Origin of the sequence: Streptomyces sp. BK340 (assembly GCF_007827595.1) — a bacterium.
Lineage (GTDB): Bacteria > Actinomycetota > Actinomycetes > Streptomycetales > Streptomycetaceae > Streptomyces.
In genome coordinates this window covers 226,629-282,965 of record NZ_VISR01000006.1, presented here as the reverse complement: position 1 = coordinate 282,965, position 56,337 = coordinate 226,629, and the positions used below count along the sequence as shown (strand labels likewise).

The window sequence follows — 56,337 nt, the reverse complement described above, 5'->3', positions numbered from 1 at the left end:
CGAGCCACTCCTGCTTGATCCCGAGGATCTCGCGAGCCTCGTCCATCTCCTTCTTGCGTACCTCGTGGATGTGCTCCTCGATGTACTTGTCGCCCTGCAGCTTGGGATTGAGGATGGACCCGCGCTCTCCGCCCGTGCAGGTCACCACCAGCACGTCCACCCCCTCGGACACGTACTTCGCCATGGTCGCCGCGCCCTTGCTCGACTCGTCGTCGGGGTGCGCGTGCACGGCCATCAGTCGCAGCTGGTCAGTCAAGACTCGATCCTCGTATGTCGGCGCCCCCGCGTCTTGGGGTGCGTTCGGCGGCTTCTATAGTGACCGAATCGGGGGGCGAATAATTCCGCGGAGAGGACGATCATGAGCACGGCGAGCGCGCGGCTGCCCGAGGGCCGCTACGGCCGTTCCTCGGACGAGCGTGCCGACCGCAAGCTCAAGATCATCGGTGCGGCTCTGGGCGCGGCCCTGCTCGCACTCGTCGGCTACTTCGCCTACCACTACGTCGCGCAGAACGAGATCAGCGCCCAGGTGATCACCTTCCAGGCCTCGGACGACGCGGTCGAGGTGCATCTGGAGGTGCACAAGGACTCCGGCGCCGACGGCTACTGCACCCTGCGATCCCAGTCGGCGGACGGTGCCGAGGTGGGCCGGGCGGACTTCCGCTTCACGGGTCCGGCCACGCGCATCGACAAGGTCGTCACGCTCCGTACGACGGCCAAGGGGACGACGGCCGAGCTGCTCGGCTGCCACGCCGGCTGATCCTTCACTCGCAATGCATACACCCTGAGCTGCATTGATGAGATTCTGGTGGCATATGTCCTCCCCCTTCCGCCGTTGAATTGTTAGGCTCGTGGTTTCGCCCATCCAAGAAGGAACATTCTTCTGGGTAGGGCGATGCTTTGTATTCCCAGTACCGACGAGGAGCACCCTGTGACCCAGACCAGCGAGAACGTCACCTGGCTGACCCAGGAGGCGTACAACAAGCTCAAGGACGAGCTTGAGTACCTTACTGGTCCTGCGCGCACGGAGATCGCCGCCAAGATCGCGGCCGCGCGCGAGGAGGGCGACCTGCGCGAGAACGGCGGGTATCACGCTGCCAAGGAGGAGCAGGGCAAGCAGGAGCTTCGTGTGCGCCAGCTGACCCAGCTTCTGGAGAACGCCCAGGTGGGCGAGGCTCCGGCCTCCGCGGACGGCGCCGTCGCGCCCGGCATGGTCGTCACGATCGCCTTCGACGGTGACGAGGACGACACGATGACGTTCCTGCTCGCCTCCCGCGAGTACGCGAGCGCCGACATCGAGACGTACTCGCCGCAGTCCCCGCTGGGTGCCGGCGTGATCGGCCACAAGGTCGGCGAGGACGCGGAGTACGAACTGCCGAACGGCAAGAAGGCCTCGGTGCGGATCCTCAAGGCCGATCCGTACTCGGCCTGATCCCACCCACCGCTTCGGCCCGCGCCCCCGGCGTCCGCGTGATCCGCGTGACACCGGGGGCGCAGCCATGCCGTCAGGCGGTCGCCGAGCGGTACTTGCGGACGGCCAGGGTGCGGAAGACGACGACGATCAGCACCGAGTAGAGCAGCGAGGCCCAGACCGGGTGTTGCATGGGCCAGGCCGTCGAGTCGGACTGGCCGGGGCTGCCGAACAGCACCCGGGCCGCCTGGACGGTGGCGCTGAACGGGTTCCACTCCGCTATGTGGCGCAGCCACGGGGTCATGTTGCTGGTGTCGACGAACGCGTTCGAGATGAAGGTCACCGGGAAGAGCCAGATCAGTCCGCCGGAGGTGGCCGCCTCCGGGGTGCGGACGGTCAGGCCGATCAGGGCGCCGATCCAGGTGAACGCATACCCGAGCAGAAGCAGCAGGCCGAAGGCCGCGAGGACCCGGCCGGCGTCGGTGCCGTGATAGGTCCCGACCTGCCAGCCGACCAGGAGCGCCACGACGGCCAGGACCAGCAGGGTGAGAGCCGTCTGGACCAGGTCGGCGAGGGTGCGGCCGGTGAGCACCGCGCCGCGTGCCATGGGCAGGGAGCGGAATCGGTCGATGAGCCCCTTGTGCATGTCGTCGGCGATGCCGGCGCCGGAACTGGCGGTGGCGAAGGTGACGGTCTGCGCGAAGATGCCGGCCATCAGGAAGTTCTTGTAGTCGATCGCGCTGGTGCTGCCGTCGATCTTCATGGAGCCGCCGAACACGTAGGTGAACAGCACCACGAACATGATGGGCTGGATCAGCCCGAAGATCAGCATTTCGGGGATCCGGGACATCCGGATCAGGTTGCGCTTGGCGACGATCAGCGAGTCCCGCAGGGACCGGCCGATGGGGTTGCCGGGAGCCGCGGCACGCACGGCGTCGGTGACGGCACTCACTTCACGGCCTCCTTGCCGTTCGTCTCGTCCTGGTCGGTGCGCTCGGCCACGTGTCCGGTCAGGGACAGGAAGACGTCGTCGAGGGTGGGGCGGCGCAGTCCTATGTCGTCCATCTCGATCCCGCGGGTGTCCAGCTCCCGGATGACCTCGGCAAGCAGCTTGGCGCCGCCGCTGACGGGGACGGTGAGCCTGCGGGTGTGCTCCTCGACCGTGGTCTCCCCCTTGCCGAAGCCCCGCAGGATCTCCAGAGCGGTCCGGATGTGCTCGCGCTCGTGCACCACGACCTCGACGCGCTCGCCGCCGGTGCGGGCCTTGAGCTGGTCGGAGGTGCCCTTGGCGATGACCCGGCCGTGGTCGACGACCGCGATGTCGTGGGCGAGGTGGTCGGCCTCTTCCAGATACTGAGTCGTCAGCAGCAGCGTCGTACCGCCGGAGACGAGCCGTTTGATGACCTCCCACAGCTGCTGGCGGTTGCGCGGGTCGAGGCCGGTGGTCGGCTCGTCCATGAACATCACGGGCGGTGAGACCACGAGGGCGGCCGCGAGATCGAGTCGGCGGCGCATGCCTCCGGAGTAGGTCTTGGCGGGGCGGTCGGCGGCGTCGGCGAGGTTGAACTGCTCGAGCAGCTCGGATGCGCGCGCTCTGGCCGCCCGGGCCCTCATCTGGTAGAGCTGCCCCACCATCTGGAGGTTCTCCCGGCCGGTCAGATACTCGTCGACCGCCGCGAACTGACCGGACAGGCCTATGGAGCGGCGCACGGTGTCGGGGTGCTTGAGGACGTCCACCCCCGCGACGACCGCCCGGCCGCTGTCGGGGCGCAGCAGTGTGGTCAGGCATCGCACCGTCGTCGTCTTGCCGGCGCCGTTCGGCCCGAGCAGGCCGAGGACCGTGCCCTCGGGGACATCGAGGTCGACGCCGTCCAGTGCCCTTACGTCACCGAAGGTCTTCACCAGACCTTCGGCATAGATGGCGCCTGGCATGTGAGTCTCCACGTCGTCGGGGATCGTTCGGGAAGGGGTGGGGGGTTACGGAAAGGCTGGGTTTGTCCGCTCGGCGCCACCCAGTCTTTTTCCACCAGGGGCTTTCCGTGCGCGAACCGGCGGACAGGCGGCCGGCGGACCGGCAGCCACGCGACACACCATAACGCGATGTATCGCGTCTCTCAATGGTTTTTCCCCGAACGAGTGACCGCCTGCTCCGGGCCCCGGCCGGCCTCAGCCGATGACCGTGTAGCCCGCCTCGCCCAGGGCCTGGCCGACCTCGGCGCAGTGCGCCGGTCCCTTCGTCTCGAGGTGCAGCTCCACCTCCGCCTCCGTGAGCCCGAGCCGGGGATCGGTGCGTACGTGACTCACGTCGAGGACGTTGGCGTCGACCGCTGACAACACCCCGAGGAGCGTGGCGAGGGCGCCCGGACGGTCGGTCAGCCGCAGCCGGACGGCGAGGTAGCGGCCCTGCGCCGCCATGCCGTGGCGCAGCACCCGCTGCAGCAGCACCGGGTCGACGTTGCCGCCGGACAGCACCGCGACGACCGGGCCGGGGAAGGCGCCGGGCTCGCCGAGCAGAGCCGCGACCGGGCTCGCCCCGGCCGGTTCCACGACCAGCTTGGCCCGCTCCAGACACAGCAGCAGCGCGGCCGACAGCTGGTCCTCGCTGACCGTGCGCACCTCGTCCACCAGTTCCTCGATGATCCCGAACGGCACGAGGCCGGGCCGCCCGACCCTGATGCCGTCGGCCATCGTCGCCGGATGCTCCACCGACACCGGCCGGCCGGCCGCGAGCGAGGGCGGGTAGGCCGCCGCGCCCTCCGCCTGCACCCCGACGATCCGCACGTCCGGCCGCAGCGCCTTCACCGCGACCGCGATGCCGGCCGCGAGCCCGCCGCCGCCGATGCCGACGACGATCGTGCGCACCTCCGGGCACTGCTCCAGGATCTCCAGGCCGACCGTGCCCTGACCTGCGATGACGTCCGGGTGGTCGAAGGGGTGGATGAACACAGCGCCTGTCTGCTCCGCGTACTCCTGGGCGGCGGCCAGCGTCTCGTCGACCACCTGACCGTGCAGGCGCACCTCGGCGCCGTAGTCCCGGGTCGCGCTGATCTTCGGCAGCGGGGCACCCTCCGGCATGAACACGGTGGCGTGCACCCCGAGCAGCGCGGAGGCGAGCGCCACGCCCTGTGCGTGGTTCCCGGCGCTCGCGGCCACCACCCCGGCGGCACGTTCCTCCGGCAGCAGACCGGCGATCCGGATGTAGGCGCCGCGCAGCTTGAACGAGCCGGTCCGCTGCAGGTTCTCGCACTTGAAGTGCACCGGCGCGCCGACCAGCTGGGACAGGTGGCGGCTGCCCTCCATCGCCGTCACACGTGCCACACCGGAGAGCATCTTCTGGGCTCCGCGCACGTCGTCGAGGGTGACGGAGCGCAAGGAGTCAGCCGTGCCGTAGCTCATGACTCAAGTCTCGCAGTTCACGCTCGCACACGGCGGGTGTGACCAAGCTCCGAGACCGGTTTGGTCCGCGCCGGTACGGCCCGCCCCCGGGCCGCGTACCCTGTCCCCCAACCCAGCAGCCCTTCATGAAGCGAGCCTCCGGCCATGCCCACAACACCTGAAATGTCGATGGACATGACGACCGTCGGTGACACCGGTCTCCTCGACACCCTCCAGCACGAGGTGGCGGTGTTCGCCCGCCGTGCCGAACAGACCCGGCTCGGCGGCGTCGGACAGGTGCGCAACTCCATGGACCGCGCCGCGTACCTGCTGCTCAACCGCCTCGACAAGGAAGGCCCGATGGGCGTCAAGGCGCTCGCCGCGAGCATGGGGATCGACTCCTCCACGGTCACCCGGCAGGTGGCCCCGCTGGTCGACACCGGGCTCGTCAAGCGCACCTCGCACCCGGAGGACGGGCGGGCGGTGGTGCTCCAGCTGTCGCCGCGCGGGTCCTCGCGGCTGGAGGAAGTGCGTTCGTCGCGGCGTCAGTTGATGGCCGAGCTGACACACGACTGGGCGCCGGAGGAGCGCGAGCAGTTCTGCACGCTCCTCACACGCTTCAACACCGCGCTCTCCTCGCGGATGGCGGTCCAGGTGCCGTCCGCGGAGCAGTCGCCGGCGTCCTGAGGCCGGCCGCACTGGTGCCGTCCCGAGTCTTGACCTTGGGCCGTCACTGGCCTCATATGAGACCGGGTCCTGCGTCGTGCGCGGTTCACCTGTCCCGTACCGGACAGGACCTCCTCAGGGGGGAGGCGCGGTGCGTGATCGGCAGGCATCCCGTGCTGCCCGTCGGGCCCGGGAGTTCGAGGCGTTCGTCGCGGGCGCGGCAGGCCGCCTGCTGCACACCGCCACGCTGCTCACCGCGGAGGCGCCGGACGCCAACCCGCGCGCGCGGCGCCTGCTGACGCTGGCGCTCGCCCACACCTACGCCGGCTGGGACCGGCTGCACGGCGACGACCCCTACGACTGCGCCCGCCAGTACCTGGCCGCCCGGTTCCAGCGCGGGGCCTGGCACCACTACGGCGCCGTCGGCCGCGCCCGGCCGCATCCGCGCAGCCCGCTCGTCGAGCTGAACCCGCAGGAACGGCTGGTCCTGGTGCTGCGGATGTACGAGGGCGTCGCCGAGGAACAGGCGGCGGCCCTGCTCGGTCTGCCGGTCGAGCGGGTGCACTCGATCTGCGACCGGGCCACGGCCACCGTGCTGCATCCGGCGCCCGTGTCGGCCGCCCCGCGCGCGGCGAGGGCGACACCGTCCTGGGCCTCACGGCCCGCCGGGAGGCCCAGGTGAACCGCCCCCAGCGGGAGGCCGCCGTGCGGCGGATCCTGGAGCAGACGCCGGCACCCCTGCCGCCGGACCTGTACGGCGAGGCCGTGCGCCGCGGCGACCGCATGCTGAGCCGCCGGCGGCTCGCCCGCCGCCTGTGGTGGCTGCTGCTGTGCGCCGCGGCGGTGGCGTTCACCGTCTGGGCGGTGCACGTCCATCCCTGGGTGGAGCCGCCCTCGCAGACGACTCCACCGGTCACCGGCTGGTGACGCGGGACTAGCCGAGCGCCTGCTGCAGGTCCTCCAGCAGGTCGTCGACGTTCTCGATACCCACGGACAGGCGCACCAGGTCGGCGGGGACCTCCAGGGCGGAGCCGGCCGCGGAGGCGTGCGTCATCCGGCCGGGGTGCTCGATGAGCGACTCGACGCCGCCGAGCGACTCGCCGAGGGTGAACACCTTGGCGCGGTTGCAGACCTCGACCGCGGCCTCCTCGCCGCCGTCGACCTGGAAGGACACCATGCCGCCGAACGCCTTCATCTGCTTGGCCGCGACCTCGTGGCCGGCGTGCTCGGGCAGGCCCGGGTACAGGACGCGGGTCACGCGCGGGTGCCGGGTCAGCATGTCGGCGATCCGCGTGGCGTTCTCGCTGTGCCGGTCCATGCGCACCGCGAGGGTCTTGGTGCCGCGCAGCACCAGCCAGGAGTCGAAGGGACCGGCGACGGCGCCCATCGCGTTCTGGTGGTAGGCCAGCTCCTCGCCCAGCGCCTGGTCGGAGACGATCAGCGCACCGCCGACCACGTCCGAGTGGCCGCCCATGTACTTGGTCAGGGAGTGCACGACGACGTCCGCCCCGAGCGACAGCGGCTGCTGGAGGTAGGGCGTGGCGAAGGTGTTGTCGACGACGAGCCTGGCCCCGGCGTCGTGGGCGATCTGGGCGACCGTGGCGATGTCGGTGATGCCGAGCAGCGGGTTGGAGGGGGTCTCCACCCACACGGCCTTGGTCTTCGGGGTGATGGCGGCCCGCACGGAGGCCGGGTCGCTGGTGTCGGCGACGGACCACTCCACGCCCCACCGGCTGACGACCTTGGCGAAGAGGCGGAAGGTGCCGCCGTAGGCGTCGTTCGGGATCACGACGTGGTCGCCGGGGCTGAGCAGCGTGCGCAGCAGGGTGTCCTCGGCCGCCAGGCCGGACGCGAAGGCGAGGCCGCGGCGGCCGCCCTCCAGCGCGGCGAGGTTCTCCTCCAGGGCGGTCCTGGTCGGATTGGCGCTACGGCTGTACTCGTAGCCGCCGCGCAGGCCGCCGACGCCGTCCTGCTTGTAGGTCGAGACCTGGTAGATCGGCGGGACGACCGCGCCGGTGAGGGGATCCGCGGTGTTGCCCGCGTGGATCGCGAGAGTCTCGAAGTGCTGACTGATGTGCCTGTCGCTCATGTCCACCGAGCGTAGTGCGCCCGACCGGATGCTGGCGTCCGCACACGGGCACCGAGGTTGTCCACACACGAGCATCGAGGTTGTCCACAGGCCCGGCGGGCGGGGTTGGCCAATTGTCGGCGGCGTCTGGTTCGCTGGAGGCATGTCGATTCTCTGGCTGCTCATGGCGCTGGTCCTGCTGAGCTTCGTGCTGCTCCCGATCATCCGGCGCAGGCGCGGGGCCATGGGGCTGGTGTCCCCCGGCCACCCGGACGCCGCCGACCCGGCGGACTACGGCTTCGTGCGCGAGGAGGAGCTGGACGTGCGGATGCCCGGTTCCGACCAGGACCTGCTGAACGTCCTGGAGCTGGTGCAGCGCACGCAGGACTACCGCGCGGCGGCCCAGCTGCTGGCCGGCACCGAGGCCGAGGGCGAGGCGCGCTGGCAGCGGGTGCAGGCCTTCGCCGGTGCGGCGGCGCTGGAGCTCGCACAGCGGCCGGGCGGGGTGCACGAGACGCCGGGCGGGCAGTGGCTCAGGGTGTGGCGGGCCGAGCAGCCCAAGGACGCGGGCGGCGCGGCGGTGCACGCCGAGTTCCTGGTGCAGCAGGCGTGGCGGACGTCGACGCCGGGCACGGACGACTTCCGCATCATCATGGAGGAGGCCAGGCAGGCCTGCGCGCAGGCGGCCCTGCTCGCCCCCGGCGACCCCGTGCCGTACATCGTCGAGCTGTCCGTCGCCCGCGGCCTCGCGTATCCGCAGCCCGAGTTCGAGAAGCTGTGGCTGAACATCGCGGACCGCACGCCGAACCACATGGGCGCGCACCTGGCCGCGCTGCACTACTGGTGCGAGAAGTGGCACGGCTCGCGCGAATTGGCCTACGCGTTCGCCGAGGCCGCGGCGGCCCGCGCGCCCGAGGGCTCGCTGCTCGCCGCACTGCCGCTGTTCGCGGTCTTCGAGCACATCCCGGAGGTGAACCTGGTCGTGAGCTTCTACCAGAGCGAGGTCGTCACCAAGGCGATGCACGGCGCGCTGCACGCGGTGCACACGGCCCGCCCCGACGACCCGATGCTCGCGCACGTCCGCCATCTGCTCCTCTTCTTCCTGGTCCGCGCCGAGCGCTGGGCGGAGGCCATGGACCAGCTCGTACACGTCGACGGCCATGTGGGCGCGCTGCCCTGGACGCTGTCCGACGACCCGGCCGCAGCCTTCGCCGTCCACCGCGCGCTGGCGGTGGCGGGCTACGAGGCCAACGGAGGCAGCCCGGCGACCCTGCCCGGCTGACCTGCCGGACCTCCTTGGATCAAGTGGATTGCCCTGCTGACCTGCGGTAGGGCATACTCCGCATGCTCCGAGTTTGCTCTTGCTTTGCCTTGAGCCGGCTCCGGGCGTGCTCCGAGTCCCCCCACACTCACCGGCAGCACCGTGGCCCGGTGTTTGCCATGTCCATGTCACTGAGTCCTGTGGGGGGACGTGCCCGATGGGCGCAACTCTGCGCGCGCTGCGCGCCCTGGTCCTGCTGTCCGGCTTCTATCTGCTGAGCCTGCTGCTGCTCGCGGTGCTGGTCGGTGCCGACGTCGCCGCGTTCGGCTGGGGACTGCGCGGCCCGGCCGCGTTCAAACTCCTCCTCGTCACCGCGGTGCTCGCCGTCCCCGTCGTACGCGGCATGTTCATGCTGCGCACACCCCGGGGCGAGGAGCCGGCCGGTATCCCGGTCACCGAGGCCGACGAGCCCCGGCTGTGGGCGCTGGTCCGTGACCTCGCGGCGGCGACCGGCACCCGCGCACCCGACCGGATCCTGCTCACCGCCGACGTCAACGCGGCCGTCAGCGAGGAGTCCCGCTTCCTCGGCCTGCTCCCCGGCCCGCGCCGCCTCTTCCTCGGCGTGCCGCTGCTGACCGGTCTCACCGAGGCGCAGCTGCGCGGCGTACTCGCCCACGAGTACGGCCACTTCACCGGCGGCGACACCCGGCTGTCCGCGCTCGTGGTACGCGGCCGGGTGCAGATCGCCCGGGTCATCGGACAGTTCCATGCCAAGGCCGACGGCAAGGTGGCCGCCGAGCGCGCGCGTCAGGAGCAGGCCTCCGCCAAGCGGGTCGCGAAGGGCAGGAAGGCGAAGCGGATCGACACCGCCGGAGCCGGGGCGACGTACCGGACGATGGCGAAGATCTACACCGCCTACGGCAAGCTCTACCTGCGCGCCTCCCTGTCCACGGCCCGCGCCCAGGAGTACGCGGCCGACCTGGCCGCCGCCCGGATCGCCGGGCGCGACGCGACCGCGTCGGCGCTGCGCGAGATCCCGGTCCTGGCCGAATCCCACGAGTTCTACCTCGACTCCTACGCCACCCTGGGCCTGCCGGCACGGCTGCTGCCGCCGCACGGCGAGTTCTTCGGCGGCTTCGGCCGGCTGCTGACCGCCCGGGAAGAGGAGCTGGCCGAGCTGCGGGCCGAGCTGGCGGCCGCGCCTGTCTCGCCGTACGACTCCCATCCGCCGATCGCCGAACGGGTGCGCCGGATCGAGGAGTTGCCCTCCGACGGGCGCACCGAGGAGGCCACGGACGCGGCCCTCGCCCTGCTCACCGACCCGCAGCGCACCCTGGCCGCGTTGGAGGACACCGCCCTGACGGACGAGGTGCTCGCCTTCCGGCGCACCGCCGAGTGGCCGGAACTGCTGAACGCCTCCATGGCCGAGAACTTGTCCTCCGCGCGCACCCCGCTGCACGAGGCGCTCACCGACTACACCGGGCAGCCCGCGACGCTGTCCGCGCTGCTGGACGTCATCGACGACGGCCGGCTGTGGCGGCTGGCGGAACGGCTGCCGCTGTCCGAGGAAGCGGCAGCCGCGAAGGGCCGGGCCTTCCGCGAGTTCGTCCGGCCCCGGCTGCAGTGGATGCTGCGGACGATGGTGCTGGCCGAGTTCAGCGCGCGTTCACTGCTGCAGTGGGAGTTCTCCTGGTCCCGCGAGGCCGTCGTCCGGCTGCCCGGCTGGGTCTCGGAGAACACCCCGGACGACGACCCCAAGGCCGCGCTGGAAGCGGCCGTGGAGGCGGCGCTCGCCGACCACCCCGACACCGCACCACTGCGGGCGCTGCTGCCGCCGACGGCGGCACAGCCCGCGTGAGCGACGCCGCCCGTTCGACGCTCCCCACGCCTCCCCCTCGCCTCCCCCTCGACGAAACGGACCGCGCCCTCCCATGACCGTGCTGCTCTGGATCCTGGCCGTACTGGCCGTCCCCACGCTGATCTTCGTGGTGTGGATCGCCGGGGTGTTCCTCAAGGAGTACTTCAACCCGAGCCCCGACGACGGCACCGAGGCCGCGCAGGCCGCCGAGAAGCTCGGTCTGCTGCCCGCCGAACGGCAGAACACGGACCACCCCGCCCCGCTGCCCGCCGACTGGGCCGCCGCCCTCGACGCGGTGCGCCGCGGTGACCGGGAGCCCGCCGCCGAGGCGCTGCGCACCGTCGGCCGGGACTGGGAGCGCCGCACGACCCTCGTCGGCCACCTGGCCACGCTCGCCGCCAAGGACGACGAGTGGCTGCTGGCCTGGGAGGCCGCGCACCCCGAGGACCCGGACGCGGCCGTCGTCCGGGCACAGAGCACGGTGTACCTCGCCTGGGAGCTGCGGGGTGCGAAGACGGCCGAGTACACGACGCGGGAACAGGCCCAGGGCTTCCACCGCACGCTGGCGGGCGCACGCGAGGAGATCGCGCGGGCGGCCGCCCTCAATCCCGACGACCCCACGCCGTACGTCGCGGAGATCTGGGTGGCGCTCGGTCTCGGGTACTCCAACGCCGAGATGGACAAGCTCTGGGCGGAGATCACGACCCGCGCCCCGCACCACTTCGGGGCCCATTTCTCGGCTCTCCAGTACTGGTGCGCGAAGTGGCGGGGTTCGCAGCAGCTGGCGTTCGGCTTCGCCGAGCGTGCGGCCGCCGAGGCGCCCCTGGGCAGCCTGCTGACCGCGCTGCCGCTCATCGCGCACTTCGAGCACGACGAGTCGACCGACACCGCGGCCGACAACACGCCCGAGATGGTCGCCAGGGTCGACGCGGCCCTCACGGACGCGGCGGCCGCCGACCCCGCCCACCCGGGCCTGGCACAGCTGCGTCACCTGCTGGCGTTCTACCTCCACCTCCAGGACCGGCACGAGGCGGCACTGGAGCAGTTCAAGCTGGTCGACGGGCATGTGAAAGCGCTGCCGTGGAGCTACCGGGGCGAGGGAGCCGCGGCGTACTACTGCCAGGTCCGCAACGACACGGTGCGGGCGGTGACCGCGGAGGCCTGACCGGAATGCGGCGCAGGGCCGGGCCGTTGCACCACGTGCCGGGCCGGCCCCGCCTTCCAGACCGACAGGGAGACCTCATGCTCTTCGGCCGCTCACCCCAGCTGCCCACCCCCGAGCAGGCGCTCAAGGGCCGTGACCGGCCCGCCTACACGGTCCCCGAGCACCACAGTGTCCTCGGCACCCCGCTCCTCGGCCCCTACCCCGAGGGTCTGGAGTTCGCCGACTTCGGCCTGGGCTGCTTCTGGGGCGCGGAACGCAGGTTCTGGCAGCTCCCCGCGGGCGTGTGGACCACCCTGGTCGGCTACCAGGGCGGCCGCACCGAGCACCCCACGTACGAGGAGGTCTGCTCGGGCCTGACCGGCCACACGGAAGTCGTCCGTGTGGTCTTCGACCCCGGGGTGATCTCCTACGACCGCCTTCTGAAGACCTTCTGGGAGTCCCACGACCCGACCCAGGGCTTCCGCCAGGGCAACGACGTGGGCACCCAGTACCGCTCGGCGATCTACACCCACACCCCGGCCCAGGCGGCCACGGCCGAGGCCTCCCGCACCTCCTACCAGAGCCGCCTGACCTACTGCGGCCACGGCACGATCACCACGGAGATCCTCCCCGCGCAGGGCCGCACCTTCTACCCGGCCGAGGCCTACCACCAGCAGTACCTTTCGAGCAGCAAAAACCCGGGTGGGTACTGCGGCCTGGGCGGGACGGGCGTGTCCTGCCCGATCGGTGTGGCGTCGGCTGAGGGATGAGCAGCGACCTCGACAGGGACCTCCTGTCCGCACTATGGCAGCGCCAGTATTCGAAAGGGTCTCCCATCGCCCACGAACTGCGCACTGCCTACGGCGACCGTTGGGTGCGTTTCCACAGCCTGCCGGGCTCGAAGCGCTACCCGGAGACCGAGGACGAGAGCCATCGGGGAGCGACCGGCCACTCCCCGATCGAGAGCTGGCACCAGCAGTACCTGGACAAGACCCGGCAGGCTACTGCGGCTCGGGCGGGACGGGGGTCAAGCTAAGTACCCCGTTCGGGACGAACTTGGGGGCGTCTTGCCCGACTGGTGTCGCGCCCGCCCCGGACGTCACGGGCGAGTGAACCGCCCCGAGCGCCGGACGGGGCCGGGTTGCCCACCGTAGGCGGGACGAGCGGCAGGTAGGAGCAGTATCGCTTCTCCCTCACTCGTTCGAGCGGTGCAAAAGTGATCCTGGCCGATACGCTGACGCTCGGGATCAGAATCGCGCCCATGGGAGCAGCCATGACCACCTCCACCGCTGGGCAACCGCTCATCCCCCAGCCCCCGGCCACGGTTGCGGCGCTGCGGCAGGCCATCAGTCAGATCGCGCCTGCCTCACTACCGGCCTTCACCCGGGAGCTGGATCAGGCGGCCGACCAGTCCCGGCAGGGCTCCGATCTGGCGCCGCTCCAGCGGTTCGTGACCCAATGGGCCGTCTACGTTCACATTCAGCGCCAGCCCGAAATGGCGGCAGACCTCCGCCGCTGGGAAGACGCCGCCGAATCAGGCGACGCCGCCCAGGCGCTGCAGGCCGCCTCGCAGATCGGGCGGATCCTGGACGCGGCCCACGCGGCCATCGGCCTCCCCACCCGGTGAGCGTGGACTGGCGCTGGAAGTACGACCCTGACCACGACCACGTGACGGGTGGCGTCCCCGTTCACGTAGTGGCGGAAGTGGAGCGTCTGGCCACCCAGCTCGTCGACCTTGCCGGCATGGGCATCGATGTCAGCGACCTCGGCAACGGTCCCCGGCCAGGTGGTCTGCGCCGTATGGATGCCGCGGGCGGATGGTTCTACTTTCTGGTGGCGCCGCGTGAGCCGTTGATCATCATTGTGCGCATCGTGCCGCCGTTCGACGCACTGTAGCCGTCGGTCTCGCAGAGATCTGGCGGAAGTTGAGGATCGCGTTCGCGTCGCACGAGAAGCGCAGTACATCGCGAGGCGGATCCTCGCGGACAACACGGAGCTCAGCGGCCACAAGGTACTCCTACTCCGCCTCGACGAGCTGGTAGGCGAGGCAACGGCAGTGGCCGAGCGCACGACGACGGAGCTTGTAGAGGAGCCGGTGTGCCGCCACTGCGGGTCCTCGATCATGCGTGTGGGCGATTCCACCTGGTGGCACGATGCAGCCCCACCCATGTCACGGGGATGCCGAGCAGCAAGCTTCGACCGCGACGGCGACTGGGACGGCAGCCTCGACCGCGCGTGGAAAGCGACACCGCCGAAGAACAGACGCTGACACCCAGGGTCATCAGCTTGCCCAACGGGTCACATGGCAGCACAGGCTCGCCGGTACGGGCGTGTCCTGCCCGGTCGGCGTGGCCGGGGCCGAGGGCTGACCCCCCGGGTGTCATCACCCGAAGAGCCGAGCGACAAGGGCGTCACCCGCACGGCGGCCCCGGCGTGCAGCCGATCGCCTCGACCGGCAGCCTAGGATCCGTCACTGGGCAGCGAGGAAATCATCCGCTTCGTCCAGGTAGAGGCGGCTCGCGCCATGACCGAAGGAGACGGGATGTCGCCCCGTGTCGGCAGAACCCGCTGGCGGCGTTTTGCGACAGTCCTGGTACCCAGCGTCGCAGCCTGCGCCGCCCTGGGCATCGCCATGGGACAGGGGGTACTGGCCGCCTCGTTCCTCATCTCCGGCAAGAGGTTCCAGGTCAGCGCGGACACGCTGACCGCCCGCGGGTTCAGCGCGTACGGCATGGTGGACGTGACCAGGAAGGGCGAGCACGTGCCGGTGCTGGTCACCGGAGCCCGGTACTCGACGATCAGCGAGCTGTGCCAGTCCGTGCTGGTCGAGGTCCCGGTGCTGGGCGAGCAGACGCTGAGGCTCACCGGCGGAGACGATCGACCGGTCGAGGCATCGAACCTGTTCCTCGACACGACGTTCCAGTCGGCCGGGCAGGCGGATTTCAGGGGCCTGGAGCAGGGCATCGCGCAGGGAGAGATCACCAAGGGGCCGGTCAATCCGGGCGACAGGAACTCGCGGTTCTTCGACCCCGACGGCTTCGGGCAGCAGGCCACGTCGGTCACCCTGACCGACGTACGCCTGACCGCGGTCGCGCTCACCGCCGGTACGTTCAACATCCCCGGCCTGCGCGTTCAGCTCGAGAACGGCCGTCACGAATGCTTCTGATTCCCCGGCGGGCGGTACCTGCCGAACGCCCCCGACCGCGCGTCGTCGCAGCACGGGCCCGGCACAGATTCAGGACCTGGCGTGGTGAACGTCCCTTCTGGGCGGGGTTCTTCACCCTGGTGGCGGGACTGCCCATCCTGTACTGGCCGTACGCGAATCTGGAGCTGGGCGGAATTCCGCTGGCCCTGGCGACCACGTCCGGTGCCGGAGCCCTGATCATCGGAGTCCTGCTCATCTCCCTGGGGCTCACCCTCTGGTACCACCCGCACCTTCGCGTGTTCTCCGGGATCGCCGCTCTCCTGCTCACTCTCATCTCCTTCCCCGTCGCGAATCTCGGCGGCCTCTTCCTCGGACTGATCAGTGGTCTGGTCGGCGGCTCGCTGGCCTGCTCCTGGGCCCCCGTCGCCACCGAACCCCAGTCGGCGCCGGCGGACTGCGCGTCCACGGCGGTTCCGGCAGGAGAGAGCCCGCGGGGCAGCTGACCGCCGGGTTCGTCGCCGAACGCCCTGGCTGGGATAATGAGACTCCCCCGCCTGCTGAGGGTGGTGACCATGCCCGCCTGGCATTTGCGCGACTATCACGACGACGATCTCGACCAGGCCATTCAGATCTGGGACCAGAGCCGCCGGGGCGGCGAGGACCGGGTGTTTCCCGTGTCCGAGGTCATGGCCGCGGCCAAGGGCGGTCAGACGGCGGTCGTCGCAGTGGTCGGGGACGAACTCGTGGGCATGGCCGTGGCCCAGGCGCACGGCAAGCGAGGGTGGATCCTCCTGGTGGCGCTCGCCTCCCGTTGGCGCGAGCGCGGGATCGGCAGCGCACTCCTCGCCGAGCTGGAGCGGCGCCTGCGAGCGCTGGGCACGCGCCACATCAGCGCGCTGCTGCCCGCCGGTGCCGCCGGGACGAAGGCCCTGGAGAACTCCGGCTACGGGTTCCGCGACGACCTGACCTACTTCGAGAAGCTCGAACCTCCCGGAACCGCCAACGCCGACGTTCTCGCGGCGCTGGGCGGTCGCATGCTCCCGGAGGGGCTCTGGGACGACATGGCCGGCATGGAGCGCGAGAAGCAAGTGGTCGAACGCCGTGTCGTGCTCCCGCTGACGGAGCCCGCGCTGGCCGACCGTTACGGTGTCGCCCCGCCCAAGGCGATCATCCTGTTCGGCCCCCCTGGCACCGGGAAGACCAGCTTCGCCAAAGCGGTCGCCTCGCGGCTCGGCTGGCCTTTCGTGGAGCTCTTTCCGTCCCGGCTCGCAGCCGACACGAGCGAGGGGCTGGCCGCGGCGCTCCGGGAGGCCTTCGCGGATCTGGCGGAACTGGACTCGGTGCTGCTCTTCATCGACGAGGTCGAGGAGATCGCCGGCGTGCGGTCCGGAAAAGCCGTCGACCCGGGGCACGGGGTGACCAACGAGCTGCTCAAACTGATCCCCGGTTTCCGCGAGCACGACGCGCGGCTGCTGGCCTGCGCCACCAACTCCGTGCGGTCGCTCGATCCGGCCTTCCTGAGGCCGGGCCGGTTCGACTACGTCATCCCCATCGGGCCGCCGGACCCGACCGCCCGCGCGGCGATCTGGACCCGCTATCTCAGGGCCGCCGGTGATGCGGTGGACCTCACCCGACTGGTCGAGGCCAGCGAACTGTTCACCCCTGCCGACATCGAGTTCGCCGCCCGCAAGGGCGCGCAGGCGGCGTTCGAGCGTGAGGTCGTGGAGCGCAGGGGCCGGCCGGCCGGGACCGACGACTACATGACCGCCATCGCCGACACCCGGCCGACGCTCACCGCGCAGGCGATCAAGGAGTTCACCGAGGACATCGAGAAGTACAGCCGCCTCTGAGAGCCCGGCCCCGGTCGTCGCCGTCGGGCCGGGCCGGACGAGCCGGCCGGAAGGAAGATGCCGGCCTGCGCGAGTGGCTCGCCGAGGAGCCCGGCCACGGCGGGGATCCGGCTGCCTCGGCCTGGGCGGCACGGGCGTGACCTGCCCGAACGGTGTGGCCGAGGCCGAGGTCCGGTGCCGCCGGGCGGGATGCGGAACCTGATCCCCGGCCCGGCACGACGGTGTCCTTGCGCCCGGGTCCGCCGATGGCGTCGGTCGCGGACGGACTCCGTGGGGAGGAACATCGGAGTCACGGAGGCAGGTGGTGGCTATGGGGACGCCGTCGATGCATTTCAGCGAGAGTCCGGAGGATCCGTTCGCCATCGGGCACGGTGCCTCGGCCGTGCTCGACGACCGAGGCACCGTGGTCGCGTGGAGCACACGTGCGCAGGAGTTGCTCGGCTATCCGGCCAAGGAAGTGCTGGGACGGGCGTGGCAGGACCTCCTGGTCGACGCCCGTGACCTGCCGGTCGTGCGGTCCGTCGTCGTGGAAGCCGTGAAGGCTGGGGGGTGGTTCGGTGTCCTGCCCGTCCGGCACCACGACGGACACCGTCTGGAGATGGGTTTCCGGGCCCGTGCGGTCACCCGGGAGGGGGGCGGTCAGGAGTGGCTCCTGGTCGGTGCTCCTGCCGCGGAGGTCATCGCCTGGCAGCGGGACCGTGCGCTGCTGGACGGCCTGTACCGGCGGTCCCCGATCGGTCTGGTCACCTACGGCCCGGACCGGAGAGTGATCAGGGTCAACCGTGCGGTCGCCAAGGCGAGCGGTGTGCCGGCCGAGGCGCCGGTGGGTCACCACCCCCGCGAATTCATGGTCGCCGAGGACGCGGGTCCGCAGGACGAACGGGTGCGGCACGTCCTGGAGACCGGCGAGCCGTTGATCTTCACGGAGCAGTCCGCCCGGGCACGCCACGATCCGGGGCGGGAACGGATCGTGTCCGTTTCGGCGTTCCGCATGGAAGATCCCTCGGGCCGGGTCCTCGGTGTGGCCGAGACGATCGAGGACGTGACCGACCGCCACCGGGCGCAACGCAGGCTCGCCCTGCTGAACGAGGCGAGCGCCCGGATCGGGACCTCGCTGGACGTGGCCCAGACCGCTCGGGAACTCGCCGAGGCGGCCGCTCACGACCTGGCCGACTACTGCTCGGTGGACCTTCTCAAGCCCGTGACACTCGGTGACGAACCAGGCCCCGGTACGGCGGGTCCGCTGGTCCGGGTCGCCCTCTCACCACCGGAGAACCGTGTCCCGTACCAGGAGGGCGACGTGGTCCCGCTGCTTCCGGAATCCCCGCAGGCGCGGTGCCTGACCGAGCGTCGCCCGATTCTCGACGGGCTGCTGTCCCTGCGCCCCGAGTGGTACGCCATGGACCGGCGGCGGATCGAGATCGCCCTGGGCCTCGGTGTTCATTCGATGATCGCGGTGCCCCTGCTGGCACGCGGCCTGGTGCTGGGCGTGGTGAGCCTGTGGCGGTCGCGCACTCCGGAGCCCTTCGAGGACGACGACGCCGCGGTGGCCCAGGAGCTCGCCTCGCGTGCGGCCGTCTCCATCGACAACGCGCGCCGCTTCACCCAGCAGCAGAGCGCCGCGCTGACCCTCCAGCGCAGTCTGCTGCCGAGCGCGGTGTCCGATCTGCCGGCCGTGGAGGTGGCGTGCCGGTATCTCCCGGCCAGCGGTGAACCGGGCATCGGCGGTGACTGGTTCGACGTGATCCCGTTGTCGGGGGCCCGGGTCGCCCTCGTGGTGGGAGACGTGGTCGGCCACGGCATCCACGCCGCGGCCTCGATGGGCCGTCTGCGCGCCGCCGCACGCACCCTGGCCAGCCTCGACCTGGAGCCGGACGAGGTGATGACGGGGCTGGACGATCTGGTCAGCCTGCTGGCCACCGAGCTGGAGGCGAACGCCGACGACAACCGGACGGCGATCGAGCAGGTGGTCGGGGCCACCTGCCTCTACGCGGTCTACGATCCGGTGTCCCAGCACTGCTCCCTGGCACGCGCCGGCCACCCGGCACCGGTGGTGTCCACCCCGGACGGCGAGGTGACCGTGCTCGATCCGCCCGCGGGGCCACCGCTGGGCCTGGGCGGTCTGCCCTTCGAGACATACGATCTGGACCTCCCCGAGGGCAGCCTGCTCACGCTCTACACGGACGGCCTCCTGGAGGCGCGCAACGGCGACATAGACACCGCGCTGGCACACCTGCGCGCATGTCTCGCCCACACCGAGGAGCCGCTGGAAGAGACCTGCCACTCCGTGGTCGACGCGCTGCTGCCCAAGGACCACCTCCCCAGCGACGACATCGCGCTTCTCATCGCCCGCACCCGGGTGCTGCGGCCGCAGAACGTCGCCTCGTGGCAGCTGCCCCTGGAAGCGACCTCCGCCGCCCGTGCCAGGGAGCTGACCACGGCGAAACTGACCGAATGGGGGCTGACCGAACTGGCCTTCACCACCGAGCTGGTCGCCAGCGAGCTGGTCACCAACGCCTACCGGTACGGGTCCGGACCCGTCACCCTGCGCCTCATCCGTACGCACTCCCTGAGCTGCGAGGTGTCCGACACCAGCCACACCTCCCCGCACCTGCGGCGGGCTCTCACCACGGACGAGGGCGGACGCGGGCTCTTCCTGGTCGCGCAGCTCACGGAGCGGTGGGGCACCCGCTACTCCCGCGACGGCAAGACCGTCTGGACGGAGCAGCCGCTGCCGCCCGCATGAACGGACTCGGGTAATTCAGGCGACCGCGGTTGCCGCGTCCTCGTACATTCGCACCTTCACACTTGGCGCAAGGGGAGGGTCCGGATGAGCGGTTCCGCGTTTCTGATCGGTGGCGGTTGGGACGTGCCGGAGGTGTACGAGCCGTTTCTGCGGCAGGCGGCGGTGCGCGGTGGGGAGGTGCCGCGGATCGGCTGCGTGATCGTCGACGAAGGGGACGGGGCCGAGCAGTTCGAGCGATACGCGGGTGCGCTGCGGAAGGCCGGCTCGTGCTCGCCCGTGCCGTTGCTGGTACCGCTCGGGGGCCGGTTCGAGCCCGACGGGGCACTGGACGGCGTGGACGGGCTCCTGGTGTGCGGTGGGCTGACACCCGCCTACCAGGAGGCGTTCGCCGGGTGCCTGGACCGCCTGCCGCGGCTGCTCGCCGACCGGGGGCTGCCCTACGCGGGGTTCTCCGCGGGCGCCGCCGTGGCGGCGCGGCGGGCCGTGGTCGGGGGATGGCTGGCGGACGGGGTGCCGGTGTGCCCGGCGGACACCGCGGAGGATCTCGGGGAGATCGACGTACGGGCGGGGCTCGGGCTCGTGCCGTTCGCCGTGGATGTGCACGCAGCGCAGTGGGGCACGCTGGGGCGGCTGGTCGCGGTGGTGGGCCGCGGAGAGGCACCGTACGGCGTCGCCGTCGACGAGAACACCGCGGTCGAGGTGGACGGCGGGGGTTGCCGGGTGGCGGGGGCCGGGCGCGTTCATGTCGTACGGCCGGGCGGGGAGAGGGGTGTGGCGGTGCGGGAGTACGGGGCCGGTGAGGCCTTCGGTCTCGCCTAGCACCTGTGCCGGGACACGGCTTCGCCGCGTGGGCGCGCACAGCCCCCACGCGGCGGAACCGAACGGCGTCAGATGGTCGCCGTGTCGATCACGAAGCGGTACCGGACGTCGCTCGCCAGCACCCGCTCGTACGCCTCGTTGATCTCCGCGGCGCTGATCAGCTCGATCTCCGCACCGATGCCGTGCTCGGCGCAGAAGTCGAGCATCTCCTGGGTCTCCCGGATGCCGCCGATGCCCGAGCCCGCGAGGGTCTTGCGGCCGGCGATCACCGAGAACAGGTTGAGGGAGATCGGCTCCTCGGGGGCACCCACGTTCACCAGCGCGCCGTCGGTCCTGAGCAGCGACAGGAACGCGCCGAAGTCCAGCGGCGCCGACACCGTCGAGATGATCAGGTCGAAGGTGCCGGCCAGCTCCTCGAAGGTCTTCGGGTCGCTGGTGGCGTAGTAGTGGTCGGCGCCCAGCTTCAGCCCGTCGTCCTTCTTGCGCAGGGACTGCGAGAGCACGGTGACCTCGGAGCCCATCGCGTGCGCGATCTTGACCGCCATGTGGCCGAGGCCGCCGAGCCCGACGACCGCGACCTTCTTGCCGGGGCCGGCGTTCCAGTGCCGCAGCGGGGAGTACGTGGTGATGCCGGCGCACAGCAGCGGGGCGGCCACGTCCAGGGACAGGCCGTCCGGGATCCGTACGACGAAGTTCTCGTCGACGACGATCTTCTGCGAGTAGCCGCCGTAGGTGGGCTCGCCGTCCTTGCCGACGGCGTTGTAGGTGCCGACGTTGCCGCCCAGGCAGTACTGCTCCAGGCCCTTGAGGCAGTTCTCGCACGCGCGGCAGGAGTCGACCAAGCAGCCGACGCCCACCCGGTCGCCCACGGCGTACTTGGTGACACCGGGACCGACCTCGGAGACGACACCCGCGATCTCGTGGCCGGGGACCATCGGGAAGATCGCCGTGCCCCAGCCCTCGCGGGCCTGGTGGATGTCGGAGTGACAGATGCCGGCGAACTCGATGTCGATCAGGACGTCGAACTCACCGACCGCGCGCCGCTCGATGGTGGTCCGCTCCAGCGGAGCCTTCGCGGCGGGCGCGGCGTACGCAGCAACAGTGGTCATGCCGGGGTTCTCCTAGCAGGGGGGTTCGTGCCCGGCTGCCTTTCGACCGGGCACCCGTCCAGCCTGCAGCGGGCGCCGCCGCTCACCCAGACCACAGATCTTCGTACGACCGCTGTGCGTACCACTGGCGGGGACAGGCTGACGGGCGTACGACCACGGGAGACGGCCGATACTGGCCGTATGGACGAACAGCAGGACGCAGCCGCCGGCCGGCCCCTGGACCGGCGCGCCGAGCTGAGCGAGTTCCTGCGCAGCCGGCGGGCCCGGCTGAAGCCGGAGGACGTGGGGCTGCGCGACTTCGGACGGCACCGTCGGGTGCCCGGGCTGCGCCGCGAGGAGCTGGCCCAGCTGGCCGGGGTGTCGGTGGCGTACTACACCCGGCTGGAACAGGGCAACGGACGCAACGTCTCGGCGGAGGTCCTGGACTCGATCGCCCGCGCCCTGCGCCTCACCGACGCCGAGCACGCCCACCTCACCCACCTGGCCAAGCCGAAGGCGCACAAGAAGAAGCCGGCGGCACGGCAGCAGCAGGTGCGGGGGGTACTGCGCCAGCTGCTGGACGCGCTGGAGGGCGTGCCGGCGTACGTCGTCGGGCGCCGCTCGGAGATCCTGGCCTGGAACCGGATGGCGGCCGCGGTCTTCGGCGACTGGTCGGAGCTGCCGCCCGCCGAGCGCAACTGGGCCCGGCTCGTCTTCCTGCGCCCCGAGTACCGCGACCTCTTCGTCGACTGGGAACAGAAGGCGATCGACATCGTCTGCGCCCTGCGCATGGACGCGGGCTGCTATCCGGACGACCCGCGGCTGTCCGCGCTGGTGGGCGAGCTGTCGGTGAAGAGCGACGAGTTCCGCCGCCTGTGGGCGACCCACGACGTCAAGGAGAAGAGCCACGGCGTCAAGCGCCTGCACCACCCCCTGGTCGGCGACCTCTCCCTGAACTTCGAGGGCTTCCGCCTCGCGGGCGACTCGGACCTCGGCCTGGTGACATACCACGCCGAGCCCGGTTCCCCGTCGGCGGAGTCCCTGCGCCTGCTGGCCAGCTGGGGCACGGACGCGACCCGGGCGGGCACGGGCACCTCGACGCCGTCGCACGGACAGGGTTGAGTCGACTACGAGACCGGCAAGGTCGTCACGACGACGGCCGCGGCCGACTGCACGTTCCTGAAGATCATCACCCCTGATACGGCGGCATCGCCCCCCAGGTCCACTTCGGCACCGGCTGTTCCGCCGGCGGTTTCGCGTCCGGGGACGAGAAGTACCCGGCCAGGCGCGTACCCCACTCCACGTAGGCCAGGAACGCCGAGCGGAACTCCGCGTCCTTCGGGAGGTCCGCGTCGTCCGCCGCGTCCTGGATGAGATCGACCCAGCGGCGGCGCTGGGGCTCCGTGATGTGCTTGCCGAAGTGTCTGGCGACCATGTGGCCGTGGCCGCCCTGGGTTTCGGAGTATGCCGCCGGGCCGCCGAACACCTCGGCGAGCCAGAGGGCGACGTGCTCCGCGTGTTCGGCGGGCAGGTCGGCGAAGAGCGGGGCGAGGAGGTCGTCCTTGACCACCTTGTCGTAGAAGACCGAGGTCAGGCGGGAGAAGGCCGCGGCGCCGCCCGCCCAGTCGTACAGGGTGGGCACGGCAGCTCCGCCGCCCTGCACACCGGTCGGCCGGTAGTGGCGCATCTCCTCGATGTTCTCCACATACGGCCGGATCTCCGCGAGGAACGGCGGAAACAGCTCCGACCGGCGGAAACCCTGGAGGTGGTCCTCGGTCGACGTCCAGGTGATCCGCAGGATCCAGGACTCGGGCTCCTCCTCGCAGCGGGTCAGGCCGTAGTCGACACACTGGGGAGCGGCGGCCAGCTGGAGGGCCGCGCGGGTGTAGGCGGCCAGGAACTGTGCCGACTGCTGGTCAGGAACGCGGTAACGGATGTACTCGACTGTGTGAGCCGTCATACAGGCACACAAACACGAACGGCCCGCCGGAAGCTGCTGCTCCGGCGGGCCGTTCGCTCACGGCCTACTCAGGTACGGCGGCTCACTTGCCGTAGTACGCGTTGTAGATCGTGATCGTCGACGTGTTGCCCTTCTTGTCGGCGATCTTGGCGCGGAACGAGATGGCCTTGTTCTTCGCCGGGTTCTTCACGGTGATCTTGCCGCCGCGGACGTCGACCTTCTTGAAGGTCTTGCCGTCGTAGGAGACGTACACCGTCAGGGACTTCAGGTTGCTGCCCGCGGCCGCGCCCTCGACGGTGACCGGGAAGGTGACCTTCTTGCCGGCCTCGACGCGGCTGTCCAGGCCGGTCTTGGCACCGAAGTACAGGGCGGAGACGGGGAGCTTCGCGGAACCGCCCGCCGGCTTCTTCGAACGGAAGGTCCACGCCGCGTCGATCCGGGAGGATGCCTCCGACACCTTGGCCGAGCGCTTGACCGAGGTGGTCAGCTTGTAGGCGGCGTCACCGGCGGGCACCTTGAAGGTCTTCTCGCCGAACATCGGGTCGTTGTTGGAGCCGACCTTGACGCCGTTGCGGTACAGGGTCGTGGTCGCCGAGGTGAACGTCGACGAACCGACGTGCTTGGCGCCGTCGGCGAACAGCGGCAGCGAGCCGTAGATCTCGTTGCCGTCCCGGAAGACACCGAAGTCGGAGTTGACCAGCGGGGCGAAGACCGCGGTGTTGAAGGTCTTCGAGTACGACTTGCCCGCCGTGAAGGACTCGGCGCCGGCCGAGTAGGACGCGTCGGCGATCGGGAACCCGTCCGGGTCCACCCCGCCGTCCTGCTCGAACTCCAGCTGCCACTTCACGCCGCCCTTGGCCGACAGGTGCAGGGTGCGGGTGCCGGGCAGGTTCTGCGGGATGCCGATGGAGGAGGCGCCGGAGCTGCCGGGCAGCCAGCCCACCGCGTTGACGGTGCCCTTCTTGCCGCTCGCGGCGGCACCGAGCCGAGCCTTCACCGTGGCCAGGTCGCTCGCCTTGTAGTGCTTGGTGAAGCCGGTGGCGAGCTTGGTGACCGTACCGCCGGAGGTGACGTCGTACTCCTCACCGGCGCCCTTGGACCAGTGCGCGTCCCACTGCTGGTACAGCGTGCCCGCGGGCAGCGACCCACCGAGGTGAGCGGTGTGGAAGTTGGCGTACGAGTCGAGGAACCAGCCGTAGCCGTACTGGCCGTTGCCGATCGTGACGTCCCACTCCGGCGAGGCGAACTGGGACTTCAGGCCCGTGGCCGGGACGGTGATGTCCACCGGCTTGGCCTTGCGCGCGTCGATCGTGATCGTCTGCTTGCCGGAGACGGTCAGCTTCGGCTGGGCGATCCAGTCGACGCCCTTGGCGGCGTCCTTCGGGTCCACGTAGGTGGCGGTGTTGAGGATGTACGTGCCCTTGGGCGCGCGCACCTTCACCGTGCCGGACGGGTCGTACGGGTTCAGCCACTGGCCGTTGGCCAGACCGGCCACGCCGGTCATGTCGGCGTCGAAGTACTGGGCCGGCTTGCCGTCACGGCCGATGAACTTCAGCGTGACGTCGTACGACTCCACCTCGCGCTGCACCGCGGCGGCCGTGCGGACGGTCTGCCCGTCGCCGGTCGCGGTCACGTACGCGGAGTAGGCGCCGTCGAGGGTGCCGCCCAGCTTGGTGTTGACCGTCAGGTCGACGGAGGCCTTGCCGTGCGCCGGGACCGTCACCTTGGTCGCGGCGAGCTTGAAGAAGCCCGCCGGCGCCGCCTGGCCCTTGGGGTCGGTGGCGGTGCTGGTCAGGTTGAGGGTGACGTCCTTGTCGCCGAGGTTGCGGTACGACACCTGCTTGGTGACCGGGGTGTCGTCGGTGTGCGGCCACTGCTGCACACCGAAGCTGACCGACACCGGGTCGGCGATCACGGCCTGCTTGATGGCCTTGTCGACCGCGATCCGGCCCGAACCCTGCTGGAACGGCGTGTACTTGCCGCCCTTGGCGGAGCCGGTGAGCGCGCCCTTCAGCTCGGCGTAGCCCCAGTCGGGGTGCTCCTGCTTCAGGATCGCGGCGGCGCCCGCGACGTGCGGGGTGGCCATCGACGTACCGGAGATGGTCAGGTAGCCCTCGGGCTTCTCACCGACCTCCTGGTCGATGACGCTGCCCTTGGCCGCGGCGGCGGTGATGTCCACACCGGGCGCGGTGACGTCCGGCTTGATGGCGCCGTCGCCGGTGCGCGGGCCGGTCGAGGAGAAGTCGGCCAGCTTGTCCTTGTCGTCGACCGCGCCGACGGTGAGCGCGGCGTCCGCGCTGCCCGGCGAACCGATCGACTGGGGGCCCTCGTTGCCCGCGGCGATCGCGAACAGGATGCCCTTCTCGGCGGAGAGCTTGTTGACCTCGGCCTCGAGCGGGTCGATCTCCGGCGTGTCGTAGCCGCCGAGGCTCAGGTTGATGACCGAGGCGCCCTGCGAGGCCGCCCACTCCATGCCGGCGAGGATGCCGGAGTCGTCACCGGAGCCGGTGTCGTCCAGGACCTTGCCGTTGAGGATCTTGGCGTCGGGGGCGACGCCCTTGTACTTGCCGCCCGACTTGGCGCCGGTGCCCGCCACGATGGAGGCGACGTGCGTACCGTGACCGAAGTGGTCCTTGGCGTCGGCCGCGGCGGTGAAGTTCTTGGAGTCGATCACCTGGTCCTTGAGGTCCGGGTGACTGGTGTCCACACCCGTGTCCAGGACGGCGACCTTGACGCCCTTGCCGGTGTAGCCCGCGGCCCACGCGACCGGGGCGCCGATCTGCGGCACCGACTTGTCGAGCGAGGCCTTGCGGACGCCGTCGAGCCAGACGTGCGCGATGCCGGAGGCGGCCTTGTCGCCGTCGGTGACGGCGTTCCACAGCTCCGCGGTGTCCTTGACCGGGGTCTGCACCGCGTCCGCGTTCAGCGCGGTGAGGCTGCGGCGCAGGTGGCCCGCGTCGCGGACGTCCTGCTTGGCGGCCGTGGCGGAACCGCGGTAGCCGACGATGACCTTCAGGCCGTTCTTCTGGGCCTTGCGGGTGGCGGCCTTGTTCAGCTCGGTGATGTCGAACAGCCGCTGGTCCAGCTTGCCGGAGGCGACCAGGCGGGCCGCGTCGGCGGGAATGACGAGCGTGTGTCCGTCGGCCTTGCGGACCTGGACGGGGATGTGCTCCCGCCCCTTGGCCCGCTGGAGGCCGACGACGCGGCCCTTGGCGTCGAGGGCGACACGGTCGCCGGTGATCAGGGTGACGTGGTGCTTGACGCTGAGCGAGGAGGCAGCGGCCGGGACGCGCTGCTCGGGCTTCGCCGACGCGGGGCTGGTCATACCCGCTGCGAGGGCGACGGCTGCGGCAGTGGCCACAGTGGCCGCAGCTGCTCTTTTCACTTGTCTGCGCAAGTTCTCCCCCTGGAGATGAGTGACCGGGCGAATCCCCATTCACCCGGCGGGGGGAAGTCCCGCACACCTGCACGTCAACCCCCCGGATGCCGAAGTATGCCGGGGGGTGATCAGACGGCTCAATAGTTGAGAGGACTGTAAGAAAGCGCTGCCCGAAACTGTTACGCACCAGGGGGGACACCGTTACAGAATCGCTAAGTCACTTCCGTACCAACGGTGTTATGGGCCGTCAGGCGCCCGCGTTCTCCCGCACGGTGATCCTGCCCTTGCGGATCGTGGCCAGCCGCGGGGCCTTCTTCGCGATCGCGGAGTCGTGGGTGACCATGATGAAGGTCAGCCCGTGCTCCTTCCACAGGCGTTCGAGTACGTCCATGATCTCGTCGCGCATGCCCTCGTCGAGGTTGCCGGTCGGCTCGTCGGCGAGGAGGACCTTCGGCCGCTTGACGAGTGCGCGGGCGATGGCGACGCGCTGCTGCTGTCCTCCGGACATCTCGGAGGGCAGGTGCGAGAGGCGTTCGCCGAGACCTACGGACTTCAGCGCTTCGGCGGCCAGTTCGCGGCGTTCCTTGGCCTTGATGCCGAGGGGGACGAGAGCGGTCTCCACGTTCTCCTGGGCGGTGAGGGTCGGGATGAGGTTGAAGGACTGGAAGACGAAGCCGATGTTCTCGCTGCGGACCTTGGTGAGACGGGCCTCGGAGAGCTTGGCCAGGTCGGTGCCGTCGAGGACGACTTCGCCGTCGGTGGGGCGGTCGAGGCCGCCGAGCATCTGGAGGAGGGTGGACTTGCCTCCGCCCGTGGGGCCCTGGATGACGAGTCGGTCGCCGTCACCGATGGTGAGGTCTATGCCGTCGAGGGCGTGGACGGTGTCATTGCCCCTGGTGTAGCGCTTGGTCACGTTCTTCAGTTCGTACATGGTGGCTCCTGGATCGTTTTTGGCTGCGGGTGGATGGGGGCTGGTCGCGCCCGCGCGGCGGAGGCGCACATCGATGCGGTCCCGCGCCCCTGGTTGGCTCAGTCAGCCCCGCCGAAAAGCCGAGCTACTCCACCCGCCTCAACGCATCCGCCGGGCGCAGCCGCGACGCCCGCCACCCTCCGAACGCCCCCGCGATCAGGCCGCCGGCCACCGCCAGACCCACAGCGAGGGCGATCGTCGTCGCGCTGACCGGGGCCGTAAGTGCCACCTCCAGGGTCTTCGCCGTCTGTCGGCCGGGGCCGCCGAAGCCGCCGCTGCCAGGGCCGCCGGGCCCTCCGCCGAAGCCGCCGCCCGTGCCACCGAGCTGGGCCTCGAGGCTCGGGCTGATGGCCGTGACGGCGTACGCGCCGGCCAGGCCGAGCGCGATGCCGAGGGCGCCGCCCACCAGGCCGTTGACGACGGCCTCGCCGACCACCTGCCGGGTCACCCGGCCGGACTTCCAGCCCAGGGCCTTCAGCGTGCCGAACTCGCGGACGCGCCGGGAGACGGCGGAGGAGGTGAGCAGCCCCGCGACCAGGAACGCGGCAACCAGCACCGCGATGGACAGCCACTTGCCGACGTTGGTGGCGAGGGAGGAGGCGGTGGACAGGGAGCCGGAGACGGTGTCCGCGAGGTCGGCCGAGGTGGTGACCGTCGTACCCGAGACGTTCTTCTGGATGGCCGACTTGACGGTGCCGATCTTCTGCGAGTCGGTCGCCTTGACGTAGATCGTGGTGACCTTGTTCTTCGAGTCGCTGAGGGCCTGCGCCTGCCCCAGCGGGATGTACAGGTTGGCCGCCGGGTCACCGCTGTCGGCGGTGGCGATGCCGATCACCTCGAACTTGACGCCCTTGACGGTGACGGTGGAGCCGACCTTGTACTTCTTCTGCTTGGCGTAGGCCGAGTCGGCCACGACGACCTTGGCGTTCGTCTCCGTCGTCCTGAACGTACGACCGCTGGTGATCTTCGAGGAGGTCAGCGGGCCGAGGGCCGGCTTGGTGACGTCGGTGCCGTAGACGGAGTAGTTGCTGACGCCGAAGTCGGCGCCGCCGCCCCGCACTTCACCCTGCGGCCGGCCGGTCGCGCCGGGGCCGCCGAGCCGGCTGCCTCCGTTGCCGTTCTGCTGGAACTGGCCGCGCGTGAACTGGCCGCTGATCTTGATGACCTGCAGGCTCAGCCCGCCGACCGCGTCCGAGACGCCGGACTGCGCGCCGACCTTGGTCACGGTCGAGGCCGACAGCGTCTGGAAGCCCTGCACCATGACGCGGTCGCTGCTCTGGGTGGAGTCGTCGCCGTCGTTGCGGGCGTCGAACCGGAAGCGGGGCCGCTGGGCGTCGCCGGTGGACGCCGACGCCGCCTTGGTGACGGTCATGTCCGTGCCCAGTCCGTACAGCGACTGCAGGACCTTGTCCTGCGCCTTCCCCATGCCGCTGGACACGGAGTTGACCACGATGACCAGTGCGATGCCCAGAGCGAGGCCGGAGGCGACGACCAGGGCCGCCTTTCTGCGGCGGCGCAGTTCGCGCCTCAGGTAGGTGAAGAACATGCCCGCAAGCTAGGGACGGACCGTGACGGCGCGATAAGACCGACATAAAAGAACCATGAGAAGGCTGTGACCGCCCCCGGAAAGGCCCCGGAAACACCGATGCCGCCCCTGAGGGCGGCATCGGAAGAGCTGTGCGGGGGCTGTCAGGCGGCCGAACCGGCCTTCCACTGCGCCCAGTCCATGTTCCAGCCGTTGAGGCCGTTGTCCGGGGAGACGGTCTTGTCGCCGGTGTGCTGGACGACCACCACGTCACCGACCAGGGAGTTGTTGTACATCCAGGCGGCCGGCGTGTTCGGGTCGCCCGCGCCCTTGGTGTCGGACAGGCCCACGCAGCCGTGGCTGGTGTTGACGCTGCCGAAGATGGACTTCGCGCCCCAGTAGTTGCCGTGCAGGAAGGTGCCGGAGCTGGTCAGGCGGATGGCGTGCGGCACGTCCTTGATGTCGTACTCGCCCTTGCCGTCGTCGTCGGTGAAGCCCACGGTCGCGCCGTTCATGCGCGTCTCCTTGAACTTCTCCTGCATGACCATGATGCCCTGGTACGTCTTGTTCTCGGGCGAGCCGGCGGAGATCGGGATGGTCCTGATGGTCCTGCCGTCCTGCGTGACCTTCATCTGCTTGGTCTGCGCGTCGACGTAGGAGACCTGGTTGCGGCCGATGTGGAAGGTGACCGTCTTCTGCTGCACACCGTAGACACCGCTGGCACCCTGGACGCCGTCGAGCGCGAGCTTCAGCGTGACGGTGGAGTTCTCCTTCCAGTACGTCTCGGGGCGGAAGTCGATGCGGTTGGCGTTGAACCAGTGGCCGACGACCTCCTGGCCGCTGCTGGAGGTGACCGTGATGCCCTTCTGGACGGCGGCCTTGTCGGTGATCGCCTTGTCGAAGTTGATCGACACGGGCATGCCGACGCCGACGGTGGAACCGTCCTCCGGCGTGAAGTTGCCTATGAAGCTGTTGGCCGGGGAGACCGTGGTGAAGGAGGCGTTCTCGTGGGCGACGAGGCCCGCGGCGTCCTTGGCCTCCGCGGCGACCTTGTAGCCGGTGGAGCGCTCCAGCTGGGTGGTCGGCTTCCAGCTCTTCTTGTCGGCGGACAGCACGCCGGCGACGGCCTTGCCGTCGGCGGTGGTCATGGTCACACCGGTGAGGGTGCCCTTGGCGACCGTGACGGCGGCCGAGTTGTTGATGGAGGCGTTGTTGGAGCCGTCCTTGGGCGTGATCGTGATCTGGGCCGCGGAGGACTTCTTGGCCGCCGCCTCGTCGGCCTTGGCCTGGGAGGTGTCTCCGTTGCCGGTGGCCTTGGAGTCGTCACCGCCGGAACACCCGGTGAGCACCAGTACACCGCCGAGCAGTGCGGACGCGACCGTCAGGCCCTTGCGCCGCTTACTGTCCGTCATCACACGCTTCTCCATCGCTGCCGAATCCGCGGAATCCCCGAAAGCCCCCGTCGGGAACTTTCAACGCTACGGCCGGTCCGCCCCGTTCCACATAGATCGAATGTGTGGGCCACACCACGTCCCGCCCGGGACGGGTGGTGCGGAAGCCGTCCGTACGCCCCCTGAGACGACGAGACCCCGGACGGCGTTGCCGTCCGGGGTCGGGTTCCCCGGGCCGCTCAGCCGATGCCGCCCTCTTCCTCGTCGTCCCCATCCTCCTCGTCCAGTTCCCAGTCCGGCGAATCCGGGTCGTACTCGATCCGCTCGCTGGACCAGGAGGCCTGCTGGAGTTCCACCCCGGGCACCTCGCTGATCAGGTCGAACGGGTCCACGAGATAGGCGAGGGCCTCAGCAGTGTCTTCCGTCACAGCGTTCTCGGCATGAGCCCGCTCCTCCGGCGGCAGCTCGGGATCGGCGGCGAGCCGGCGCAGCGCGGCCTTGGTCACCTCGCCCTCGTCGTGCACCTCAAGAACCAGCTCCACCCGAAGCCGTACAAAACGTGATGTCTCTTCCGTGCTCATGACCGGAGCGTACGACTGAAACCTCCCGTGACTTTCCCGTGACCCGCGATTTTCACTAACATCGCCCCACACGGCCAATTCGCCAGCGTCACAAGGGGGATCGATATTCCGTGCCATCCGCTCGCCGTCCGCTGCTGACCGCCACCGCCGCGGGAACCCTGCTGTGCGCCCTGTGGTTCGTCCCGTCCGCCAACGCGTCGCAGGACGGCACGGCCAGAGCGACCACGGAGGTGACCGGAACGACGCAGGTCACCCAGCAGGCGAAGGCGATCTCCGAGGCCGCGGCCACGGACTCCACGGGCACCGCGGACAGCACCCAGCTCGCCGACACCGGCAGCTTCGACACCACGCCCTACGTCGTCGGCGGCAGCCTGTTCCTCGCCGTGGGCGCCGGATTCGTGGTGTATTCGGTACGCCGGGAACGCCTCGGCTTTTAATCGCGCTTGACTCTTCTTTGGCAGAGAACGCATAGTCCGCCCATGAAGAGATCATCGGGCGTGCGGCTGTGCGCCACCGCAGCTGTGAGCGCGCTGTCGCTCGCCCTCATCACCGGCTGCTCCGACGGAGGTTCGAAGGACTCCGGAGACGGCAAGGGCGGCAAGGACGGGAACTCGGCCGCGAAGGCGCTGAGCGCCGCTGAGCTGAAGCAGCTGATCATCGCCAAGGGCGAGGTGCCGGGCTACAAGGTCGGCTCCGTCGAGGGTGGCATCCCCGACAAGAGCAAGGTCAAGTCGGACGACGCCCAGTGCGACCCGGTGCTCCGGGCCCTGACCGGCATCGCGCCCGGCGAGCCGGCGGCGAACACCAGCCGCATGGCCACCGAGGACAAGAAGGACCCCACGGACAAGGCCACGTCCCTGGACGACCTGGCCGACGGCAAGTTCGAGGACGCGCTCAACGACTCCATGGACCTGGACGTCACCGTGGTCACCCTGGCCTCGTACGACGGCGACGGCGCCGAGTCGGCCCTGAAGTCGGTGACCGACGCGGTGAAGTCCTGCTCGGGCGGCTTCTCGGGCGAGCAGGACGGCGAGAAGGGCAAGTTCACCAAGGTCGCGGAGGAGAAGTCCTCGGGCACCGGTGACGAGTCGGTGGCCTTCACGGCGACCAACGACTCGGGCAAGGACGGCGCCCTGCCGCTCCACGCCGAGGTCGTGCGGCACGGGAACACCCTCGCCACGTACACCACCATCAACATCGGCGCGATGATGACGAAGAAGGCCTACACGGTGTCGGCCCCGGTCATCAAGGCTCAGGCGGCCAAGCTGAAGTGACGTCGTGAAAGGGGCCCTGTCGCACGACAGGGCCCCTTCACCTCTTCTCTTCCGCGTCCTACTGAAGCGGACCGGTGACCGTCTCCGCGGCGGCGACCAGGTGGCCCCCGCGCACGAAGGCGTCGGCGGCGGCCAGGTCGGGAGCCAGGAACCGGTCCGGTCCGGGACCCTGCACACCGGCCGCGCGCACGGCCCCGATCACGGCCTGCGAGGCGGGCGCCGGGGTCAGGCCCTCGCGCAGCTCGATGCCGCGGGTGGCGGCGTACAGCTCGACGGCGATGATCCGGGTGAGGTTGTCGACGGCGGTGCGCAGCTTGCGCGCGGCCGACCAGCCCATGGACACGTGGTCCTCCTGCATCGCGGAGGACGGGATGGAGTCGGCGGAGGCGGGAACGGCCAGCCGCTTCATCTCGCTGACCAGGGCGGCCTGCGTGTACTGGGCGATCATGAGCCCGGAGTCGACACCGGCGTCGTCGGCGAGGAACGGCGGGAGCCCGTGGCTGCGGTTCTTGTCCAGCAGCCGGTCGGTGCGCCGCTCGGCGATGGAGCCGAGGTCGGCGGCCGCGATGGCGAGGAAGTCCAGGACGTAGGCCACGGGGGCGCCGTGGAAGTTGCCGTTGGACTCGACGCGGCCGTCGGGCAGCACGACGGGGTTGTCGACGGCGGAGGCCAGCTCCCGCTCGGCGACGAGACGTGCGTACGCGAGGGTGTCCCGCCCGGCACCGGCGACCTGCGGGGCGCAGCGCACCGAGTAGGCGTCCTGGACGCGGGGCGCGTCGTCCTGGTGGTGCCCGGTGAGCCCGGAGTCCTTGAGGACGGCGAGCATGTTGGCGGCCGAGGCGCCCTGCCCCGGATGCGGCCGGATGGCATGCAGCTCGGGCGCGAGGACCTTGTCCGTGCCGAGCAGCGCCTCCATGCTGAGGGCGGCGGTGATGTCGGCGGACTTGTACAGGGTGTCCAGGTCGGCGAGGGCCATGACCAGCATGCCGAGCATGCCGTCGGTGCCGTTCAGGAGGGCCAGGCCCTCCTTCTCGCGCAGCTCGACGGGCTGGATGCCGTGCTCGGCGAGCAGTTCGCCGGCGGGCCGGACGGTGCCGTCGGGACCCTCCGCGTCCCCCTCTCCCATCAGCGCGAGGGCGCAGTGGGACAGCGGGGCCAGGTCGCCGGAGCAGCCGAGGGAGCCGTACTCGTGGACGACCGGGGTGATCCCGGCGTTCAGCACGTCGGCCATGGTCTGCGCGACCTCGGGCCGCACACCCGTGTGTCCCGAGCAGACGGTCTTGAGCCGCAGGAACATCAGGGCCCGTACGACCTCGCGCTCGACCCGCGGGCCCATGCCGGCGGCGTGCGAGCGGACGATGTTGCGCTGCAGCTGGGCGCGCAGTTCCTGGCTGATGTGCCGGGTCGCCAGGGCTCCGAAACCGGTGGAGACGCCGTAGACCGGGTCCGGCTTGGCCGCCAGCGCGTCCACGATCTCCCGGGCCGCCGCGAGGGCCGCCACCGCCTCCGCAGACAGCTCGATCCGGGCGCCGCCGCGCGCCACGGCGAGAACGTCGGACGCGGTGACACCGGACGTCCCCACCACCACAGTGTGCATATCCATATTCAGGAGCGTACGCATTGAATGCGTTGATGTCACTAGTGGGGAACAGGAGTGACCCTTACCGATCCGTGTGCTTCACCTCACGGCCGCCCCCGGGCGGCCGGCGCCCGCGGAAGCGCCGCCGTTCTCCGCGCTCGGCCCGCTCGGGCGACGGCTCGTCGGCGAGGCGCACGACGGGGTCGTCCGGCCCCTCCCGGCCCGCCACCACCGGCCGGTCCGCGCGCATGGCCTTGGCCCGGTACTGGGCGGCGTCGGCCAGCCGGAACAGCCGCCGGGCCGAGCGCACGGGCCCGATCGCCTCCCCGGTCGAGGCGACCCCGCACGCCACCCCCTCCCCGAGCTCCAACTCAGCGGCCCTGCGGCACAGTTCGTCAGCGGCCTTGACCACGTCGCCGGCGGGCGGCCCCACCGCCAGCAGGCAGAACTCGTCCCCGCCGAGCCGCGCCGCGAGCGCACCCGGCACCATCGCCCCGCACAGCGACAGCACCGAGCCGAAGCGCTCCAGCAGCCGGTCACCCACCTCGTGCCCGAGAGTGTCGTTGACCCTCTTGAGCCCGTTGAGATCGCAGACGACGAGACTGACGACGACCCCGCCCGCGCGATGCCGCTCCACGGCCTCCTCCAGACCCACGTCCACGGCACGGCGGTTGGCGAGGCCGGTGAGGGCGTCGGTGAACGCCAGCCGCCGGGCCTCCTCCAGCCGCTCGGTCTGCGCGATGCCCGCGGCGACGACGGCGGCCAGGACCGTGGCGAAGTCGGCGTCCGCCCGCCCGAACACGGGCTCGCCGGCCGCACGGGCGACATACAGCTCGCCCCAGGCCCTGCCGTGCAGCACGACGGGGGCGACCAGACAGCAGCCGCGGCCCCTGCGGCGCAGGGCGGCGACCCGGTGGTGGTGGTAGCCGGGGGTGCCGGCCGCCGTGCCCTCGGCGGTCTCCACCCAGGCGTTCGGCTCGCCGCCGCCCGCCCAGCGCTCGTGCAGGAACTCGGTGATCTCCGGGAACTGGTGCACCGGATAGGCCTCGGCCTCCGGGAACTCCTCCTCGTCCGGGCGCCGCTCCCCCACGTTCACCAGAACCCGCAGCCGCCCCAGCTCCCGCTCCCACACCGACAGCGCGGCGAAGGTCCCGTCCAGCGCCCGGCAGGCACCGAGCGCGGCGGCCCGCCACGACTCCCGTGGGGTGTGCACCGCCGCCATCCCCTGAGCCAGCGCCACCACGGCGGCGAGCCGCTTGTCCTCACCCATCACCCCAGGTTAGGGATGAAAGGGTGCAAACAGGGATAGGAGCGTGGCGATCAGGTGGCCACGGGAACACACCCGGGACCCACACCCCCGCCCATTCCCCGGCTCACTCCCCGGGCCACTCCGGCTTCCGCTTCTCGTTGAACGCGGCCACGCCTTCCGCCCGGTCGCCCGAGAACGCCACCGACCGCCACGCCGCGTCCTCGACCTCCAGGCCGGCCCGCAGATCCAGCCCGTGCCCGAGCCGCAGCGCCCGCTTCGCCGCCCGCAGCCCCACCGGCGAGTTCCCGGCGATCCGCGCCCCCAGCGCCAGCGCCTCCTCGCGGTCCCGGCCCTCCTCCACCAACTGGTCCACCAGCCCCAGCTCGGCAGCCTCGGCAGCCTCCAGCCGCCGCGCCGAGAAGATCAGTTCGGCCGCCCGCGCCGCCCCGACCCGCCGCGGCAGCAGCTGCGTGCCGCCGCCTCCCGGAATCACTCCCACGGACACCTCCGGCAGCCCCACCACCGCCGTACGGTCCGCCACGATCAGGTCGCAGGACAGGGCCAGTTCGAAACCGCCGCCCAGGGCGAAGCCGTGCACGGCGGCGATGGTCGGCATGGGCAGCTCCAGCACACCGGTGTACGCCCCGCGCGCCACCGGCCGCTGCCGCACCAGATCCGCGTCGCTGAACGAGTTCCGCTCCTTCAGGTCGGCCCCCACGCAGAACGCGCGTTCGTGGGACGAGGTCAGGACGACCACCCGCGCGTCCCGGTCGGCACCGAGCGCCGCACACGCGGCGGCGACGGAACGGGCCATCTCCGTCGAGACGGCGTTCATGGCCTTGGGCCGGTCCAGCACCAGCTCAGCCACATGCCCGTGCCGCCGCACCAGCACGAACTCCCCGAACCGCTCCTCGCTCATGACACCCTCCGGTTAACGCGGGTTAACTCCCTGTCGGCCCGATCATCGCAGCCGTACCCCGCCCCGGGAAAGAGCCGCCCCTGCCCGCTGTTCTACGCCCGTTCGAGTGACATCCCGGCCGACTCACCCCACACCGCCCACAAGAGCGCATAGCGTGCGCTCCGCCATGGCGCACGGCGGGGAGGAAGCCGATGACACCGATACCTGCACAGCCCGGCACGGCCGAGAGAAAGCCGACGGGGATCCCCGTCCTGCCCCTCATCCGCCGCGGCCGCCACCGCAAGCCCCGCCCCCGCAAGGTCCTGCTGGCCGCGGGCGGCCTGGCCCTGGCAGCCGGAGTCCTCAGCCTCGTCCGGGTGGCCCCGGACTCCGGAGTGGGCGCCCCGGGCACGGCGGAGGCAGAGCCCCGCCTGGACCAGGGCGGCACCACCGACCACGCGTCCGGCCCGGCGAGCGACACCACCCCCACGACCCTGCCCTCGGCGACGTCGGTCATGGGCGGTTTCAGCCCGGCCCCCATGAGCCCGGCGACCACCACAACCACCCCGCAGGCGACACCCACGACGCTCCCCGACAGCACGGACATCCCGACCACGATCCCGACGAGCGCCCCGAGGACGACGGCCCCCCGCCCGTCACCCACGACTCCGGTGACGCCCACGCCCAGCCGAGCCCCCACGCCGACGCCCAGCCGGACGACACAGACACCCGCACCCGAGCAGGGCGGGGTGTGCGTACCGGTGATCGCCCTGTGCGTGGACCTGCCGGGCGCCCGTTCGGACGGTCAGGACTGACCGTCGCGACGACTGAGCAGCCAGGGTTCGACGACACCGAGTCCGCGAACCGGCCGCTGCCACATCGGCTGGAGCCCGAAGCGGTACTTGGGCGGCTCCTCGCCCTCCTTCTCGGCGGCGGCAGCGGCCTCGGCCGCTTCGGCCTCGGAGGCGGGTGCCTCACCGGTACGGATCAGCTCCTCGGCGAAGGCACTGTCGACGAGGACGGCGTCACGCGGCGCTATCGAGGTCAGCCTCGACGCCAGATTGACGGTCGTACCGAAGACATCCCCCATCCGGGTGGTCACCGTGCCGAACGCCATCCCCACCCGCAGCTCGGGCATCGTCTCGTCGTTCGCCATCGTCTCGACCAGCCGCAGGGCGATGTCCGCGGCGATACCCGCGTCGTCGGCGGCGTACAGCACCTCGTCACCGAGGGTCTTGATGAGCCGTCCCCCCCGCGCGGCGACCAGGTCGGCGGCCGTGGTCTCGAAGGCCTCGACCAGCTCGCCCAGCTCCTCCTCCTCCATCCGCCGGGTCAGCCGGGTGAACCCGACGAGGTCGGCGAAGCCGACGGCCAGCCGGCGGTCGACCATCTCCTCGTCGTCGCCGGTCTGCACGACGCGGCCGGCCGAGGCGGCGAGCTGGCGGCGCCACACATAGACCAGGAACTCCTCCAGCTCGGGCAGGAGCAGCTCGACGATCGGGTACGTCACCTCGGTGCGGGTCATGCCCGGCTCCGGGGGCTCGGTCAGCCCCTCCAGGAAGGAATCGATCTGCCACTCGGCCAAACGGGCGGTGGTCTGCCCGGTCGACCGCGCGACCTGCACGGCCATGGCCTCACTCAGCAGCCCCGCCTCCACCAGACCGGCGAGCCGCCGCAGGGCCAGCACGTCGGCCTCGGTGAGCGCCTTGGCCTGCCCGATGTCCGCGAACCCCATGGCCCGCCAGAACCGCGACGCCAGCTCCATGGAGACACCGGCGCTGCGGGCCGCCTGAAAAGGCGTGTAGCGCCGCTCGGCCCCCAGGATGAGCTGCTCGAGACGCAGGGCAAGCGGATCCTCGCCGGAGTCGTCGGCTTGGGGATCAACCCGGCCGTCCGCGTCCGCGCCGGAGCCCGTGTCGTCGACGGTCACGCCTGCTGCCCTTCCGATCTGCCACGGTCAGGTAACGACCGGCCTCAACTCTACGGCAGGTGTGCGCCAGCTCACTCCGTAGGGTTCAGCCGATGGCTCCCTCCCCGCGGCTGTACGGCCCAGTCCCCCTTAGGAAGCTGCCGTGCAGTGGGCCGAACGACGCCACAGCCGCCCACGGCGGGAAGGGGACGGGCCGGGGGGGTGTCCGCCCGCAGCGGTCGGCGCGTCAACACCAGCGCTTGTGCCGCCGACCGATTCCGCGCCGTTCCGAGGACGGACACCCCCCGGCGCGGCCCCGACCCACACCCCACCCGGGGCGCTACCCGCACCCCCACCGAAACGGCACAGGCGCCGCAGACACCCCCACCGAACCCGCACAGGCACCGCAGACACCCCACCCGAGCCCATCCGGACACCGCAGACACCCCACCGAACCCGCACAGGCACCGCAGACACCCCCACCCGAGCCCAGCCGGACACCGCAGACACCCCACCGAACCCGCACAGGCACCGCAGACACCCCCACCCGAGCCCAGCCGGACACCGCAAGAAGCGACCCCACCCGAGCCCGCACAGGCACCGCAGACACCCCCACCGAACCCGCAAAGGCGCCGCAGGCACCCCGCACCTCGCACCCCGCGACCTCACGCAGGCCGCAGATGGACGATGTCCCCCGCCCCCACAGGCTCCTGCACACCACGCTCCGTAGCGATGACGAGCCGCCCGTCGCCATCGACGGCGACCGCCTCCCCCACCAGCGCCCGATCCCCCGGCAGCTCGGCCCGCACCACCCGCCCGAGCGTCGCGCACCCCGCCGCATAGGCCTCCTGGAGCCCGCTGTCCCCCGGATCGCCCCCGGCCGCCCGCCACCGCCCGTACCACTCCTCCAGCGACCGCAGCACGGCCCGCAGCAGCGGATCCCGGTCCGTGCTCACCGCCCCGGCCAGCGCCAGCGACCCCGCCTGCGGCACAGGCAGCTCCTCGGCCCGAAGCGTGACGTTGATCCCGACGCCGACCACGACCCCGTCGTCCCCGGCCCGCTCCGCCAGGATGCCCCCGGTCTTGCGCTCCTCGTCACCCACGGTCACCAACACGTCGTTGGGCCATTTGAGTGCCGTGTCCACACCGGCGGCCCGGGACAGACCGGCCGCCACCGCCACGCCGGTGAGCAGCGGCAGCCACCCCCACCGAGCCACCGGCACCTCGACCGGCTTGAGCAGAACGGAGAAGAAGAGTCCCGACCGGGCAGGCGCGGTCCACTCCCGCTCCAGCCGCCCCCGCCCGGAGGTCTGTTCCTCGGCGACCAGGACCACGCCCTCCCCCGCCTTGCCCGCGCCGGCCCGGGCCACGAGGTCGGAGTTGGTGGAGCCGGTGCGCTGGACCACGTCCAGCTCCGACCACAGACCACCCTCCCGCACCAGGGCCCTGCGCAGAGCGGCGACGTTCAGGGGCGGACGGTCCAGGTCGGACCAACGGCTGTCGTCTGATGCATTGTGCGGCGTCATGCAAGTCACCCTAGGTGTGGGAAACGCCGCACTGCCGACACGAAGCCACGCCACTACGCTACGGATGAGTAACCGTCCCCCCTTTTGAGCAGGCAGGGAGCCGCGATCCCGATGTCCGAGCCGGAAGAGATCGACATTCACACGACCGCGGGCAAGCTCGCGGATCTGCAGCGCCGTATCCATGAGGCGACGCACGCCGGCTCGGAGCGCGCCGTCGAAAAGCAGCACGCCAAGGGCAAGCTGACGGCGCGTGAGCGCATCGAGCTGCTGCTCGACGAGGGCTCCTTCGTCGAGTTGGACGAGTTCGCCCGCCACCGCTCCAGCAACTTCGGGCTGGAGAAGAACCGCCCGTACGGCGACGGCGTCGTCACGGGCTACGGCACGGTCGACGGCCGCCCCGTAGCAGTGTTCTCGCAGGACTTCACGGTCTTCGGCGGCGCGCTCGGCGAGGTCTACGGCCAGAAGATCGTCAAGGTCATGGACTTCGCGCTGAAGACCGGCTGCCCGGTCATCGGCATCAACGACTCCGGCGGCGCCCGGATCCAGGAGGGAGTCGCCTCCCTCGGCGCGTACGGCGAGATCTTCCGCCGCAACACCCACGCGTCCGGCGTGATCCCGCAGATCAGCCTGGTCGTCGGCCCTTGCGCCGGCGGCGCGGTCTACTCCCCCGCGATCACCGACTTCACGGTCATGGTCGACCAGACGTCCCACATGTTCATCACGGGCCCGGACGTCATCAAGACGGTCACCGGCGAGGACGTCGGCTTCGAGGAGCTGGGCGGCGCCCGCACCCACAACTCGACGTCCGGCGTGGCCCACCACATGGCCGGCGACGAGAAGGACGCCATCGAGTACGTCAAGCAGCTGCTGTCGTACCTGCCGTCCAACAACCTCAGCGAGCCCCCGGTCTTCCCGGAGGAGGCGGACCTCACCGTCACCGCCGAGGACCTGGAGCTGGACACCCTGGTCCCGGACAGCGCGAACCAGCCGTACGACATCCGCACGGTGGTCGAACACGTCCTGGACGACGCCGAGTTCTTCGAGTCGCAGGCGCTGTTCGCGCCGAACATCGTCACCGGCTTCGGCCGGGTCGAGGGCCACCCGGTGGGCATCGTCGCGAACCAGCCGATGCAGTTCGCCGGCTGCCTCGACATCGACGCCAGCGAGAAGGCGGCGCGCTTCGTGCGTACCTGCGACGCCTTCAACCTGCCGGTGCTCACCTTCGTGGACGTCCCGGGCTTCCTCCCGGGCGTCGACCAGGAGCACACGGGCATCATCCGGCGCGGCGCGAAGCTGATCTACGCCTACGCGGAGGCGACCGTCCCGCTCATCACGGTCATCACCCGCAAGGCCTTCGGCGGCGCGTACGACGTCATGGGCTCCAAGCACCTGGGCGCCGACCTCAACCTCGCCTGGCCGACCGCCCAGATCGCCGTCATGGGCGCCCAGGGCGCGGTCAACATCCTGCACCGCCGCACCATCGCGGAGGCGGAGGCGAACGGCGAGGACCTCGAGGCGGTCCGCGCGCGCCTGATCCAGGAGTACGAGGACACCCTCCTCAACCCCTACGTCGCGGCCGAGCGGGGCTACGTCGACGCGGTGATCATGCCGTCCGACACCCGCGGCCACATCGTCCGGGGCCTGCGTCAACTGCGCACCAAGCGGGAATCCCTGCCTCCGAAGAAGCACGGCAACATCCCCCTCTAGGCCCCGCGGACCCTTGGAGCGGTCATGAACATCAAGGTCGTACGAGGCAACCCCACCCCGGAGGAGCTGGCCGCCGCTCTGGCGGTGGTCCGCGCCCGCGCCGCGGCGGCAGCAGCGCTGCCGCCCGGCGCACCGGGCGCGAGGGACTCCTGGTCGGACCCTGCCCGCATCGCTGCACAGCGAGTCCCGATGCCGGGCCAGGCGTCGTGGACCCGCACGTACTGGCCGAGCTGAGGCCTGACCCCCCAGGGGCGCGGGGAACTGCGCGACCAGCCACAACGGACCCGCAGCGCCCCACGGCCTGACCAGCTCGACAACACCAGACAAATCTGAGTACCCCTACTCAGGCCCCCTGCCCGGCCCAGGCCCCACGCTGGTGGCATGCTGTGGTCAGACCCCGAGAACGAGCCGCCAGAGGAACTCCGCGACACGCAGGAGATGCTCCGGCGGCTCGGTTTCGTCATGGCCCTGGCCATGCTGCTCGGCATGATCATGCTCGGCCTGAGGTAGCCCGGCGGCCCCGCTAACCTGACGGCATGACTGCAAAGCCGCGCAGACGCCTCGTGCTCGCCTCCCAGTCCCCCGCCCGCCTGGGCCTGCTCCGCCAGGCCGGCCTCGCCCCCGAGGTGATCGTGAGCGGCGTCGACGAGGACGCCGTCACCGCACCGACCCCGGCCGAGCTGGCGCTCGCTCTCGCCGAGGCCAAGGCCTCCGTCGTGGCGGCGAAGCCGGAGGTGCAGGGCGCCTTGGTGATCGGCTGCGACTCGGTGCTGGAGCTGGACGGACAGGCGCTCGGCAAGCCGGCCGACGCCGAGGAGGCCACCGCCCGCTGGAAGGCGATGCGCGGGCGCGCCGGGACCCTCCAGACGGGCCACTGCATCTGGGACACGACGGCCAAGCGGTACGTCGCCGGGCTCGCCTCCACCGTCGTCCACTTCGGTGAGCCCTCGGACGAGGAGATCGCCGCGTACGTGGCCTCGGGCGAGCCCCTCTACGTCGCGGGAGCGTTCACCCTGGACGGCCGCTCGGCGCCGTTCATCGAGGGCATCAACGGCGACCACGGCAACGTGATCGGCATCAGCCTGCCCCTCGTGCGACGACTGCTGGCCGAACTGGGCATCGGGATCACAGAGTTGTGGGCACCGGCTGAGTGATCTGGGCGGGGGCGGAGTCCTGCGGCTCTTCGTCCCCGTCCTGGGGTTCGTCCGTCCGGCTGTGCGACTCGCCCACGGCACCCGGGGCCCCGGCCGGTTCGCCCTCGGCCTTCGGGTCGCCGCCCGTCTCCGGGTCGCCGCCGGAGGCGGCAGCCTGCTCCGGGCCGTCCTCGCGGTCGTAGGACACCAGGAGCAGGACGAGGAGGCCGAGCATCACGATCATGAAGACGAAGGACGGCCAGCCCACCAGGCTCAGGGTGAAGGCGCCCAGCAGGCCGTGCACGACCGCCACGCTGATCAGCGCGACACGCCCGAATCCCGCGGGTGCGCGGTTGCGTATCGCCACGAGCAGGGCCACCAGAGCGCACAAAGCGAAGTAGAGGCCGAAGGCGACCCCGCCGATCTTCGAGGACTTCGACATGACGTCCGGATCGAGGCCGGCCAGGGACATCTGCTGCCGGTCCACCACCACCCCGAGGAACCAGTTCAGCGCCCCGATCACCAACGCCTCGGCCAAGAGGACGACCGCTACGACCCATGCCACCGGTCTGCGCACCACCGGCCCCCACCCACCTTCGACCTCAGCCCGAGCAGAGCTGCTGTTACCTGAAGTACGTTCGAGTCATCGCGAACGCTACTAACGGGTAAACCCTGGGACAAGGGTTCGGTCACCGGCAAAGAATCATTGGGCCATTCGTAGGGACTCGACAAAGAAACAGAGTGGGCCGCAGCACGCTCTCACAGAGACCTTGACCACATGACGGGGCTAGGGTTTCCCGGAGGAGTCCTGCGTACCGAGGTGCGACAAGGGATTTCGCGGGTCGAGCGAGCCTCGTATCACGCTCCGTGTGGGCAAGCTCACCATTGGGGACGGGTCGAAGTGCCGTGTCGGCAGTCCCTAAACTCGGCTTGTTTCAAGGAGGGAGCCTCAATCGTGCGCAAGGTGCTCATCGCCAACCGTGGCGAAATCGCTGTCCGCGTTGCCCGGGCCTGCCGGGACGCCGGGATCGCGAGCGTGGCCGTCTACGCCGACCCGGACCGGGACGCTCTGCATGTCCGCGCCGCGGATGAGGCGTTCGCCCTGGGTGGTGAGACCCCAGCCACCAGCTATCTGGACATCGAGAAGGTGCTGAACGCCGCGCGCGAATCCGGCGCGGACTCGGTCCACCCGGGCTACGGCTTCCTCTCGGAGAACGCCGACTTCGCGCAGGCGGTGCTGGACGCCGGCCTGATCTGGATCGGCCCGCCCCCGCAGGCCATCCGCGACCTGGGCGACAAGGTCGCCGCCCGTCACATCGCCCAGCGCGCCGGTGCCCCCCTGGTGGCCGGTACGCCCGATCCGGTGAGCGGTGCCGAGGAGGTCGTGGCGTTCGCCGAACAGCACGGCCTGCCCATCGCCATCAAGGCCGCCTTCGGCGGCGGCGGCCGCGGCCTGAAGGTCGCCCGCACCCTGGAAGAGGTCCCGGAGCTGTACGAGTCGGCGGTCCGCGAGGCGGTCGCCGCCTTCGGCCGTGGCGAGTGCTTCGTCGAGCGCTACCTCGACCGCCCCCGCCACGTCGAGACCCAGTGCCTGGCCGACAAGCACGGCAACGTGGTCGTGGTCTCCACCCGTGACTGCTCCCTGCAGCGTCGCCACCAGAAGCTGGTCGAGGAGGCCCCGGCGCCTTTCCTCTCCGAGGAGCAGGTCGCCGAGCTGTACCGCGCCTCGAAGGCGATCCTGAAGGAGGCCGCGTACGAGGGTGCCGGCACCTGTGAGTTCCTGGTCGGCCAGGACGGCACGATCTCCTTCCTCGAGGTGAACACCCGCCTCCAGGTGGAGCACCCGGTGACCGAGGAGGTCGCCGGCATCGACCTGGTCCGCGAGATGTTCCGTATCGCCGACGGCGAGGAGCTGGGCTACGACGACCCCGCGCTGCGCGGACACTCGTTCGAGTTCCGGATCAACGGCGAGGACCCGGGCCGCAACTTCCTCCCGGCTCCCGGCACGGTCACCCAGTTCACCCCGCCGTCCGGCCCCGGCGTCCGCCTGGACGCGGGCGTGGAGTCCGGCTCGGTCATCGGCCCGGCCTGGGACTCCCTGCTCGCCAAGCTGATCGTCACCGGCCGCACCCGCAAGGAGGCCCTGGAGCGGGCCGCCCGTGCCCTGGAGGAGTTCCAGGTCGAGGGCATGGCGACGGCGATCCCGTTCCACCGCGCGGTCGTGCGGGACGCGGCGTTCGCCCCGGAGCTGACCGGCTCCGACGAGCCCTTCACGGTCCACACCCGCTGGATCGAGACGGAGTTCGTGAACGAGATCAAGCCGTTCGCGACCCCCGCCGAGGCCGAGGCCGAGGAGGAGACGGGCCGCGAGACGGTCGTCGTCGAGGTCGGCGGCAAGCGCCTGGAGGTCTCCCTCCCGTCCTCCCTGGGCATGTCCCTGGCCCGCACCGGCCTCGCCGCCGGCGCCAAGCCGAAGCGCCGCGCGGCCAAGAAGTCCGGCCCGGTGGCCTCCGGCGACACCCTCGCCTCGCCGATGCAGGGCACGATCGTCAAGGTCGCGGTCGAGGAGGGCCAGGAGGTCAAGGAAGGCGACCTGGTGGTCGTCCTCGAGGCCATGAAGATGGAACAGCCCCTCAACGCCCACAAGGCGGGCACCATCAAGGGCCTCAACTTCGAGGTAGGCGCCTCGGTGACGTCCGGCGCCGCGATCTGCGAGATCAAGGACTGACGTCAGAAGTCTGAGCGACGCCCGGTGGACAAAGGCTCTGCCGGGCGTTCGCTTTTCGAGTCGTCAGGGCGCAACCCCAGGGGCGCGGGGATCTGGGCGACCAGTCACACACGACTCGCGCGCGCCCACCCGCCACAGGCCCTACGGCGCACGGGCGAACGAACCTCAGCGCCTGCGAAGGTCGGCGACGCGCCCCCGCTCAACCCCTGCCGACGGCTCCCCGAGCATCCCCCGCAACCCGCCCTGCCCCCGCCGAGGTCCCGGCAGCGGACGCCGCGCCGGGACCTGCTCACCCCCCGGAGGGCTGCTCGCCCCCGCGACAGCGATCTGCACCCCCTGATCCGCGAGAGCCTGCAGCTCCGTGGCGGCACGATCGTCGTGCGCGGGCGGCTCGTCGGTGACCAGCCGGGTGATGACATCGGTCGGAACCGTCTGGAACATGGTGTCCGTACCCAGCTTGGTGTGGTCGGCGAGGACCACGACCTCCGCCGCGGCCTGCACCAGCGCACGGTCGACGGACGCCGAGAGCATGTTGGACGTGGACAGCCCCCGCTCCGCGGTCAGGCCGCTCCCCGAGAGGAACGCCTTCGACACCCGCAGCCCCTGCAGGGACTGCTCCGCTCCGGAGCCGACGAGGGCGTAGTTGGAGCCGCGCAGGGTTCCGCCGGTCATCACGACCTCCACGCGGTTGGCGTGGGCCAGCGCCTGTGCCACCAGCAGGGAGTTGGTGACGACGGTCAGCCCGGGCACCCGCGCGAGCCGGCGGGCCAGCTCCTGCGTGGTCGTACCCGCGCCGACCACGATGGCCTCGCCCTCTTCGACGAGTCCCGCGGCGAGATCGGCGATGGCCGTCTTCTCGGCGGTCGCGAGATGGGACTTCTGCGGAAAGCCGGACTCCCGCGTGAACCCGCCCGGCAGTACCGCACCGCCGTGCCGGCGGTCGAGGAGTCCTTCTGCCTCCAGTGCGCGCACGTCCCGCCGTACGGTCACTTCGGAGGTCTGGACGACGCGGGCGAGTTCACGGAGCGACACGGCCCCGTTCGCTCGCACCATTTCGAGGATCAATTGGCGACGTTCTGCAGCGAACACGAAACTGACAGTAACCCCAACGACCGTCTGGTTTCAGCAGTTTGCGCCGAATAACAGAAGTTGTTCGCACGGCAGGACGGGAAGTGGTATAGGGCCTAATCTCCCCGCCTATGCCGCACGCATGCTCGACAACTCCCTGTGACCAGCGGGAAGTCGGGGCAGGCCGTCAGGCCTCGACGCCCGCCTTGCGCGTGTGCAGCTGCCGTGCCACCTCCGCGATCGACCCCGAAAGGGAGGGGTACACCGTGAAGGCGTTCGCGATCTGCTCGACCGTCAGATTGTTGTCGACCGCGATCGAGATGGGGTGGATCAGTTCCGAGGCGCGCGGCGCCACCACGACACCGCCCACGACGATCCCGGTACCCGGCCGGCAGAAGATCTTCACGAAGCCGTCCCGGATGCCCTGCATCTTGGCGCGCGGGTTGCGCAGCAGCGGCAGCTTCACGACCCGGGCGTCGATCTTGCCCGCGTCCACGTCCGCCTGGGTGTAGCCGACGGTGGCGATCTCGGGGTCGGTGAAGACGTTGGAGGAGACCGTCTTGAGGTTCAGCGGGGCCACCGCGTCGCCGAGGAAGTGGTACATGGCGATACGTCCCTGCATGGCGGCGACGGACGCGAGGGCGAAGACACCGGTCACGTCACCGGCCGCGTAGACGCCGGGAGCGGTCGTACGGGAGACCTTGTCGGTCCAGATGTGGCCCGAGTCGCGCAGCTTCACGCCCGCCTCCTCCAGCCCGAGACCCGCGCTGTTCGGGATGGCGCCGACAGCCATGAGGCAGTGCGAGCCGGTGATGACGCGGCCGTCGGCCAGCGTCACCTCGACCCGGTCGCCGACGCGCTTGGCGGACTGCGCGCGGGAGCGGGCCATGACGTTCATGCCGCGGCGCCGGAAGACGTCCTCCAGGACGGCGGCGGCGTCCGGGTCCTCACCCGGCAGCACGCGGTCGCGCGAGGACACCAGGGTCACCTTCGACCCGAGCGCCTGGTAGGCGCCGGCGAACTCGGCGCCGGTCACACCGGAGCCGACCACGATCAGCTCTTCCGGCAGCTCGGTGAGGTCGTAGACCTGGGTCCAGTTGAGGATGCGCTCGCCGTCGGGCTGGGCGTCGGGCAGCTCGCGCGGGTGACCGCCGGTGGCGATGAGGACGGCGTCGGCGGTGAGGGTCTCCTCGGTGCCGTCGGCGGCGCTGACGACGACCTTGCGGGAGCCGTCGAGGCCCTGCATGCCGTCCAGCCGGCCGCGGCCGCGCATGACCCGGGCGCCGGCGCGCGTGACGGACGCGGTGATGTCGTGCGACTGGGCGAGGGCGAGCCGCTTCACACGGCGGTTGACCTTCCCGAGGTCCACGCCCACCACCCGGGCCGCCTGCTCCAGCGGCGGGGTGTCGTCGGCGACGATGATCCCCAGCTCCTCGTACGAGGAGTCGAAGGTGGTCATCACCTCGGCCGTAGCGATAAGGGTCTTCGACGGCACGCAGTCGGTCAGCACCGACGCTCCGCCCAGACCGTCGCAGTCGACGACGGTCACCTCCGCACCGAGCTGAGCGGCGACCAGCGCCGCTTCGTATCCGCCGGGTCCGCCACCGATGATCACGATCCGAGTCACGTACCCCATTGTCCCGCACGCTTCAAGGTGCTACTGCCCGGGGGCGTCGGACGGCTGTCTCCGGTACGGACGAGACAGGAGTTTCTTCTGCCGTACCCTCTCCCCATGTCGCTCTATGCCGCGTACGCCGGAAACCTCGAAGCGCGGCTGATGTCCCGCCGCGCCCCCCACTCCCCGCTGCGCGCCATCGGCTGGCTGAACGGCTGGCGGCTGACCTTCGGCGGCGAACAGCTGGGCTGGGAGGGCGCGCTGGCGACGATCGTCGAGGAGCCCGGCGCCCAGGTCTTCGTCGGCCTGTACGACATCGCGCCCATGGACGAGGAGTCCCTCGACCGCTGGGAGGGCGTCGGCCTCGGCATCTACCGGCGCGCCCGGGTCCGCGTACACACCCTGGACGGCGAGGAGTCGGCGTGGACGTACGTCCTCAACGCCTACGAGGGCGGCCTGCCCTCGGCGCGGTACCTGGGGGAGATCGCGGACGCGGCCGAGTCGGCCGGGGCGCCCCACGACTACGTGATGGAACTCCGCAAGCGCCCCTGCTGAGGACGGCCGGGCAGCGGCCTTCCTGCGGCTTTGCCCGTGCTTCGTCGGAAACGACAAGACAACGAAAGCATTCCCGTGAGGTCTGTCATCTACGCGCGTAGGCGAAGACCGGCTACGCTCATCGGCGTGAACGCATCTCTTCTTCCGGACGACATCCAGGGCGACCCCTACGCCGCCGCCGACGCCGCCGCCGCGCGCCTGCGCGCACTCACCGGCGCCGAGACCCACGACGTCGCCCTCGTGATGGGCTCCGGCTGGGCTCCGGCCGTCGACGCCCTGGGCGCACCCGACGCCGAGTTCCAGGTCACCGAGCTGCCCGGCTTCCCGCCGCCGGCCGTCGAGGGGCACGGCGGCAAGGTCCGCTCGTACTCCTTCGGTGACAAGCGCGCCCTGGTCTTCCTGGGCCGCACGCACTACTACGAGGGCCGCGGGGTGGCCGCCGTCGCGCACGGCGTCCGCACGGCCGTCGCCGCCGGCTGCAAGACCGTGGTCCTCACCAACGGCTGCGGCGGCCTGCGCGAGGGCATGCGCCCGGGCCAGCCGGTCCTGATCAGCGACCACATCAACCTGACGGCCACGTCCCCGATCGTCGGCGCCAACTTCGTCGACCTGACGGACCTCTACTCCCCCCGTCTGCGCGCCCTGTGCAAGGAGATCGACTCCTCCCTGGAGGAGGGCGTCTACGCGCAGTTCCCCGGCCCGCACTACGAGACCCCGGCCGAGATCCGCATGGCCCGCGTGATCGGCGCGGACCTGGTCGGCATGTCCACCGTCCTCGAGGCGATCGCCGCCCGTGAGGCGGGCGCCGAGGTGCTGGGCATCTCCCTGGTCACCAACCTCGCGGCGGGCATGACCGGCGAGCCCCTCAACCACGAGGAGGTCCTCCAGGCGGGCCGCGACTCGGCGGCGCGCATGGGCCAGCTGCTGACGCAGGTGCTGGGCAGGCTGTAAGCGGGCTCTTCGGCCCACCGCCCCGGGTGGGCCGGTGGGCGAACGGGGGTCTGGGGCCCGAGTCCCCAGGCGGCAGGCAGACACAGGAGAGGTTGATCCCAAGGTGCACGACGATCTCATCGCCAAGGCCAGCGCATGGCTCGCCGAGGACCCGGACCCGGAGACCCGCGACGAACTGGCCAAGCTGATCGAGGCCGGGGACGTCACCGAACTCTCCGCCCGCTTCAGCGGCACCCTCCAGTTCGGCACGGCCGGCCTGCGGGGCGAACTCGGCGCCGGCCCGATGCGCATGAACCGCTCGGTGGTCATCCGCGCCGCCGCCGGCCTCGCCGCCTACCTGAAGAACAAGGGTGAGCACGGCGGACTCGTCGTCATCGGCTACGACGCCCGCCACAAGTCCGCCGACTTCGCCCGGGACACCGCCGCCGTGATGACCGGCGCCGGCCTGCGCGCGGCCGTCCTCCCCCGTCCCCTCCCGACCCCCGTCCTGGCCTTCGCGATAAGGCACCTGGGCGCGGTCGCGGGCGTGGAGGTCACCGCCAGCCACAACCCGCCCCGGGACAACGGCTACAAGGTCTACCTCGGCGACGGCTCCCAGATCGTGCCGCCGGCGGACGCGGAGATCGCCGCCGAGATCGACGCGATCGTCTCGCTGCACGACGTCCCCCGCCCGGACCTCGGCTGGGAGACCCTGGACGACTCGGTGCTGGACGCCTATCTGGCCCGTACCGACGCCGTCCTCGCCGCCGGCTCGCCGCGCACCGCCCGCACCGTCTACACGGCGATGCACGGCGTGGGCAAGGACGTCCTGCTGGCCGCGTTCGCCCGTGCGGGCTTCCCCGAGCCGGTGCTGGTCGCCGAGCAGGCCGACCCGGACCCGGACTTCCCGACGGTCGCCTTCCCCAACCCGGAGGAGCCGGGCGCGATGGACCTGGCGTTCGCGCAGGCCCGCGCGAGCGACCCGGACCTGGTCATCGCCAACGACCCCGACGCCGACCGCTGCGCCGCGGCCGTCAAGGCAGGGTCCGACTGGCGGATGCTGCGCGGCGACGAGGTGGGCGCGCTGCTCGCCGCCCACCTGGTGAGCCGGGGCGCCACCGGCACCTTCGCGGAGTCGATCGTCTCCTCCTCCCTGCTGGGCCGGATCGCCGAGAAGGCGGGCCTGCCGTACGAGGAGACCCTCACCGGCTTCAAGTGGATCGCCCGCGTGGACGGCCTGCGCTACGGCTACGAGGAGGCCCTCGGCTACTGCGTGGACCCGGAGGGCGTCCGGGACAAGGACGGCATCACCGCCGCGCTGCTGATCACCGAGCTGGCCTCGGTGCTCAAGGAGCAGGGCCGCACCCTCCTCGACCTGCTGGACGATCTGGCCGTGGAGCACGGCCTGCACGCCACCGACCAGCTGTCGGTCCGCGTCCAGGACCTCTCCGTCATCTCGGACGCGATGCGCCGCCTGCGCGAGCAGCCGCCGACCGAGCTGGCGGGCCTGGCCATCACCCGCGCCGAGGACCTCACCCTGGGCACGGACAGGCTCCCGCCCACCGACGGCCTGCGCTACACCCTCGACGGCGCCCGCGTCATCGTCCGCCCCAGCGGCACCGAGCCCAAGCTCAAGTGCTACCTGGAGGTCGTCGTGCCGGTCGCGTCCCACGACGGCCTCCCGGCCGCGCACAGCCGGGCGGCCGACCTGCTCGCGGCCATCAAGCGGGACCTGTCCGCAGCCGCCGGCATCTGAGTCCACCCATCACGGCGAAGGGGTGCCCCGATTCCAGGGGCGCCCCTTCGCCGTACCCGGGCAGCGGCCTACGGGAGGAACACGAGGGCCGCCGTCCCCACCACGGCCAGCACCACGGCGAGCGGCCACAGCGGGCGTCCGCGGTCGCTCTCCGCGCTGCGCACCGTCGGGCGCAGCGCGGGCTCCCGCCACAGCACGGTGATCTCGGCGGCGGTCCGCTCGTAGGGATGCAGCAGCCCGAACCGGCGCTCGAGCCACGGCCGGCGCGGCGCATGCGCCGACCACTGGCTGAAGGCGGCCTGCCGGCTGCCCAGCGTCAGCTCGGTGCCCGCGCACTCGACCTTCCGCAGGTCGTCCCGGGCGATGTGCCGGATGCCGCGCAGCCCGTTGAACCACAGCCCCTCGCTGTCGGCGGTGATCCGCCAGGCGAACCAGCGCGGCAGCCGCAGGATGCCGCCGATCCAGAGGACCGTACCGAGCAGGGAGTGCCACAGGCCGCCGCCCCACAGCATCAGCACCAGCCCGCTGAGCCGGTCGAGCAGGCCCGTACGACGGTGAGCGAGCTGGGGGTCAGGCCCCGGCGGCCGCCCTCACCCGATCGCCAGCAGCACGGCCAGCAGCACCGCCCCGGCGACCGCGGGCGCGATCACCTCGTAGGCCCAGCGCACGGTCACCTCGCCCTGCGCCGACTTGGCCTGCCCGCGCCGCTCCATGGCGGTCCGCAGGTCGTCCATGATCTGGTCGGTCTCGGCGCGGGTCGGGCCGTCGTGGCCACCGAAGCCACCGAACAGGCCGAAGCCGGGTCCCGGGCCGGCGGAGCCTCCCTCGCCCCGGGCCGCCGCCTTCGCCCGGGTCTGCTGGCGCGCCGCCTTCTTGCGGGCGCGCAGCGACACGGGGATGGCCCACAGCTGGTACTTGGTGCCGGAGTTGTCGACGACCTCGTTGGTGTAGCCGGAGCGCAGGGAGGCGACCTCGCCCCAGGGCAGGGTGATCACCCGGAACGGGTTGCGGACCCGCAGCCGGTCCTCGCCCGAGAAGACCGCCGGCCGCAGGGTGAAGGCGATCACCAGCGGGACGACCAGGATCAGCGCGGCGAGGGCGAGCCAGGGCGTGCGCCCGCTGCCGTGGATCAGCGCGTCGAAACCCAGCCAGGCGGCCAGCGCGAGCAGCAGCACACCGGCCATGAGCGCCAGGGGCGAGCGGTAGGTCAGGTCCTTGGTGGTGCCCGACTGGTGGTCCGGGGTCGTCATGGTCCCGATTCTGCACGACGCCGGCGCGAGCGCCGCCATGCGCCCCCGTGGCGGCGCTCATCCGTGATCGACAACGAGGCAATGAGCACCCGGGGCTATACAGCCGCTACGCGCGTAGATATGCTCGTCTGGTGACCATGCCCACTGCACCCACAGCACACGCTCTCGCTGACGTCGCCGCGTCCGACAGCACGCTGCGCCGCTTCCTCCACGGGCTGCCCGGCGTCGACGCGGTCGGCCTGGAGGCGCGCGCCGCGTCTCTCGGCACCCGTTCCATCAAGACCACCGCGAAGGCGTACGCCATCGACCTCGCCATCTCGATGGTCGACCTGACGACGCTGGAAGGCGCGGACACCCCGGGCAAGGTCCGGGCGCTCGGCGCCAAGGCGGTCCACCCGGACCCGACGGACCGGACGACGCCGACCACGGCCGCCGTCTGCGTCTACCCCGACATGGTGGCCGTCGCCAAGGAGGCCGTCGCCGGCTCCGGCGTGAAGGTCGCCTCGGTGGCCACCGCCTTCCCGGCCGGCCGCGCCGCCCTCGACGTGAAGCTCGCCGACGTCCGTGACGCCGTCGCCGCGGGCGCCGACGAGATCGACATGGTGATCGACCGGGGCGCGTTCCTCGCGGGCAGGTACCTGAAGGTGTACGACGAGATCGTCGCCGTGAAGGAGGTCTGCGGGTCGAGCGCCCGGCTGAAGGTCATCTTCGAGACCGGCGAGCTGTCGACGTACGACAACATCCGCCGGGCGAGCTGGCTGGGCATGCTGGCGGGCGCGGACTTCATCAAGACGTCCACCGGCAAGGTCGGCGTGAACGCGACCCCCGCCAACACCCTGCTGATGCTGGAGGCGGTGCGCGACTTCCGCGCCCAGACCGGCGTCCAGATCGGCGTGAAGCCCGCCGGCGGCATCCGCACCACCAAGGACGCCGTCAAGTTCCTGGTCCTGGTCAACGAGACCGCGGGCGAGGACTGGCTGGACAACCACTGGTTCCGCTTCGGCGCCTCCTCGCTCCTGAACGATCTGCTGATGCAGCGTCAGAAGCTGGCCACCGGCCGCTACTCCGGCCCCGACTACGTGACGGTGGACTGATCACCATGGCATCCGCATTCGAGTACGCACCGGCGCCCGAGTCCCGCTCCGTCGTCGACATCGCGCCCTCCTACGGCCTGTTCATCGACGGTGAGTTCACCGAGGCGGCCGACGGCAAGGTCTTCAAGACGGTCAGCCCGTCCACCGAGGAGGTCCTCTCCGAGGTCGCCCAGGCGGGCGAGGCGGACGTCGACCGTGCGGTGAAGGCCGCCCGCAAGGCGTTCGAGAAGTGGTCGGCGCTGCCGGGCTCCGAGCGCGCCAAGTACCTGTTCCGCATCGCCCGCATCGTCCAGGAGCGCAGCCGTGAGCTGGCCGTGCTGGAGACGCTGGACAACGGCAAGCCGATCAAGGAGACCCGCGACGCGGACCTCCCGCTGGTCGCCGCGCACTTCTTCTACTACGCGGGCTGGGCGGACAAGCTCGACCACGCCGGCTTCGGCGCGAACCCGCGCCCGCTGGGTGTCGCGGGCCAGGTCATCCCCTGGAACTTCCCGCTGCTGATGCTGGCGTGGAAGATCGCCCCGGCGCTGGCGACCGGCAACACGGTCGTCCTCAAGCCCGCCGAGACCACCCCGCTCTCCGCGCTCTTCTTCGCGGACATCTGCCGCCAGGCGGGCCTGCCCAAGGGTGTCGTCAACATCCTTCCGGGCTACGGCGACGCGGGCGCCGCGCTCGTCGCGCACCCCGACGTCGACAAGGTCGCCTTCACGGGTTCCACCGCCGTCGGCAAGGAGATCGCGCGGACCGTCGCGGGCACCCGCAAGAAGCTCACCCTGGAACTGGGCGGCAAGGGCGCCAACATCGTCTTCGACGACGCCCCGATCGACCAGGCCGTCGAGGGCATCGTCACGGGCATCTTCTTCAACCAGGGCCAGGTCTGCTGCGCGGGCAGCCGCCTGCTGGTCCAGGAGTCGATCCAGGACGAGCTGCTGGACTCCCTCAAGCGCCGCCTGTCGACCCTGCGTCTGGGCGACCCGCTGGACAAGAACACGGACATCGGCGCGATCAACTCCGCCGAGCAGCTCTCCCGCATCACCTCGCTCGTCGAGCGGGGCGAGGCGGAGGGCGCCGAGCGCTGGTCCCCCGCCTGCGAACTGCCGGCTTCCGGCTACTGGTTCGCCCCGACGCTGTTCACGAACGTCACCCAGGCGCACACCATCGCCCGCGACGAGATCTTCGGCCCGGTGCTGTCGGTGCTCAGCTTCCGCACGCCCGACGAGGCCGTCGCCAAGGCCAACAACACCCAGTACGGCCTCTCCGCCGGCATCTGGACCGAGAAGGGCTCCCGGATCCTGGCCGTCGCGAACAAGCTGCGCGCCGGCGTCGTCTGGTCCAACACGTTCAACAAGTTCGACCCGACCTCGCCGTTCGGCGGTTACAAGGAGTCGGGCTTCGGCCGCGAGGGCGGTCGTCACGGCCTGGAGGCGTACCTCGATGTCTGAGAAGACGGAAAAGACCGACGTGCGGCTGTCGGTCTTCAAGACCTACAAGCTGTACGTCGGCGGGAAGTTCCCGCGTTCCGAGAGCGGCCGGGTGTACGAGGTGACGGACTCCAAGGGCAACTGGCTGGCCAACGCTCCCCGGTCCTCCCGCAAGGACGCGCGTGACGCGGTCGTCGCCGCCCGCAAGGCGTTCGGCGGCTGGTCCGGCGCGACCGCGTACAACCGCGGCCAGATCCTCTACCGCGTCGCGGAGATGCTGGAGGGCCGGCGCGAGCAGTTCGTCCGCGAGGTCGCCGAAGCGGAGGGCCTGTCCAAGCCGAAGGCCGCCGCCCAGGTGGACGCCGCGATCGACCGCTGGGTCTGGTACGCGGGCTGGACCGACAAGATCGCCCAGGTCGTGGGCGGCGGGAACCCGGTGGCGGGCCCGTTCTTCAACCTCTCCTCGCCGGAGCCGACGGGCGTCGTGACCGTCCTCGCCCCCCAGGACTCCTCCTTCCTGGGCCTGGTGTCCGTGATCGCGCCGGTGATCGCCACCGGCAACACGGTGATCGTGATCGCGAGCGAGAAGTCCCCGCTCCCCGCCCTGTCGCTGGGCGAGGTGCTGGCCACCTCGGACCTGCCCGGCGGTGTGGTCAACGTCCTCTCCGGCGGTACGGCGGAGATCGCGGCACCGCTGGCCGCGCACCAGGACGTCAACGCGATCGATCTCGCCGGCGCCGACGACGTCCTGGCGAAGGAGCTGGAGATCGCCGCCGCCGACAACCTGAAGCGCGTCCTTCGTCCACAGCCTGTGGACGACTGGTCGGCGACTCCCGGCATCGACCGCATGACGGCGTTCCTGGAGACCAAGACGGTCTGGCACCCGACCGGGTCGCTGGGCGCGTCGGGTTCGTCGTACTGACGGCTCACGGCTGACAGCCCGACGGCCCCGCAGAGCCGGAGAGCCGCGCCACCCCTCCGTCCGGGGGCGGCGCGGCTCTCCTCGTACCGCGGCCGGGGCTCAGCCCAGCGGGGCGCCCGTACCGCCGCCCAGCAGACCGGTCACCAGTCCCACTCCCGGCACCGCGTTCAGCGACCGGGCCTGCGCGACCGGACCCGTCAGCATCTGCGAGCCGACCGGCTTGAAGTCGGCGATCTGGGTGCCCACGCCGTTGTCGAGCGGGTCCACGCCGGTGCCGGCGAGCGGGTTGGGCTTGAGGCCGGAGACCGGGCCGGTGACATAGCCGACCGTCCCGGTGAGGGCCGTCAGGCCCGCGTTCGGGTCGACCTTGCCGAGCGAGGTGGGACGCCACGGCACATCGAGGACCGGGGCCGCGGCCGCGTGCGCCGTCGCTGCGCCCGCGCCCAGGGCCGCTCCGGCGGTCGCGAGGGCGATCAGGGCGCGCTGCGC

The 56,337-nt window shown here is 71.0% G+C and carries 54 protein-coding genes (2 of these 54 running past the window's edge); 31 read left to right on the top strand and 23 right to left on the bottom strand.

Translation table 11 applies throughout. The features are described from left to right. Positions 1 to 235: the beginning of a mycothiol conjugate amidase Mca gene (gene mca, locus FB157_RS15305; protein ID WP_186581524.1), read on the bottom strand. Its footprint begins 626 nt before the window's first position; the window shows 235 of its 861 coding nt (coding positions 1–235); it begins with the start codon at positions 233 to 235; the stop codon falls past the left edge of the window. Positions 236 to 358: 123 nt separating this feature from the next. Here mca and FB157_RS15300 point away from each other — a divergent pair, with 123 nt between their 5' ends. Both FB157_RS15300 and greA read left to right on the top strand, forming a co-directional pair. Beyond that, entirely contained in the window at positions 359 to 757 is a 399-nt protein-coding gene (locus FB157_RS15300) for a DUF4307 domain-containing protein (protein WP_145879898.1), read from the top strand. Between the two features lie 171 nt (positions 758 to 928). Next, positions 929 to 1,429: a transcription elongation factor GreA gene (gene greA, locus FB157_RS15295; protein ID WP_145879896.1), complete on the top strand. Its 501-nt coding sequence runs from the start codon at positions 929 to 931 to the stop codon at positions 1,427 to 1,429. Positions 1,430 to 1,502: 73 nt separating this feature from the next. Here the strand turns inward: greA and FB157_RS15290 are convergent, their stop codons facing one another. From FB157_RS15290 to ilvA, 3 genes are all read right to left on the bottom strand, one after another. After that, the gene (locus tag FB157_RS15290; protein ID WP_145879894.1) at positions 1,503 to 2,360 is read right to left on the bottom strand and encodes an ABC transporter permease; all 858 of its coding nucleotides are present in this window, start codon (positions 2,358 to 2,360) and stop codon (positions 1,503 to 1,505) included. Beyond that, positions 2,357 to 3,340 (bottom strand): ATP-binding cassette domain-containing protein, encoded by a 984-nt coding sequence (locus FB157_RS15285; RefSeq protein ID WP_145879892.1) that lies wholly within the window; start codon positions 3,338 to 3,340, stop codon positions 2,357 to 2,359. Before FB157_RS15285 ends, FB157_RS15290 begins: the two co-directional genes overlap by 4 nt. Before the next feature lie 234 nt (positions 3,341 to 3,574). Further along, positions 3,575 to 4,804 (bottom strand): threonine ammonia-lyase, encoded by a 1,230-nt coding sequence (ilvA, locus tag FB157_RS15280; RefSeq protein WP_145879890.1) that lies wholly within the window; start codon positions 4,802 to 4,804, stop codon positions 3,575 to 3,577. 162 nt (positions 4,805 to 4,966) lie between these two features. Here ilvA and FB157_RS15275 point away from each other — a divergent pair, with 162 nt between their 5' ends. From FB157_RS15275 to FB157_RS15265, 3 genes are all read left to right on the top strand, one after another. Beyond that, positions 4,967 to 5,470, top strand: coding sequence for a MarR family winged helix-turn-helix transcriptional regulator (locus tag FB157_RS15275; protein ID WP_186581523.1), 504 nt, complete (start codon positions 4,967 to 4,969; stop codon positions 5,468 to 5,470). Between the two features lie 130 nt (positions 5,471 to 5,600). Further along, positions 5,601 to 6,131 carry a sigma factor-like helix-turn-helix DNA-binding protein gene (locus tag FB157_RS15270; RefSeq protein WP_145879888.1) on the top strand — a complete coding sequence of 177 codons (531 nt, stop codon included), beginning with the start codon at positions 5,601 to 5,603 and terminating at the stop codon, positions 6,129 to 6,131. Beyond that, positions 6,128 to 6,376 carry a hypothetical protein gene (locus FB157_RS15265; protein ID WP_145879886.1) on the top strand — a complete coding sequence of 83 codons (249 nt, stop codon included), beginning with the start codon at positions 6,128 to 6,130 and terminating at the stop codon, positions 6,374 to 6,376. Before FB157_RS15270 ends, FB157_RS15265 begins: the two co-directional genes overlap by 4 nt. A 7-nt stretch (positions 6,377 to 6,383) precedes the next feature. Here the strand turns inward: FB157_RS15265 and FB157_RS15260 are convergent, their stop codons facing one another. Beyond that, a complete protein-coding gene (locus FB157_RS15260; protein ID WP_145879884.1) occupies positions 6,384 to 7,538 on the bottom strand; it encodes a cystathionine gamma-synthase in 1,155 nt (384 codons plus the stop codon). A gap of 142 nt (positions 7,539 to 7,680) precedes the next feature. Here FB157_RS15260 and FB157_RS15255 point away from each other — a divergent pair, with 142 nt between their 5' ends. From FB157_RS15255 to FB157_RS15200, 11 genes are all read left to right on the top strand, one after another. After that, positions 7,681 to 8,799, top strand: a complete 1,119-nt coding sequence (locus tag FB157_RS15255; RefSeq protein ID WP_145879882.1) for a hypothetical protein — start codon at positions 7,681 to 7,683, stop codon at positions 8,797 to 8,799. Positions 8,800 to 8,995: 196 nt separating this feature from the next. Then, positions 8,996 to 10,636: a M48 family metallopeptidase gene (locus tag FB157_RS15250; protein WP_145879880.1), complete on the top strand. Its 1,641-nt coding sequence runs from the start codon at positions 8,996 to 8,998 to the stop codon at positions 10,634 to 10,636. Positions 10,637 to 10,709: 73 nt separating this feature from the next. Next, the gene (locus FB157_RS15245) at positions 10,710 to 11,801 is read left to right on the top strand and encodes a hypothetical protein (RefSeq protein WP_145879878.1); all 1,092 of its coding nucleotides are present in this window, start codon (positions 10,710 to 10,712) and stop codon (positions 11,799 to 11,801) included. 77 nt (positions 11,802 to 11,878) lie between these two features. Next, positions 11,879 to 12,550 carry a peptide-methionine (S)-S-oxide reductase MsrA gene (msrA, locus tag FB157_RS15240; protein ID WP_145879876.1) on the top strand — a complete coding sequence of 224 codons (672 nt, stop codon included), beginning with the start codon at positions 11,879 to 11,881 and terminating at the stop codon, positions 12,548 to 12,550. 503 nt (positions 12,551 to 13,053) lie between these two features. After that, positions 13,054 to 13,407 carry a DUF6247 family protein gene (locus FB157_RS15230; protein WP_145879874.1) on the top strand — a complete coding sequence of 118 codons (354 nt, stop codon included), beginning with the start codon at positions 13,054 to 13,056 and terminating at the stop codon, positions 13,405 to 13,407. Next, positions 13,404 to 13,676, top strand: coding sequence for a hypothetical protein (locus tag FB157_RS15225; protein ID WP_145879872.1), 273 nt, complete (start codon positions 13,404 to 13,406; stop codon positions 13,674 to 13,676). The genes FB157_RS15230 and FB157_RS15225 overlap by 4 nt, the downstream gene beginning before the upstream one ends. Positions 13,677 to 14,322: 646 nt before the next feature. Then, complete coding sequence (locus FB157_RS15220; RefSeq protein WP_145879870.1) at positions 14,323 to 14,946, top strand: DUF6230 family protein; 624 nt, start codon at positions 14,323 to 14,325, stop codon at positions 14,944 to 14,946. A 119-nt stretch (positions 14,947 to 15,065) separates the two neighbouring features. Then, entirely contained in the window at positions 15,066 to 15,428 is a 363-nt protein-coding gene (locus FB157_RS15215; RefSeq protein ID WP_186581513.1) for a DUF6114 domain-containing protein, read from the top strand. Positions 15,429 to 15,497: 69 nt separating this feature from the next. After that, a complete protein-coding gene (locus tag FB157_RS15210) occupies positions 15,498 to 16,775 on the top strand; it encodes an ATP-binding protein (protein WP_145879868.1) in 1,278 nt (425 codons plus the stop codon). A 325-nt stretch (positions 16,776 to 17,100) separates the two neighbouring features. Then, positions 17,101 to 19,521 carry a SpoIIE family protein phosphatase gene (locus FB157_RS15205; RefSeq protein WP_261386324.1) on the top strand — a complete coding sequence of 807 codons (2,421 nt, stop codon included), beginning with the start codon at positions 17,101 to 17,103 and terminating at the stop codon, positions 19,519 to 19,521. Positions 19,522 to 19,605: 84 nt separating this feature from the next. Continuing rightward, positions 19,606 to 20,340: a Type 1 glutamine amidotransferase-like domain-containing protein gene (locus tag FB157_RS15200; RefSeq protein ID WP_145879865.1), complete on the top strand. Its 735-nt coding sequence runs from the start codon at positions 19,606 to 19,608 to the stop codon at positions 20,338 to 20,340. 68 nt (positions 20,341 to 20,408) lie between these two features. Here the strand turns inward: FB157_RS15200 and FB157_RS15195 are convergent, their stop codons facing one another. Further along, positions 20,409 to 21,449 carry an NAD(P)-dependent alcohol dehydrogenase gene (locus FB157_RS15195; RefSeq protein ID WP_145879863.1) on the bottom strand — a complete coding sequence of 347 codons (1,041 nt, stop codon included), beginning with the start codon at positions 21,447 to 21,449 and terminating at the stop codon, positions 20,409 to 20,411. 180 nt (positions 21,450 to 21,629) lie between these two features. On the opposite strand from FB157_RS15195, the gene FB157_RS15190 reads away from it, so the two are divergent. Next, a complete protein-coding gene (locus tag FB157_RS15190) occupies positions 21,630 to 22,550 on the top strand; it encodes a helix-turn-helix domain-containing protein (protein ID WP_145879861.1) in 921 nt (306 codons plus the stop codon). A 67-nt stretch (positions 22,551 to 22,617) separates the two neighbouring features. Here FB157_RS15190 and FB157_RS15185 read toward each other — a convergent pair whose 3' ends face one another. From FB157_RS15185 to FB157_RS15155, 6 genes are all read right to left on the bottom strand, one after another. Continuing rightward, on the bottom strand, positions 22,618 to 23,388 hold the full coding sequence (locus FB157_RS15185) for a group II truncated hemoglobin (RefSeq protein ID WP_145879859.1): 771 nt from the start codon (positions 23,386 to 23,388) through the stop codon (positions 22,618 to 22,620). Between the two features lie 82 nt (positions 23,389 to 23,470). Beyond that, entirely contained in the window at positions 23,471 to 26,773 is a 3,303-nt protein-coding gene (locus tag FB157_RS15180) for a S8 family peptidase (protein ID WP_186581512.1), read from the bottom strand. A 241-nt stretch (positions 26,774 to 27,014) separates the two neighbouring features. Beyond that, positions 27,015 to 27,698 (bottom strand): ABC transporter ATP-binding protein, encoded by a 684-nt coding sequence (locus FB157_RS15170; protein WP_145879856.1) that lies wholly within the window; start codon positions 27,696 to 27,698, stop codon positions 27,015 to 27,017. Positions 27,699 to 27,822: 124 nt separating this feature from the next. Continuing rightward, positions 27,823 to 29,283 (bottom strand): ABC transporter permease, encoded by a 1,461-nt coding sequence (locus FB157_RS15165; protein WP_145879855.1) that lies wholly within the window; start codon positions 29,281 to 29,283, stop codon positions 27,823 to 27,825. Positions 29,284 to 29,426: 143 nt separating this feature from the next. Beyond that, complete coding sequence (locus FB157_RS15160) at positions 29,427 to 30,674, bottom strand: Ig-like domain-containing protein (protein WP_261386323.1); 1,248 nt, start codon at positions 30,672 to 30,674, stop codon at positions 29,427 to 29,429. A gap of 218 nt (positions 30,675 to 30,892) precedes the next feature. After that, entirely contained in the window at positions 30,893 to 31,234 is a 342-nt protein-coding gene (locus FB157_RS15155; protein ID WP_145879851.1) for a hypothetical protein, read from the bottom strand. Positions 31,235 to 31,344: 110 nt separating this feature from the next. Here FB157_RS15155 and FB157_RS15150 point away from each other — a divergent pair, with 110 nt between their 5' ends. Then, positions 31,345 to 31,671: an LAETG motif-containing sortase-dependent surface protein gene (locus FB157_RS15150; RefSeq protein WP_145879849.1), complete on the top strand. Its 327-nt coding sequence runs from the start codon at positions 31,345 to 31,347 to the stop codon at positions 31,669 to 31,671. A 42-nt stretch (positions 31,672 to 31,713) separates the two neighbouring features. Continuing rightward, positions 31,714 to 32,508 carry a hypothetical protein gene (locus FB157_RS15145; protein WP_261386322.1) on the top strand — a complete coding sequence of 265 codons (795 nt, stop codon included), beginning with the start codon at positions 31,714 to 31,716 and terminating at the stop codon, positions 32,506 to 32,508. A gap of 58 nt (positions 32,509 to 32,566) precedes the next feature. On the opposite strand, the gene hutH is transcribed toward FB157_RS15145, so the two are convergent. The 3 genes from hutH to FB157_RS15130 form a co-directional block, all read right to left on the bottom strand. Then, positions 32,567 to 34,105, bottom strand: a complete 1,539-nt coding sequence (gene hutH / locus FB157_RS15140; protein WP_145880011.1) for a histidine ammonia-lyase — start codon at positions 34,103 to 34,105, stop codon at positions 32,567 to 32,569. Between the two features lie 64 nt (positions 34,106 to 34,169). After that, positions 34,170 to 35,357 (bottom strand): GGDEF domain-containing protein, encoded by a 1,188-nt coding sequence (locus tag FB157_RS15135; RefSeq protein WP_145879848.1) that lies wholly within the window; start codon positions 35,355 to 35,357, stop codon positions 34,170 to 34,172. 103 nt (positions 35,358 to 35,460) lie between these two features. After that, positions 35,461 to 36,255, bottom strand: coding sequence for an enoyl-CoA hydratase/isomerase family protein (locus FB157_RS15130; RefSeq protein ID WP_145879846.1), 795 nt, complete (start codon positions 36,253 to 36,255; stop codon positions 35,461 to 35,463). Positions 36,256 to 36,446: 191 nt separating this feature from the next. Here FB157_RS15130 and FB157_RS15125 point away from each other — a divergent pair, with 191 nt between their 5' ends. Continuing rightward, complete coding sequence (locus FB157_RS15125) at positions 36,447 to 37,049, top strand: hypothetical protein (protein WP_261386321.1); 603 nt, start codon at positions 36,447 to 36,449, stop codon at positions 37,047 to 37,049. On the opposite strand, the gene FB157_RS15120 is transcribed toward FB157_RS15125, so the two are convergent. After that, positions 37,040 to 38,164, bottom strand: coding sequence for an adenylate/guanylate cyclase domain-containing protein (locus FB157_RS15120; protein ID WP_145879844.1), 1,125 nt, complete (start codon positions 38,162 to 38,164; stop codon positions 37,040 to 37,042). The genes FB157_RS15125 and FB157_RS15120 overlap by 10 nt on opposite strands. A 644-nt stretch (positions 38,165 to 38,808) precedes the next feature. Next, positions 38,809 to 39,669: a biotin--[acetyl-CoA-carboxylase] ligase gene (locus tag FB157_RS15115; protein WP_145879842.1), complete on the bottom strand. Its 861-nt coding sequence runs from the start codon at positions 39,667 to 39,669 to the stop codon at positions 38,809 to 38,811. 111 nt (positions 39,670 to 39,780) lie between these two features. Between FB157_RS15115 and FB157_RS15110 the strand changes: the two genes are divergently transcribed. From FB157_RS15110 to FB157_RS15100, 4 genes are all read left to right on the top strand, one after another. Beyond that, positions 39,781 to 41,376, top strand: coding sequence for an acyl-CoA carboxylase subunit beta (locus FB157_RS15110; RefSeq protein WP_145879841.1), 1,596 nt, complete (start codon positions 39,781 to 39,783; stop codon positions 41,374 to 41,376). A 24-nt stretch (positions 41,377 to 41,400) separates the two neighbouring features. Beyond that, positions 41,401 to 41,610 carry an acyl-CoA carboxylase epsilon subunit gene (locus tag FB157_RS15105; protein ID WP_145879840.1) on the top strand — a complete coding sequence of 70 codons (210 nt, stop codon included), beginning with the start codon at positions 41,401 to 41,403 and terminating at the stop codon, positions 41,608 to 41,610. Between the two features lie 147 nt (positions 41,611 to 41,757). Continuing rightward, positions 41,758 to 41,886, top strand: a complete 129-nt coding sequence (mmpB, locus tag FB157_RS48400) for a morphogenic membrane protein MmpB (protein ID WP_261386320.1) — start codon at positions 41,758 to 41,760, stop codon at positions 41,884 to 41,886. Between the two features lie 26 nt (positions 41,887 to 41,912). Then, a complete protein-coding gene (locus FB157_RS15100; protein ID WP_145879838.1) occupies positions 41,913 to 42,530 on the top strand; it encodes a nucleoside triphosphate pyrophosphatase in 618 nt (205 codons plus the stop codon). Here the strand turns inward: FB157_RS15100 and FB157_RS15095 are convergent. Next, entirely contained in the window at positions 42,502 to 43,089 is a 588-nt protein-coding gene (locus FB157_RS15095) for a hypothetical protein (RefSeq protein ID WP_145879836.1), read from the bottom strand. The genes FB157_RS15100 and FB157_RS15095 overlap by 29 nt on opposite strands. 375 nt (positions 43,090 to 43,464) lie before the next feature. Here FB157_RS15095 and FB157_RS15090 point away from each other — a divergent pair, with 375 nt between their 5' ends. Continuing rightward, entirely contained in the window at positions 43,465 to 45,237 is a 1,773-nt protein-coding gene (locus FB157_RS15090) for a biotin carboxylase N-terminal domain-containing protein (protein WP_145879834.1), read from the top strand. A 165-nt stretch (positions 45,238 to 45,402) separates the two neighbouring features. Here FB157_RS15090 and FB157_RS15085 read toward each other — a convergent pair whose 3' ends face one another. Both FB157_RS15085 and FB157_RS15080 read right to left on the bottom strand, forming a co-directional pair. Further along, positions 45,403 to 46,326 (bottom strand): DeoR/GlpR family DNA-binding transcription regulator, encoded by a 924-nt coding sequence (locus FB157_RS15085; protein WP_145879832.1) that lies wholly within the window; start codon positions 46,324 to 46,326, stop codon positions 45,403 to 45,405. 166 nt (positions 46,327 to 46,492) lie between these two features. Then, on the bottom strand, positions 46,493 to 47,941 hold the full coding sequence (locus FB157_RS15080) for an NAD(P)H-quinone dehydrogenase (protein ID WP_145879830.1): 1,449 nt from the start codon (positions 47,939 to 47,941) through the stop codon (positions 46,493 to 46,495). Between the two features lie 96 nt (positions 47,942 to 48,037). On the opposite strand from FB157_RS15080, the gene FB157_RS15075 reads away from it, so the two are divergent. The 3 genes from FB157_RS15075 (at position 48,038) to FB157_RS15065 (ending at position 51,161) form a co-directional block, all read left to right on the top strand. Further along, positions 48,038 to 48,475, top strand: coding sequence for a gamma-glutamylcyclotransferase (locus tag FB157_RS15075; RefSeq protein WP_145879828.1), 438 nt, complete (start codon positions 48,038 to 48,040; stop codon positions 48,473 to 48,475). Positions 48,476 to 48,601: 126 nt separating this feature from the next. Next, positions 48,602 to 49,426 (top strand): purine-nucleoside phosphorylase, encoded by an 825-nt coding sequence (locus FB157_RS15070; protein WP_145879826.1) that lies wholly within the window; start codon positions 48,602 to 48,604, stop codon positions 49,424 to 49,426. 103 nt (positions 49,427 to 49,529) lie between these two features. Further along, positions 49,530 to 51,161 (top strand): phospho-sugar mutase, encoded by a 1,632-nt coding sequence (locus FB157_RS15065; protein ID WP_145879824.1) that lies wholly within the window; start codon positions 49,530 to 49,532, stop codon positions 51,159 to 51,161. 68 nt (positions 51,162 to 51,229) lie between these two features. Here the strand turns inward: FB157_RS15065 and FB157_RS15060 are convergent, their stop codons facing one another. Beyond that, positions 51,230 to 51,679 carry a hypothetical protein gene (locus tag FB157_RS15060; RefSeq protein WP_145879823.1) on the bottom strand — a complete coding sequence of 150 codons (450 nt, stop codon included), beginning with the start codon at positions 51,677 to 51,679 and terminating at the stop codon, positions 51,230 to 51,232. A 72-nt stretch (positions 51,680 to 51,751) separates the two neighbouring features. After that, on the bottom strand, positions 51,752 to 52,411 hold the full coding sequence (locus FB157_RS15055) for a PH domain-containing protein (protein ID WP_145879821.1): 660 nt from the start codon (positions 52,409 to 52,411) through the stop codon (positions 51,752 to 51,754). A gap of 137 nt (positions 52,412 to 52,548) precedes the next feature. On the opposite strand from FB157_RS15055, the gene deoC reads away from it, so the two are divergent. The 3 genes from deoC to FB157_RS15040 are packed head-to-tail and all read left to right on the top strand — an operon-like array spanning position 52,549 to position 55,848. Further along, positions 52,549 to 53,505 carry a deoxyribose-phosphate aldolase gene (gene deoC / locus FB157_RS15050; RefSeq protein WP_145880007.1) on the top strand — a complete coding sequence of 319 codons (957 nt, stop codon included), beginning with the start codon at positions 52,549 to 52,551 and terminating at the stop codon, positions 53,503 to 53,505. A 5-nt stretch (positions 53,506 to 53,510) separates the two neighbouring features. Further along, positions 53,511 to 54,947, top strand: coding sequence for an aldehyde dehydrogenase family protein (locus tag FB157_RS15045; protein WP_145879819.1), 1,437 nt, complete (start codon positions 53,511 to 53,513; stop codon positions 54,945 to 54,947). Beyond that, the gene (locus FB157_RS15040) at positions 54,940 to 55,848 is read left to right on the top strand and encodes an aldehyde dehydrogenase (protein ID WP_145879817.1); all 909 of its coding nucleotides are present in this window, start codon (positions 54,940 to 54,942) and stop codon (positions 55,846 to 55,848) included. The genes FB157_RS15045 and FB157_RS15040 overlap by 8 nt, the downstream gene beginning before the upstream one ends. Before the next feature lie 99 nt (positions 55,849 to 55,947). On the opposite strand, the gene FB157_RS15035 is transcribed toward FB157_RS15040, so the two are convergent. Then, on the bottom strand, positions 55,948 to 56,337 hold the 3' portion of the coding sequence (locus FB157_RS15035) for a hypothetical protein (protein ID WP_145879815.1). It continues 33 nt past the right edge of the window; the window shows 390 of its 423 coding nt (coding positions 34–423); its start codon lies beyond the right edge, outside the window — the gene reads right to left on this strand; its stop codon occupies positions 55,948 to 55,950.

Coding starts and splice junctions, on each gene's coding strand:
- FB157_RS15300 (WP_145879898.1), top strand. CDS start 359: ATGAGCACGGCGAGCGCGCGGCTGCCCGAGGGCCGCTACGGCCGTTCC.
- FB157_RS15285 (WP_145879892.1), bottom strand. CDS start 3,340: ATGCCAGGCGCCATCTATGCCGAAGGTCTGGTGAAGACCTTCGGTGAC.
- ilvA (WP_145879890.1), bottom strand. CDS start 4,804: ATGAGCTACGGCACGGCTGACTCCTTGCGCTCCGTCACCCTCGACGAC.
- FB157_RS15275 (WP_186581523.1), top strand. CDS start 4,967: ATGTCGATGGACATGACGACCGTCGGTGACACCGGTCTCCTCGACACC.
- FB157_RS15260 (WP_145879884.1), bottom strand. CDS start 7,538: ATGAGCGACAGGCACATCAGTCAGCACTTCGAGACTCTCGCGATCCAC.
- FB157_RS15255 (WP_145879882.1), top strand. CDS start 7,681: ATGTCGATTCTCTGGCTGCTCATGGCGCTGGTCCTGCTGAGCTTCGTG.
- FB157_RS15250 (WP_145879880.1), top strand. CDS start 8,996: ATGGGCGCAACTCTGCGCGCGCTGCGCGCCCTGGTCCTGCTGTCCGGC.
- FB157_RS15245 (WP_145879878.1), top strand. CDS start 10,710: ATGACCGTGCTGCTCTGGATCCTGGCCGTACTGGCCGTCCCCACGCTG.
- msrA (WP_145879876.1), top strand. CDS start 11,879: ATGCTCTTCGGCCGCTCACCCCAGCTGCCCACCCCCGAGCAGGCGCTC.
- FB157_RS15230 (WP_145879874.1), top strand. CDS start 13,054: ATGACCACCTCCACCGCTGGGCAACCGCTCATCCCCCAGCCCCCGGCC.
- FB157_RS15220 (WP_145879870.1), top strand. CDS start 14,323: ATGTCGCCCCGTGTCGGCAGAACCCGCTGGCGGCGTTTTGCGACAGTC.
- FB157_RS15210 (WP_145879868.1), top strand. CDS start 15,498: ATGCCCGCCTGGCATTTGCGCGACTATCACGACGACGATCTCGACCAG.
- FB157_RS15205 (WP_261386324.1), top strand. CDS start 17,101: ATGCATTTCAGCGAGAGTCCGGAGGATCCGTTCGCCATCGGGCACGGT.
- FB157_RS15200 (WP_145879865.1), top strand. CDS start 19,606: ATGAGCGGTTCCGCGTTTCTGATCGGTGGCGGTTGGGACGTGCCGGAG.
- FB157_RS15195 (WP_145879863.1), bottom strand. CDS start 21,449: ATGACCACTGTTGCTGCGTACGCCGCGCCCGCCGCGAAGGCTCCGCTG.
- FB157_RS15190 (WP_145879861.1), top strand. CDS start 21,630: ATGGACGAACAGCAGGACGCAGCCGCCGGCCGGCCCCTGGACCGGCGC.
- FB157_RS15185 (WP_145879859.1), bottom strand. CDS start 23,388: ATGACGGCTCACACAGTCGAGTACATCCGTTACCGCGTTCCTGACCAG.
- FB157_RS15170 (WP_145879856.1), bottom strand. CDS start 27,698: ATGTACGAACTGAAGAACGTGACCAAGCGCTACACCAGGGGCAATGAC.
- FB157_RS15165 (WP_145879855.1), bottom strand. CDS start 29,283: ATGTTCTTCACCTACCTGAGGCGCGAACTGCGCCGCCGCAGAAAGGCG.
- FB157_RS15160 (WP_261386323.1), bottom strand. CDS start 30,674: ATGACGGACAGTAAGCGGCGCAAGGGCCTGACGGTCGCGTCCGCACTG.
- FB157_RS15155 (WP_145879851.1), bottom strand. CDS start 31,234: ATGAGCACGGAAGAGACATCACGTTTTGTACGGCTTCGGGTGGAGCTG.
- FB157_RS15145 (WP_261386322.1), top strand. CDS start 31,714: ATGAAGAGATCATCGGGCGTGCGGCTGTGCGCCACCGCAGCTGTGAGC.
- hutH (WP_145880011.1), bottom strand. CDS start 34,105: ATGCACACTGTGGTGGTGGGGACGTCCGGTGTCACCGCGTCCGACGTT.
- FB157_RS15135 (WP_145879848.1), bottom strand. CDS start 35,357: ATGGGTGAGGACAAGCGGCTCGCCGCCGTGGTGGCGCTGGCTCAGGGG.
- FB157_RS15130 (WP_145879846.1), bottom strand. CDS start 36,255: ATGAGCGAGGAGCGGTTCGGGGAGTTCGTGCTGGTGCGGCGGCACGGG.
- FB157_RS15125 (WP_261386321.1), top strand. CDS start 36,447: ATGACACCGATACCTGCACAGCCCGGCACGGCCGAGAGAAAGCCGACG.
- FB157_RS15115 (WP_145879842.1), bottom strand. CDS start 39,669: ATGACGCCGCACAATGCATCAGACGACAGCCGTTGGTCCGACCTGGAC.
- FB157_RS15110 (WP_145879841.1), top strand. CDS start 39,781: ATGTCCGAGCCGGAAGAGATCGACATTCACACGACCGCGGGCAAGCTC.
- FB157_RS15105 (WP_145879840.1), top strand. CDS start 41,401: ATGAACATCAAGGTCGTACGAGGCAACCCCACCCCGGAGGAGCTGGCC.
- mmpB (WP_261386320.1), top strand. CDS start 41,758: ATGCTGTGGTCAGACCCCGAGAACGAGCCGCCAGAGGAACTCCGCGAC.
- FB157_RS15100 (WP_145879838.1), top strand. CDS start 41,913: ATGACTGCAAAGCCGCGCAGACGCCTCGTGCTCGCCTCCCAGTCCCCC.
- FB157_RS15080 (WP_145879830.1), bottom strand. CDS start 47,941: ATGGGGTACGTGACTCGGATCGTGATCATCGGTGGCGGACCCGGCGGA.
- FB157_RS15075 (WP_145879828.1), top strand. CDS start 48,038: ATGTCGCTCTATGCCGCGTACGCCGGAAACCTCGAAGCGCGGCTGATG.
- FB157_RS15055 (WP_145879821.1), bottom strand. CDS start 52,411: ATGACGACCCCGGACCACCAGTCGGGCACCACCAAGGACCTGACCTAC.
- deoC (WP_145880007.1), top strand. CDS start 52,549: ATGCCCACTGCACCCACAGCACACGCTCTCGCTGACGTCGCCGCGTCC.
- FB157_RS15045 (WP_145879819.1), top strand. CDS start 53,511: ATGGCATCCGCATTCGAGTACGCACCGGCGCCCGAGTCCCGCTCCGTC.
- FB157_RS15040 (WP_145879817.1), top strand. CDS start 54,940: ATGTCTGAGAAGACGGAAAAGACCGACGTGCGGCTGTCGGTCTTCAAG.